Origin of the sequence: Fervidobacterium sp. 2310opik-2, assembly GCF_011057735.1 — a bacterium.
Taxonomy (GTDB): domain Bacteria; phylum Thermotogota; class Thermotogae; order Thermotogales; family Fervidobacteriaceae; genus Fervidobacterium; species Fervidobacterium nodosum.
Genome location: NZ_LNGG01000027.1, coordinates 7,374 through 65,044 on the forward strand (window position 1 = coordinate 7,374; position 57,671 = coordinate 65,044).

General features: G+C 35.5%; 46 protein-coding genes, 1 tRNA gene and 3 pseudogenes (1 of these 50 only partly in view). 32 read left to right on the forward strand and 18 right to left on the reverse strand.

What is annotated here, in order from left to right; translation table 11 throughout:
• Positions 1-370: pseudogene (locus AS161_RS09360) on the forward strand (DDE-type integrase/transposase/recombinase); the annotation flags it as partial.
• An 84-nt stretch (positions 371-454) separates the two neighbouring features.
• Here the strand turns inward: AS161_RS09360 and AS161_RS08540 are convergent.
• The 10 genes and pseudogenes from AS161_RS08540 to AS161_RS08580 form a co-directional block, all read right to left on the reverse strand.
• Positions 455-1,762, reverse strand: a complete 1,308-nt coding sequence (locus AS161_RS08540; RefSeq protein WP_164542492.1) for a hypothetical protein — start codon at positions 1,760-1,762, stop codon at positions 455-457.
• A gap of 132 nt (positions 1,763-1,894) precedes the next feature.
• Positions 1,895-3,127, reverse strand: a complete 1,233-nt coding sequence (locus tag AS161_RS08545) for a glycosyltransferase family 4 protein (RefSeq protein WP_164542493.1) — start codon at positions 3,125-3,127, stop codon at positions 1,895-1,897.
• A gap of 37 nt (positions 3,128-3,164) precedes the next feature.
• A complete protein-coding gene (gene wecB / locus AS161_RS08550) occupies positions 3,165-4,292 on the reverse strand; it encodes a UDP-N-acetylglucosamine 2-epimerase (non-hydrolyzing) (RefSeq protein ID WP_164542494.1) in 1,128 nt (375 codons plus the stop codon).
• A 3-nt stretch (positions 4,293-4,295) separates the two neighbouring features.
• On the reverse strand, positions 4,296-5,405 hold the full coding sequence (locus tag AS161_RS08555; RefSeq protein ID WP_164542495.1) for an NAD-dependent epimerase/dehydratase family protein: 1,110 nt from the start codon (positions 5,403-5,405) through the stop codon (positions 4,296-4,298).
• A complete protein-coding gene (locus tag AS161_RS08560; protein ID WP_164542496.1) occupies positions 5,402-6,448 on the reverse strand; it encodes a polysaccharide biosynthesis protein in 1,047 nt (348 codons plus the stop codon). Before AS161_RS08560 ends, AS161_RS08555 begins: the two co-directional genes overlap by 4 nt.
• A gap of 31 nt (positions 6,449-6,479) precedes the next feature.
• Positions 6,480-7,691 (reverse strand): glycosyltransferase family 4 protein, encoded by a 1,212-nt coding sequence (locus tag AS161_RS08565; protein ID WP_164542497.1) that lies wholly within the window; start codon positions 7,689-7,691, stop codon positions 6,480-6,482.
• A gap of 117 nt (positions 7,692-7,808) precedes the next feature.
• Entirely contained in the window at positions 7,809-8,081 is a 273-nt protein-coding gene (locus tag AS161_RS09365) for a hypothetical protein (RefSeq protein ID WP_241241372.1), read from the reverse strand.
• 17 nt (positions 8,082-8,098) lie between these two features.
• A pseudogene (locus AS161_RS08570) lies at positions 8,099-8,734 on the reverse strand (mannose-1-phosphate guanylyltransferase).
• A 141-nt stretch (positions 8,735-8,875) separates the two neighbouring features.
• On the reverse strand, positions 8,876-9,334 hold the full coding sequence (locus AS161_RS08575) for an RNase H family protein (protein ID WP_164542498.1): 459 nt from the start codon (positions 9,332-9,334) through the stop codon (positions 8,876-8,878).
• Positions 9,335-9,356: 22 nt separating this feature from the next.
• Positions 9,357-10,760, reverse strand: a complete 1,404-nt coding sequence (locus AS161_RS08580; protein WP_164542499.1) for a S41 family peptidase — start codon at positions 10,758-10,760, stop codon at positions 9,357-9,359.
• Positions 10,761-10,929: 169 nt separating this feature from the next.
• Between AS161_RS08580 and AS161_RS08585 the strand changes: the two genes are divergently transcribed.
• Together AS161_RS08585 and AS161_RS08595 are read left to right on the forward strand one after the other, a co-directional pair.
• The gene (locus tag AS161_RS08585; protein ID WP_164542500.1) at positions 10,930-12,480 is read left to right on the forward strand and encodes an FGGY-family carbohydrate kinase; all 1,551 of its coding nucleotides are present in this window, start codon (positions 10,930-10,932) and stop codon (positions 12,478-12,480) included.
• 587 nt (positions 12,481-13,067) lie between these two features.
• Entirely contained in the window at positions 13,068-14,390 is a 1,323-nt protein-coding gene (locus AS161_RS08595; protein ID WP_164542501.1) for a S8 family peptidase, read from the forward strand.
• A gap of 80 nt (positions 14,391-14,470) precedes the next feature.
• Here AS161_RS08595 and AS161_RS08600 read toward each other — a convergent pair whose 3' ends face one another.
• Positions 14,471-14,701: a DUF3783 domain-containing protein gene (locus AS161_RS08600; RefSeq protein WP_011993734.1), complete on the reverse strand. Its 231-nt coding sequence runs from the start codon at positions 14,699-14,701 to the stop codon at positions 14,471-14,473.
• A gap of 35 nt (positions 14,702-14,736) precedes the next feature.
• Positions 14,737-15,960: an MFS transporter gene (locus tag AS161_RS08605; RefSeq protein WP_164542502.1), complete on the reverse strand. Its 1,224-nt coding sequence runs from the start codon at positions 15,958-15,960 to the stop codon at positions 14,737-14,739.
• 147 nt (positions 15,961-16,107) lie between these two features.
• On the opposite strand from AS161_RS08605, the gene AS161_RS08610 reads away from it, so the two are divergent.
• From AS161_RS08610 to AS161_RS08665, 12 genes and pseudogenes are all read left to right on the forward strand, one after another.
• Complete coding sequence (locus tag AS161_RS08610; RefSeq protein WP_241241373.1) at positions 16,108-17,235, forward strand: glycosyltransferase family 2 protein; 1,128 nt, start codon at positions 16,108-16,110, stop codon at positions 17,233-17,235.
• Positions 17,236-17,268: 33 nt separating this feature from the next.
• Complete coding sequence (locus AS161_RS08615) at positions 17,269-17,916, forward strand: glycerol-3-phosphate acyltransferase (protein ID WP_164542504.1); 648 nt, start codon at positions 17,269-17,271, stop codon at positions 17,914-17,916.
• Between the two features lie 15 nt (positions 17,917-17,931).
• Entirely contained in the window at positions 17,932-18,906 is a 975-nt protein-coding gene (locus AS161_RS08620; protein WP_164542505.1) for an aromatic ring-hydroxylating dioxygenase subunit alpha, read from the forward strand.
• A gap of 147 nt (positions 18,907-19,053) precedes the next feature.
• Positions 19,054-19,386, forward strand: a pseudogene (locus AS161_RS08625) (nuclear transport factor 2 family protein); the annotation flags it as partial.
• Positions 19,386-20,408: an SDR family NAD(P)-dependent oxidoreductase gene (locus AS161_RS08630; protein WP_164542506.1), complete on the forward strand. Its 1,023-nt coding sequence runs from the start codon at positions 19,386-19,388 to the stop codon at positions 20,406-20,408. The pseudogene AS161_RS08625 and the gene AS161_RS08630, both read left to right, overlap by 1 nt.
• Entirely contained in the window at positions 20,401-21,981 is a 1,581-nt protein-coding gene (locus AS161_RS08635) for an NAD(P)/FAD-dependent oxidoreductase (RefSeq protein WP_164542507.1), read from the forward strand. The genes AS161_RS08630 and AS161_RS08635 overlap by 8 nt, the downstream gene beginning before the upstream one ends.
• Positions 21,982-22,016: 35 nt before the next feature.
• Positions 22,017-23,588, forward strand: coding sequence for an FAD-dependent oxidoreductase (locus AS161_RS08640; protein ID WP_241241375.1), 1,572 nt, complete (start codon positions 22,017-22,019; stop codon positions 23,586-23,588).
• A 220-nt stretch (positions 23,589-23,808) separates the two neighbouring features.
• On the forward strand, positions 23,809-24,759 hold the full coding sequence (locus tag AS161_RS08645) for a hypothetical protein (protein WP_164542509.1): 951 nt from the start codon (positions 23,809-23,811) through the stop codon (positions 24,757-24,759).
• A complete protein-coding gene (locus AS161_RS08650; protein WP_164542510.1) occupies positions 24,756-25,133 on the forward strand; it encodes a GntR family transcriptional regulator in 378 nt (125 codons plus the stop codon). The genes AS161_RS08645 and AS161_RS08650 overlap by 4 nt, the downstream gene beginning before the upstream one ends.
• Positions 25,126-25,701 carry a hypothetical protein gene (locus AS161_RS08655; protein ID WP_164542511.1) on the forward strand — a complete coding sequence of 192 codons (576 nt, stop codon included), beginning with the start codon at positions 25,126-25,128 and terminating at the stop codon, positions 25,699-25,701. Before AS161_RS08650 ends, AS161_RS08655 begins: the two co-directional genes overlap by 8 nt.
• Positions 25,701-26,555: an ABC transporter ATP-binding protein gene (locus AS161_RS08660; protein WP_206518807.1), complete on the forward strand. Its 855-nt coding sequence runs from the start codon at positions 25,701-25,703 to the stop codon at positions 26,553-26,555. Before AS161_RS08655 ends, AS161_RS08660 begins: the two co-directional genes overlap by 1 nt.
• Positions 26,556-26,657: 102 nt before the next feature.
• A complete protein-coding gene (locus tag AS161_RS08665) occupies positions 26,658-29,315 on the forward strand; it encodes a hypothetical protein (RefSeq protein ID WP_164542512.1) in 2,658 nt (885 codons plus the stop codon).
• Between the two features lie 96 nt (positions 29,316-29,411).
• Here AS161_RS08665 and AS161_RS08670 read toward each other — a convergent pair whose 3' ends face one another.
• A complete protein-coding gene (locus AS161_RS08670; RefSeq protein ID WP_164542513.1) occupies positions 29,412-30,092 on the reverse strand; it encodes a hypothetical protein in 681 nt (226 codons plus the stop codon).
• Positions 30,093-30,364: 272 nt separating this feature from the next.
• On the opposite strand from AS161_RS08670, the gene AS161_RS08675 reads away from it, so the two are divergent.
• The 10 genes from AS161_RS08675 (at position 30,365) to AS161_RS08720 (ending at position 40,956) form a co-directional block, all read left to right on the forward strand.
• Positions 30,365-30,883 (forward strand): nitroreductase family protein, encoded by a 519-nt coding sequence (locus AS161_RS08675; protein WP_011993718.1) that lies wholly within the window; start codon positions 30,365-30,367, stop codon positions 30,881-30,883.
• A 40-nt stretch (positions 30,884-30,923) separates the two neighbouring features.
• The gene (locus AS161_RS08680) at positions 30,924-31,772 is read left to right on the forward strand and encodes a DUF4438 domain-containing protein (protein WP_011993717.1); all 849 of its coding nucleotides are present in this window, start codon (positions 30,924-30,926) and stop codon (positions 31,770-31,772) included.
• A 304-nt stretch (positions 31,773-32,076) separates the two neighbouring features.
• Complete coding sequence (locus AS161_RS08685) at positions 32,077-33,060, forward strand: ketoacyl-ACP synthase III (protein WP_164542514.1); 984 nt, start codon at positions 32,077-32,079, stop codon at positions 33,058-33,060.
• A 39-nt stretch (positions 33,061-33,099) separates the two neighbouring features.
• Positions 33,100-34,296 (forward strand): TetR/AcrR family transcriptional regulator, encoded by a 1,197-nt coding sequence (locus tag AS161_RS08690; protein ID WP_164542515.1) that lies wholly within the window; start codon positions 33,100-33,102, stop codon positions 34,294-34,296.
• A gap of 11 nt (positions 34,297-34,307) precedes the next feature.
• A complete protein-coding gene (locus tag AS161_RS08695; protein WP_164542533.1) occupies positions 34,308-35,591 on the forward strand; it encodes an acetyl-CoA hydrolase/transferase family protein in 1,284 nt (427 codons plus the stop codon).
• 49 nt (positions 35,592-35,640) lie between these two features.
• Complete coding sequence (locus AS161_RS08700; protein ID WP_164542516.1) at positions 35,641-36,801, forward strand: ABC transporter substrate-binding protein; 1,161 nt, start codon at positions 35,641-35,643, stop codon at positions 36,799-36,801.
• A gap of 103 nt (positions 36,802-36,904) precedes the next feature.
• Complete coding sequence (locus AS161_RS08705; RefSeq protein ID WP_011993712.1) at positions 36,905-37,678, forward strand: ABC transporter ATP-binding protein; 774 nt, start codon at positions 36,905-36,907, stop codon at positions 37,676-37,678.
• The gene (locus AS161_RS08710; RefSeq protein ID WP_164542517.1) at positions 37,671-38,393 is read left to right on the forward strand and encodes an ABC transporter ATP-binding protein; all 723 of its coding nucleotides are present in this window, start codon (positions 37,671-37,673) and stop codon (positions 38,391-38,393) included. The genes AS161_RS08705 and AS161_RS08710 overlap by 8 nt, the downstream gene beginning before the upstream one ends.
• The gene (locus AS161_RS08715; RefSeq protein WP_011993710.1) at positions 38,390-39,268 is read left to right on the forward strand and encodes a branched-chain amino acid ABC transporter permease; all 879 of its coding nucleotides are present in this window, start codon (positions 38,390-38,392) and stop codon (positions 39,266-39,268) included. Before AS161_RS08710 ends, AS161_RS08715 begins: the two co-directional genes overlap by 4 nt.
• Entirely contained in the window at positions 39,268-40,956 is a 1,689-nt protein-coding gene (locus AS161_RS08720; RefSeq protein WP_164542518.1) for an alpha/beta fold hydrolase, read from the forward strand. The genes AS161_RS08715 and AS161_RS08720 overlap by 1 nt, the downstream gene beginning before the upstream one ends.
• A 68-nt stretch (positions 40,957-41,024) precedes the next feature.
• Here AS161_RS08720 and AS161_RS08725 read toward each other — a convergent pair whose 3' ends face one another.
• From AS161_RS08725 to AS161_RS08740, 4 genes are read right to left on the reverse strand one after another with little or no spacing between them, the layout of a single operon-like run.
• Entirely contained in the window at positions 41,025-41,771 is a 747-nt protein-coding gene (locus tag AS161_RS08725) for a BsaWI family type II restriction enzyme (RefSeq protein ID WP_011993708.1), read from the reverse strand.
• A 1-nt stretch (position 41,772) separates the two neighbouring features.
• Positions 41,773-42,606 carry a site-specific DNA-methyltransferase gene (locus AS161_RS08730; protein ID WP_238374607.1) on the reverse strand — a complete coding sequence of 278 codons (834 nt, stop codon included), beginning with the start codon at positions 42,604-42,606 and terminating at the stop codon, positions 41,773-41,775.
• A 1-nt stretch (position 42,607) separates the two neighbouring features.
• Positions 42,608-43,798 (reverse strand): TM0106 family RecB-like putative nuclease, encoded by a 1,191-nt coding sequence (locus AS161_RS08735; RefSeq protein ID WP_164542519.1) that lies wholly within the window; start codon positions 43,796-43,798, stop codon positions 42,608-42,610.
• Positions 43,799-43,840: 42 nt separating this feature from the next.
• On the reverse strand, positions 43,841-44,608 hold the full coding sequence (locus AS161_RS08740) for an SDR family oxidoreductase (protein ID WP_164542520.1): 768 nt from the start codon (positions 44,606-44,608) through the stop codon (positions 43,841-43,843).
• A 151-nt stretch (positions 44,609-44,759) separates the two neighbouring features.
• Between AS161_RS08740 and AS161_RS08745 the strand changes: the two genes are divergently transcribed.
• The 5 genes from AS161_RS08745 to AS161_RS08765 are packed head-to-tail and all read left to right on the forward strand — an operon-like array spanning position 44,760 to position 54,148.
• Entirely contained in the window at positions 44,760-46,136 is a 1,377-nt protein-coding gene (locus AS161_RS08745; RefSeq protein WP_241241378.1) for an MATE family efflux transporter, read from the forward strand.
• 34 nt (positions 46,137-46,170) lie between these two features.
• Positions 46,171-47,004 (forward strand): fumarate hydratase, encoded by an 834-nt coding sequence (locus AS161_RS08750; RefSeq protein ID WP_164542522.1) that lies wholly within the window; start codon positions 46,171-46,173, stop codon positions 47,002-47,004.
• Positions 46,997-47,479, forward strand: coding sequence for a FumA C-terminus/TtdB family hydratase beta subunit (locus AS161_RS08755; protein WP_164542534.1), 483 nt, complete (start codon positions 46,997-46,999; stop codon positions 47,477-47,479). Before AS161_RS08750 ends, AS161_RS08755 begins: the two co-directional genes overlap by 8 nt.
• A 42-nt stretch (positions 47,480-47,521) precedes the next feature.
• Positions 47,522-50,914, forward strand: coding sequence for a UvrD-helicase domain-containing protein (locus AS161_RS08760; protein ID WP_164542523.1), 3,393 nt, complete (start codon positions 47,522-47,524; stop codon positions 50,912-50,914).
• On the forward strand, positions 50,915-54,148 hold the full coding sequence (locus AS161_RS08765; RefSeq protein WP_164542524.1) for a PD-(D/E)XK nuclease family protein: 3,234 nt from the start codon (positions 50,915-50,917) through the stop codon (positions 54,146-54,148).
• Positions 54,149-54,711: 563 nt separating this feature from the next.
• Here AS161_RS08765 and AS161_RS08770 read toward each other — a convergent pair.
• Positions 54,712-54,787 (reverse strand) — tRNA-Ala (locus tag AS161_RS08770).
• 149 nt (positions 54,788-54,936) lie between these two features.
• Between AS161_RS08770 and AS161_RS08775 the strand changes: the two genes are divergently transcribed.
• On the forward strand, positions 54,937-56,913 hold the full coding sequence (locus AS161_RS08775) for a hypothetical protein (RefSeq protein ID WP_164542525.1): 1,977 nt from the start codon (positions 54,937-54,939) through the stop codon (positions 56,911-56,913).
• Positions 56,914-56,926: 13 nt separating this feature from the next.
• On the forward strand, positions 56,927-57,671 hold the 5' portion of the coding sequence (locus tag AS161_RS08780) for a glycosyltransferase family 4 protein (RefSeq protein WP_164542526.1). Its footprint extends 191 nt past the window's final position; only the first 745 of its 936 coding nucleotides appear in the window; its start codon is at positions 56,927-56,929; its stop codon lies off the right edge, out of view.

Consider the following 57,671-nt stretch of genomic DNA (forward strand, 5'->3'; position numbering starts at 1 on the left):
GATTATCAAGTTATCTTCTATTCTTTCGCTTTTTGAGTTTGAGAATGTATTTAAAGTTCATGGTAGTGAAGTCTAAATAGAGTTAATAACCGATGGACTAAAAGCGTACGAGATAGCAGTGAAACTAAATTTTGATAATGTTGAGCACAGAGAAGTAAGACTAGGTAAAAACAACGAATGTGAATCGAAATTTTCGTTATTTAAGGTGTTTGTGAAAGCGAAAAAGAGCTTCAAGAAATTTAGCAACATACGGTACTATGTAAATGGTTTTTGTGTAGTAAGGAACCTATGCAAGTTATATGAGAACGAAAATGAGATGATTACTATAATTATTATAATCTTTAAAAATAGAGTAGTATTGCGTACTTAATTTTATTTTGGCAAAAAAATTGATAAATTTCATAATTAACTATTCTTTGATTTATATTTAATTATCTGTTTATTAATATGCTCTTTATTTGTGACGAGATAATGAGTTAAGAATTAAGATAAAAATATAAACAATCACAGGTAGGAAAATAGCTCCTCTTAATAAATTCAATGGCCCATAAACATACCAGCGTGGAGATGAAATTACTATAGTTAAAAATGTAAGACGGGCTAATAATGAAGAATTATATCTTAGTCTGTTCAAAAAAAACACAAAAAGTAATCCGAAAAGAATGACCATACTCCAAGATCCCCAGAAGTAGAAATGTGTTGGCAAAATACCTCCACCAACGTTTAAATAAAATTGTGCTGATAGAGTTGTTACATCAGATTTTGAAAAAAAACTACTGGAAGTAAAAACTGCTCCTAAAAATTGAAAGAAAGATTCAAATTTTAAATCTAAATTTGCAATCTGCGAAGCAGCTATATGTGTCGCAGAAGCGTAAAAACTATAAGTTGCTGTATCAAAAACAAAAAGAGATGAAAATAATATTTTTAAAACATCAAATAAAGATATGTTAAATGTATAACTTGCTCTATATGCTCCGATGAAGCTTAAAAGTATTAATCCGAAAAAGCCTAAAAGTAACAATTTAGAATAATCTAAATGCTCAATAAACAAAGTAAGTATTAGAACAAAAATTATTTGAAGAGAAGTAACTCGACCTCCATAATAAAAATCTTTAAGAATATAAAGTAAAGATAGAATTATTATTAGTACTTTTCTCCACTTTTTTTTTCCAACCATGAAACTAGAAGAAAGGAAAAATATTTTGGAATATTCAAAAGCAGGAGTAATTGCTACATTGTAAACAGTACGATCAATATCTCTAGTTTGAAAAAAAATATATATTGATATGAAAATCATTGATAAAAAAACAAAATCATTTTCAATTTCAAATGGGCGATTAAAAGTTAAATATGGGCGAGGTTTATAAAATATAAAAACGATTGTTATAAAAACAAGAATTACGCGTATGGCAATACCATAATTTACAAGGTTTTCAACTTCATTTAATGGACAACTAGTAGGAACTGTTGTTAAAAATTCGCCAATAGATATACTGTAATTTATATACATTATAAAACTAGCCATTAAAAACATTGGTAGATTATTAAGAGTTTCTAATACCCATAGAAATGAGATAAAAACTAACGTTATTGCCGCTAAATTATTAGTTATCTTATTATAGTCATATAGCAATAATAATAAAACTATACAGACTATTAGAGTTTTTAAGATTAAGATCAAGTATTTTTTTGATTGATATTGAACAAAAAGCCTTGTTTCATAGAGACTAACATAACTATTAATATTGCTTTTTAAATTCATACTTTAACATCCTTTCATATGACTTTAAATAAGGCTGTAAGGTTTCCCAGAAAATTGAACAAAAATCAATATAAATTAGATATCTTTGAATACCTCTCCTGTATTTCTGTATTTCAATGCACTGTTTTGGAACTATTGCCTTTCTTTTTTCAAATTATTTCTTTCAAATAAATCATGGTATAGATTCAAATATTTTCCGAAATTTGATTCTTTGTTAAAAAACTCAACAACTCTACTCCTACAATATTGACTATATTTTTCTTTTCCACTAAATTTTACTATTTTTATTTTTTCATAAAAATCATTAACATTTCCTTTTTCAACAATAAATCCAGTATTCTCATCTATTGTTTCTACACTTCCACCAGTGTTAAAAGTTATCACAGGAGTTCCACAAGATAAAGCTTCTAAGTTTACAGTTGGAAAATTGTCTTCCAATGTTGGATTAACAAAAACATCAGCGCCTGAATATATTTCTACTAGTTCTTCTACACTATTTGTCCTTTCAATTCCAATTATATTATATGGCATTTCCTTCAATTGTTTTTTATTCAATCCAACCAAAACTATTACCTCATCCTTATCTAAAGTTTTTGACAATTCAATAAAATACTTTAACCCCTTTCTTTCCTCCCAAATGTTGGCAACTCCAAGTATAACAAATTTTCCTTCTAAATTGTACTTCTTTCTGAAATTGCCTTGAGTTGGTTTAAAAACGTTCGTGTCTATTCCGTTTGGAATAACTTCTATGGGATATTCTTTAAGAAATGATTGTTTAACTAAATTTGCAAGCCATTGTGAAGGAGTAACTATTACCATTTTCTTTAAACCAGTAAAAATCATTTTTTTCATTTCATAATTTTTCTTTGAGTTATCCAAAATATAACTTTTAGGATATCTATTTTTTTGTGGGCAGTTAAAACAGCCAGTTTTCCATTTTTCGCAACCTATATAATCAAAATATGAACAATGACCTGTGAACGCCCAACAATCGTGGAGAGTCCATACTACTTGTTTGTTTTTTTCCTTGAGATAGTCAAATAGAAGCTTTATGTTTATATAATAACCATGAATATTGTGTAAGTGAATTATATCTGGATTTATTCTTTCCAATTCCTTTAAAAATTTAATTGTTGCACGTTTTGAGCCAAATCCATGTAAATCAAAAATTCTTGTTAAGGCAACGTGCGAATAGACATCAAATTTAGAGCCTATTTGAATAGCTTCTGGACAATTTTTGGCAGGTGGACGACCATATGCTATGTAACTTTCATGTCCAGAGTTTAAAAGTGTTTTGTGTATATCCAAGACTATTCGCCCTGTACTACCTATTCCACAAACCGAGTTTATTTGTAAGATTTTCATAAAACCTCCTAGCAAATATATTTTTTAAATACATTTCTCAATGCTCTTGCCAAACAACTCTTTTTACATAATCAGTATACGATAAAATAATTCTCAATACTTTTTCAGAAACATTATCAACATCGTAGTCTTTTGTTATTCTTATTGTGCCATCTTTTTGTTCTTCTAATATTTCAAGACCTTGCAATATTCTTTCTTTATTTAAACCGACCATCATTACAGTTGCTTCTTCCATCGCTTCTGGGCGTTCATGAGCTTCTCTTATATTAAGCGCTCTTAATCCTAAAATAGATGTTTCTTCACTAATCGTACCACTATCGCTTAAAACTGCTTTTGCACATATTTGAAGTTTCACGTAATCTGAAAAACTTAGTGGTTTTAAAAGCTTAACAAGTTCATTGAATTGAATTTTCTTCTGTTCTATCATTTTTCTGGTTCTTGGATGTGTACTGAAAATGATTGGTAATTGGTATTTCTCGGCAATATTATTTATACTTTCAACAAGCATATAAAAATGCTTTTCGTCATTTATATTCTCTTCCCTATGCGAAGAGAGAACAAAGTATTTACCTTCATCCAAATTTAATTGTTCAAGAATTTTCGAATTTTGAATCTTATGCCAATTTTTCATTATGACTTCTTTCATTGGGCTGCCTGTTTTAATTATTCTGTCTGGTGGGAATCCTTCGCGGATAAGATATTCTCGGGAAATGCTACTGTATGTTAGATTAATATCTGCAATGTGGTCAACAATTTTCCTGTTTATCTCTTCTGGGACTCTTTGATCGAAACACCTGTTACCTGCTTCCATATGGAATATTGGTATTTTTCTTCTCTTGGCAGCTATAGCCGAAAGACAGCTATTTGTGTCTCCAAGTACCAAAAAAGCATCTGGCTTTTCTTTTTCAAGAATAGGATCTATTTTTAATAATATATTTCCTATCGTTTCTACAGGGGAACCTGTGGCCGCATTTAAGAAGTAGTCTGGTTTTCTTATTTCTAAGTCTTCAAAGAATACTTGATTTAGTTCGTAGTCATAATTCTGACCAGTGTGAACTAATATATGTTCAACTGCAGCACATGAGTCTAATCTTTTAATAACTTCAGACAGTCTGATTATTTCAGGTCTTGTGCCAACCACTGTCATAACTTTAAGTTTCTTCATTATTCAAACCTCCAAATAATATGTGTCTGGTTTTTCAGGATTAAATATTTCACTTGCCCAAAAGATTGTAATTAGGTCACTTTGTCCGATGTTGGTTATAGAATGCGTATAACCTGGTGGGATATCAATTACTTGGAGTTTATCACCACTAACTTTATACTCAATAATTTCGTCAGAATTTATTTTTCTAAGCTTTATTAAAGCTTCACCATAAATAACGAGAAATTTTTCGACTTTTGTATGATGCCAGTGGTTTCCTCGAGTAATTCCAGGCTTTGTCCTTGACACAAATATTTGTCCAAAATTTTCGGATTTTATAAATTCACTTAACCATCCTCTGTTATCTTGCTTCATTTCTAATTCATAATTTAGGTTATCTTCAGGAAGATAAGAAATGAAAGTTGCAAATAATTTCTTATCAAAAGAGTCTTTTAAATCTGGCATTAACAGTGATTCACGACTGTTTTTAAAAGTATAAAGCTTTTCAACAATCTGCGAAATCTTCACTTTGTATTCTATTTTTACCTTATGATACCCACTTTCCAGATTTTCAAAGTTTTTCATAGTTTGAATGAATTCATCTACCACATCGTCGATGTAAACAAGATTCAAAACTTTTTCAGGATCATCTATGCGTATTGGCAGATTTCTAGCTATATTATAGCAAAAAGTAGCTATTGCGGAATTGTAATTAGGTCTGCTCCATTTTCCGAAAACATTTGGCAAACGATATATGAAAACTTTGGCATTAGCATGTTTCGAATATTGAAGAAGTACTTCTTCAGCTGCTTTCTTACTCTTTCCGTAGGGATTATCTAGTTCTGCTTGTATTGAAGAAGAAAATACAATAGGTATGCTTTTTTTATTATCGATTAGATAATCGCATATGAATTTCGTGTACTCAAAATTTCCTTTCCAATACTCATCAACATTTTGAGATCTATTTACTCCGGCAAGATGAAATATGAATTCAACATTCAAAAGCGCTTGCTCTAAATCTTGCATTGTAGAATTTGAATCTATCTCAATTATATCACTGAATCCTAAGTTATTTAACTGTGAAATTAGATTTTTACCTATGAAACCATTTGAACCGGTTATTAGTATTTTCATTTTATCACTCCAAATTCACGTAAATCTTCTTGAATTTCATACAAATTAAGAAGAATTTGTTTTAATTCTTCTTTATTAAGCATATAGGTATCATTAGATGTGTATTCTTGAACCTCTGATAATTTTTCATCACCAATTGAAAAATACTTGTCGTAATTCAAATCTCTTGTGTCTGCCGGTATTTTGTAAAATTCTCCGAGGTCAATAGCTTTGGCCATCTCTTCACGAGTAATAAGTGTTTCGTGCTTTTTCTCTCCATGCCTCGTTCCAATAATTTTTATTGGATGATTTTCTCTTCCTAATAATTCTCTTATGGTTTCCGCAAGCAAACCTATTGTAGCAGCAGGTGCTTTTTTGACGAATATATCGCCACTTTTCCCGTTCTTAAAAGCATACAGCACAAGTTCAACAGCTTCATCAAGACTCATCATAAACCTTGTCATTGTAGGGTCGGTTATTGTAATTGGTACATTTCTTCTTATTTGATCGATAAATAATGGTATCACCGATCCACGTGATGCCATTACATTACCATATCTTGTAATACATATCGTTGTTTCGTCGGTTTCCCTTGACTTTGCAATAGCAACTTTTTCCATGAGAGCTTTTGACATACCCATTGCGTTTATTGGATAAACTGCTTTATCTGTGCTTAGGCATACAACTTTTTTAACACCGTTATTAATAGCTGCTGTCAACACGTTATCAGTACCTATAATATTTGTTTTAACTGCTTCCATTGGGTAAAATTCACAAGATGGAACTTGTTTAAGTGCTGCAGCATGGAATATATAATCCACACCTTTTGTAGCATGTTGAATGGAATTGTAATCTCTTACATCGCCAATGTAAAATTTTAGTTTTGGATTTTTGTAAAAGTTCCTCATATCATCTTGTTTTTTCTCATCTCTTGAAAATATTCTTATTTCACGAACGTCTAAATTCATAATTTTTCTTAAAAATGCATTACCGAAAGAGCCTGTTCCACCTGTTATTAATACCACTTTATCTTTAAAATCATCTTTGAAAAGTTCTATATTCATAGTGCTTCGCCTCCAGTAATTTAATATTATATTATTCAAAATATTTTAAAAGTTTTGGTATCAAAACTTGTTTACTAAAATGTTTAATATAATATTCGTAACCACGATAGCCCATCAATTGAAGTTCAGAATTTTTCATTTCAGAAAGTTTCAAAATTGCTTCAACAATTCCATTTATGTCATTTTGTTCAACACAAATTCCGCATTTTGCTTCTTCAATTATACGCTTTGTCTCGCCGTCAGCTATTGCAAGTATTGGTTTACCACAAGCCATATATGATTGTAATTTTGCTGGTATGTATTTTGAGAGGAGCTCATTTTTTTGGTAACTAAGTAAAACAACATCACTTGCGGATATGTACCTTGGAATTTCTTTAGAAGGTTTATAGTCTACAAAATTGAACATTTGTTCAACATTATTTTCTTTAATTATTTTTATCAATTTCTCTTTTGCTCGCCCATCACCGATTAAATTAAAGACGATTCTTTTAGACGTTTTTTCCAAAAGAACTTTAGCAATTTTTGGAAGTATTTCTAATCCCTGGGCATATCCAACATTTCCTGTAAATGTGATGTTGAAAACTTTACTGTCAAACTCAGGTACAGTAGATTTTTCAATAGGTTTGTAGAATTCTTCAGCATATTGTGGTAAGTATATTACTTTATCTTCTTCGATATTTCTTTTTAGTATTTCTTCTCTTAGACCCTGAGATGTGACAAAGATTAAATGCGAATTTGAATATATATAATTAACAATTTTATCAACGACACTTAGAACATATTTATTTTTTATTCCACCAGCTATTATAAGGCTTTCTGGCCATAAATCTTGTACATACAAATAAACTGGTTTTGAGAAGCGTTTCGAATACCATATTGCAGGAAGTGCTTGAAGTATAGGTGATGTTGCAAATACAAATACATAATCAAAGATTTCTTTCTCTATTTTTGACCAAAAATATCCTGATACAATAAAAGATAGATAGTTAATAGTTAACGTGATTTTGTTCTTAAATCTAGGAAATATAAACAACCTTTGTATATTTATTCCATTCCATTTTTCTTTTCTTCTTTTCCAAAAACTGTAACCTTTATAAAAACGTCCAGCAGGATAATTTGGAATACCAGTTACGACTTTCACATCGTAATTGTTTTTAACAAATTCTAATGCAATATCGTTTATTCTAAATTGCTCAGGATAAAAATGGAGGGAAATTATTAAAATTCTTTTTTTTCTGGACAATTTTATTCCTCCTAAGATAAAGTAAAAACAATATTTTTAAATTAAATGAATTCATTAATTTTCATTATTTGTTAATAGTTTTCACTATTATTTAACATCTAAAGATAAAAAATAATTTCATATTTGTCTCATGATTTTCATCGCTTCCCTAATCTTCTCAACTTCTTCAGCCTTGCAGACTAATATTCCATTCTCACTCTCAACAACTATTATATCATTTATCCCTATCACTATCGTTGGTTTGGTTGTAAGCACAAATGCATTTTGTGAGTCTATGGTCACTGAGTTTTTAGAATTGCTTACTCCTAATTCTTTCAGCGACTTGAAATTCCCAACATCTGACCATATGAATTCGGATTTGATTGTGTATATTCTGTCTGCTTTTTCCATTAATGCGTAATCTATGCTTATCGATGGAGTTTGTTCACACTTTTTTGTTGTTTAATGAAATACTCTGCTTTCCACATGAACATTCCACTATTCCAAAAGTAATTACCTTGGCTTATGTAAAACTGCGCTGTTTCGTAATTTGGTTTTTCATGGAATTTTTTGGCTATGGATATGTTTTGTTCAATTTGTTCACCTGATTCTATGTAACCATAGCCTGTCTCAATTCGAGTTGGTTTTATTCCAAAGGTTATTATACCATCATTTCTCTCCAAAAATTGCTCGGCTGTTTCAACAGTTTGCTAGAATTTTTCAATTTCTGGAATGTAATGGTCTGATGGAACAACTAAAATTATTTCTTCTGGGGCCATTTTCAATGTCCCATATGTACATGCTGGTGCTGTGTTTTTCTTGAGTGGCTCAGAGAGAATGTTTTCTTTTGGAATTTCAGGGATTTCTTGGTGAGTGATTTCGGTATAAATTTTATTCGTGACTATGAAAATGTCTTCTGGTTTTAATTTAAATGAAAGTCTTTCGAAAGTTTCTCTGAGAAGTGTTTTGTCAGAGAAAAGTTTCAAAAATTGTTTTGGAGTTTCTTTAGTCGATAACGGCCAAAATCTTTCGCCACTTCCACCTGCTAGGATTATTGCTTTCATATGTCTTCCTCCAGATTTTTTGACATTTCGATTGCGTAAGTTATTATAACCAAAAAAACTTTTCAGGTCAATTTTTTATTCAAATTTATACATTGCGGTAATATAGAGTTAAATTTTGAGTTGAGTGTCTTTGTTTGGTTTTTATCGATTTTCTGAAGAGTGTTTGCTATTGTTTTTATTTTTCAGCAATCTTTCCAAAAATTCTTCTATGCTTTTTCTGGATAGTTCATCAACGTAATTGTTGAATCTGTCATCTGTATGAGCTTTGACTTTTAGAAAGCTTACTTTTATTGTTTCACGCATTTCTCTTAATTTTCTCACGTATGAGTTTATACTCGGGTTTTTAGTCTTTCTATACGAAAATGCGAACATTGGTATTTCATTGTAATCGTGTATAATTGTGACTTCTTGTATACCCTGATTTTGGCAGTATTCTAGTGCTTTTATTACTCCAATTAGCTCGGCTGTTACGGAATTGCCATTTCTTAATATCATTGCTTCTTTTTGTGCAAATTTTATTTCTTCATTTTCAACAACAGCAAATGCATAACCTGCTAAATTTAATGATTCGTTGTAAGAACCATCGACGTAGATTTTCATACCCAATCCCCTTTCTTTTCTGTTATTTTCGAACTATTTCCAATGCTTTCTGCATTACTTCATCTTTTTCTTCTTTTAGGTAATTTATTCTGTCTTGTGTTGTGATTTGGATAGTGTGGTCAGGTTCTAGTGGTTTGTTGCCGTCTGGTTCGTTTATTTTTGATGTTGGATAAGTTAAAGCCAGTCTTATGCTATCTAAATATTGGTACGTTATGTCCGTTGTGTGGTTGATTTTTGTTAATGTTGGTTCGCCTATTGTTCTGCCTGGGTTGAGTTTTTTGAATGTGTAAGCGAAATCAAGCGCTGCGTTGTTTGTGTATCTGTCAAATAAAAGCCAAACTTGTGCTTTTATGTTTGGCTCTCTTGGTTTGAATTCATGCGAGAATGTTTGGTTTAGGATTTCTCCTGTGGTTTGTGTGAATTCTATGCCGTATTTTTCAAGTGTCTTTAAGATGTATGCTGTGTTAATTAATGATATATTGCGTGTAAACTTTATGTTGCTTTGTATGAGATGTTCGTAGATTTCCTTGAAGATGTTGAAGTCCTGGGCTTGGGAGTTTCGGATGTCGATGATGATTTTTTTCAGGTCTTTGTTGTATATTATTGTGTTGTCAAGGAATTCTCGGAATTTGTTGTAAGATGTACCTGAGAGTGAGAACGTGCGAATCTTTATAATCCCAACATCGTCTATGCGTTCAAAGGTGTACGGTGGCTCTGAACCGATTGATTGGTACTTTGCGCTTAAGGTTGGATAGCTGAAGAGTGTTACCGTTTTTACTTTTTCGGTTTGTTGTTGGTTTTCAAATGTGTATTGCACTTCGTATTCTTCTTGGTTGTAGAATATCCATACGAATCTTTGTTTTTTCCAAAGCAGTTCTGGTGAGAGCCAGATTAGTTGAGAAAGTTGTTGTTCTCTGAGTTCGTAATTTTCTCCTGAGGTGTAAGGAAGGAGTTGGTCTATTAGATTTTCTATTGGTATTTTGTTTATCGATAGTATTTTGGCGCCTGCAGGGATTTTGTCTGTTGCTGTTGATGTGACTATTGCGTTTTTGTCGATGATTTGGACTCTGAATGGAAGGACGCTGTAAACAGGTTCTGATGGTACCATGAACCTTAGGTTTTGGTCGTTAACAGCCGAAAAGATTGGCTGAATTAGTGAAAAAGCCTTTATAGGAAGTACTTTTTTGGTTTTTTCGTGCTTTAGGTTGTTGATAAGTGTTTGTATTTGTTGCATTTTCTCTTTAGAAAGTTTTTCTGGGTATATTTCAGATAGTATTCTTTCCAAATACGCTGTGTTTTCGATAACGTTTTCAACGGGTACAAGGCGTTTTTGGTACTTGTACAGCTCGATAATCCATGAGAGAACAAATGTTGTTACAAGACCAGAAATGATGAAAATGAAGATGAGTTTAGCCCCTATGCGCAATGTTGCTTCCCCCTTCTTTGTTTTTGTTTTTTGCTTTTTGCTTTTGTTTTTTTGGTTGTTATCTGTTTCAGATTGATTATATCATTTTATGGAAGGTTTTTGAAGGATAATATAATGTGATAAAATTTTAATAAAGTATGTATTTATGAGTGATAAGGAGTGAGTTGAGTTGAATGTTTTGGCAATTGATTGTGGTACTCAGAGTTTGAGGGCGATTGTGTTTTCGCACGAAGGGGAGATGTTGGTAAAGGAGAAAGTTGAATTTGAACCGTATTATTCACTCGATGTGGGATGGGCGGAGCAAAATCCAAATGTTTTTTGGAATGCGCTGTGTAGTGCCACTAATAAGTTGGCAAAGGATTATCCGGTTATTTTTGATTCGATTCAAGGTGTAACCCTTACAACGCAACGAGCCACTGTTGTTGTCGTGGATGAAAGAGGGGAGCCTTTGAGGGATGCTTTCATATGGCTCGATGAGCGTGAGGCAAAGGGAAAACCGAAATTGACGTTTTGGGAGAATTTGGCGTTCTCTTTGATTGGTAAGAAACCAACTGCACATATGGCTTGGAGAAGAAGTAAGGCAAATTATATGAGGATATATGAACCGGAGATTTGGAAAAGGGTGCATAAGTACCTTTTACTTTCTGGGTATTTGACTTACAAACTTACAGGTGAGTTTGTGGATTCCAAAGCATCGCAGGTGGGGTATATACCATTCGATTACAAAAGAAAAGATTGGATTTCTAACCCAAGACATTACAGATGGCACTTGTTTGGAATTGATAGAAATATGCTTCCAAATTTGGTTGAACCAACTAGATTGATTGGGTATGTGAGTGAGCAGGCATCTAAGGAAACTGGTTTGAAGAAAGGGTTGCCTGTGATAGCGGCTGGGGCGGATAAGCAGTGTGAAACTTTAGCAGTTGGTTGTTTTTCACCAGAGGTTGCGAGCATCAGTTTAGGTACGACGGCTACGATCCAAACAACGACGGATAAATATATAGAGCCGTTGCCGTTTATGCCGTCTTATCCATCCGTTGTACCAGGGAAGTACAATCCTGAAATAGAAGTTTTCAGAGGATATTGGTTAATTTCATGGTTCAAAAAAGAATTCGCGCACCATGAAGTTAGGGAAGCTGAGATGTTGGGTACAACCGCTGAAGAATTGCTTAATCAAAGGCTTAAAAATATTCCAGCTGGTAGTGAAGGGCTTATGCTTCAGCCAACTTGGACTGCTGGACTTGATAAGCCTTTCTCGAGGGGAGCGATAATTGGGTTTTCCGATAAGCACACGAGGATACATATATACAGGGCGATAATCGAAGGGATAAATTACGCTTTGATAGAAGGGGTTAAAAGTATAGAGAAGAAGACAAAGGTGAAGATTAAGAGGATAGGGCTTTCAGGTGGTGGAGCGACAAGCGATGAGATATCGCAAATAACGGCTAATATGTTTGGAGTTCCTACGTATAAGGTACAGACGAATGAGACTTCTGCTTTAGGTGCTGCAATTGCAGCTTTTATAGGGCTTGGGGTGTACAATTCTGTCGAGGAAGCCGTAAAAAATATGGTACACATCCAAAAGGAGTTCTATCCAGATATGAATGAACATGAGGTGTATTTGGAGTATTATAGGAAGGTGTATCTTAGAATATGGGAAGCACTTGGGGATTTGTACAAAGAGCTTGATTCGATATCAAGAAAAAGTAAAAAAATATAAACGCTATATGGAGATAAAGCGTAAAAATTTTGTTTTCATACCTTATCTTTAAAGTTCTTATTGGGAAAAAGGAAAAATCAAAATTAGGAGAAGATCGATGGCTATATTTTAAAAGAAGATTTGGTCCACCAGTAAGGTAAAATTATTGAAAGTATCTAATTGAAAGAGGGATTTCTAAAAATTCTCTTTGATTTTCTTTCGAGTATTTCATTGCCAACCTCTAGAATAATTTTGTAAAAATTCTTATCTTTAGAGCCGAGCCTGTAGAGATTCTCTAAGAAAATCTCATTTATTTTTCTTTTCCATACTCACTTAGAAGTTTTTTATATCTTCAGATGTGCCGAAAATCATTTTTCTAATTATCGTTTCAGTTCCTTCGCAGTAGTCCCAGGAAAAGTTCATATTCTCACCTTCTCTTATTATTTTACCACAAAAACACTTTGTTTTCAAATGTATACAAATTTTGAGAGTTTTAATAAAAAATAAATTGCAAATTCTTTAGAATTTAATATTTGTATGTTGATTTTTAACTTTAATTTACAGTAAAATATTCACATCATCCATCTTTTCCAAAGGGGGTATTTAGGGTGAAGAAGTATTTAGTTGTTGCACTGTCAGTATTGCTGGTAGTTCTTTTTGTGTACAGCTGTACAAACAGTTTTGAACCAAGGAACTTTGAGCCAAGGGACAAGTTCGGTGTTTCGGACAAGCTCGGTGTTTCTGGAACGGAAGAAGATTTTGTACCAGGCGAGTATGTTGTACAGATTGAAAACTCTGAAACGACTATCAGAGCTCTTAGTGGTTTGAAGGATGTTGAGGTAGTTAGAACATACGAATTTGAAGACGTTGCTATAGTAACGGTAAGAACGGAAAAGCCAGAGTTGCTCTCCACAGTTGCAGGTGTGAAGTCAGTTGACAAGAACTATATTTACAGAGCGCTTGCTACTCCAAATGATACGTATTACAAATATCAGTGGCATTACAATAATATAAAGATGCCACAGGCTTGGGATGTAATGAAATCGGCGAATGTGGTTGTTGCTGTTATTGATACTGGTGTAAGCTTTACGCATCCAGATTTGCAGGGAATATTTGTAACAGGTAAGGACTTTGTTGATGGAGATAGCAATCCAACGGATCCTGCTCAAGATGTTAGCCACGGTACGCACTGTATAGGTACAATAGCAGCGGTTACAAACAACAGCCTTGGTGTTGCTGGTGTTAACTGGGGTGGATATGGAATAAAGATAATGCCGATAAGGGTACTTGGTGCGGATGGTTCTGGAACACTTGATAATGTTGCTGCAGGTATAAGGTGGGCTGTTGATAACGGAGCAAAGATAGTGAGCATGAGCCTTGGTGGAAGTGGAGCACAAGTACTTATGGATGCGGTTAAATACGCATACAGCAAGAATGTAACGCTAGTTTGTGCGGCTGGTAATGAAAATCGTTCATCACTTTCATATCCAGCAGCATACGTTGAAACAATTGCAGTTGGCGCAACAAGATATGATAACAAGAGAGCACCTTACTCAAATTACAACTATACAAGGTACTACGATTCATATAAGAGAGCATATGTAACACACTATCTTGATGTTGTAGCACCTGGTGGAGATACGAGCGTTGACCAAAACGGCGATGGATACGCAGACGGTGTTCTCAGCACAACATGGACACCAACATATGGCAATACATACATGTTCTTGCAAGGTACATCGATGGCAACACCACATGTTTCAGCATTAGCAGCGATGCTTTACGCAAAAGGTTACACAACGCCAGAAGCAATTAGGTCAAGACTTATAAAGACAGCGTACAAGATTCCTAGATATACATACAACACCTCTGGTTGGAACAAGTACGTTGGATACGGACTTGTCGATGCATACAAGGCGCTGACATACTAATAAACTAAATAAACTAAAAAATACGAAAATATGTAATATAGAAGGCAGGCTTTTGAGCCTGCCTTCTATTTTTTATTTTTTTATTTTTGGTTCTGCTGATTTTGTTTCATTTTTTTAAATTCCTCATGTTCTTTGTTGAGTTCGTCGATTAGGTCTTTGACTTTCCATTCTAAGCTTGTTGGTGTTGTGCTTGCGAAGATTATCTCTTCACCTGGGAATGTCTCTTTGACCGCTTTCATGAGTTTTAGTATTTCTGATTTTTCAAAGTTGTGAAGTAAGACAACTTTTCTGTTTTGGCTTGTTTCTTCCATTGGTTTTCTCCCCCTTATGCTAAATACTAAATTAATTAAACTGCGTAATTTTCGCTTTTTTGATATGTTTCGTAATTTGGTGCGAATAGGAAGAAGAAGATAAATGAGCTTATTAGAAGTGAAGTGCCGATGAATAGTCCAAGGTATTTTGGACCTATGTATTGAATTATTAAAGAGCCGAAAAGAGGGCTTATTATCCTTGTTAAACTATCAACGGAATTGAATATCCCAAGTGTACCACCTAATCTGTCTCTTTCAACTGTTTTCGTTGCGATGGAGTTTACGGAAACTCCTATTAGTCCAGATATAACAGATAGAGGTGTTAAGAGTAAAATGAGTGTGATTAGGTTTGCTGAGAATGAGTAAAGTATCAAAAATGGTACTACCACAAATATCAGTGATTTTATTATATCATCTTCTTTATACTTTTTGGTAATTTTTCCAACAAGGAATCCTTGTGTGAATGCTATGAGAATTCCAACATATGCTAAGACAAAGCTTGTTTGTGAAAGAGGCAAATTAAGTCTTCTGAGTGAAAACAGTGCGAATGTTGATTCAAATGTTGTGAATCCAAATGAATAAAAGAATTTCGTTAAAAGAAGGTAAAACACAACAGGCCTGCTGATTGTTTTTTTCATCTCTTCGAATGTGAATGGCACTCTCCTTGCATCTTTCAGCGGTTTGGAATCTGGTAAAAGGAAGGTAATGTTTAGAAGGTTTATAAACGAAAGGCCTGCTGCAAAAAACGCTGGAACGTGAAAACCCCACCTGCTTAAAAATCCTCCTAGCCCAGGTCCTAAAATAAATCCCAAACCAAATGCCGCGCCTATAAGCCCTAAGCTTTTGGCACGTGATTTTTTGTCTGTAAAATCACTTATGTAAGATTGAGCTACGGTTATGTTTCCACCTGTTAATCCATCTAAAAGCCTTGAAATAAATATCAACGTTAGTGATTTTGCAAAGCCTAACAACAAAAGCGATAGGAATGTACCGCCAACGCTCAAAAGGAGTGCAATTTTCCTTCCGAATTTGTCAGACATCCTCCCTATGAGTGGAGACGCAAAGATCTGACCCAATGGGTATATCATCGAAAGGAATCCTATTACTATATCCTTTGCTCCAAATTCTTTCGCATAGTACGGAAGTAATGGTATAATTAAGCCAAAACCAAGCATATCAGCAAAGACTATAAAGAATAATGTTGTTAAAACCTTTTTAGTTTTGTCAATACCGTTAATACTTGATAGTTTCTCTTCCATTTGTATCCACCTCTGTATATTTTTTGATTATATTAGACTAAGTATAGACTAATTATACTAATTTTTTTAAGATAGTCAATGTATAATTTTGAATTATATTTAGATGATATAATAAATATCAAAGATGTAAAAAAGGGGGAGAATGGATTGAGGTTTTTAGATATTCCACTTCATCTTTTAGTGATTGGTCTTTCTGTGTTAATATCCTTTGCTTATTTGTTCTTTTCAAAGAGAAGGTATTTGGATGTTGAGGATATTAAGAGCGTTGAAAATGCTCAAGAAAATGGATTTAGTATTTCCGTTATCATACCAGCAAGGAATGAGGAGAGTAATATCGGTAAGATTTTAAGCCTTTTAAATTTGCAAACGGTTAAACCATATGAGGTCATAGTTGTGGATGATGATTCCACCGATAGAACCGCAGAGATTGTAAAGACGTTCCAGAATGATAATAAGGATATCAAGTTGATTAGTTTGAAAGAAGAACCACCTGAGGGGTGGGTTGGAAAGTCTTGGGCAATTTGGAATGGTTACAAATATTCATCAGGTGATATTTTGATTTTTATGGATGCGGATGTTGAGCCTGGTGAGAAGACTTTGGAGGCTTTGGTTAGTAAGTACAGAAGATACGGCGGTTTAATATCCGTTTGGCCGTACCAAAGGTTTGAGAAGTTTTATGAGCATTTGAATTTGGTTTTCAATCTTGTTGTTACGTACGCTGGTAATATGTTGGGATTTCCATCTAAAATGCCCGTTGGAGCATTTGGACCTGTTATACTAACTTCGAGGAAAGATTACGAAAAGACTGGCGGACATGTAACGATAAAGGATTCAGTGCTGGAGGATATAAAGCTTGGGAAGTTGTATGTTGAGAGTGGTATTAGGGTGACGAATTTACTTGGTAACAGTATTGTCAAGTTCAGGATGTATCCAAATGGTTTTAGGCAACTTTTTGAGGGGTTTTCAAAGAATATGTCTTCAGGGGCTATTAGCGGAGGAGTGTTGAATTTTCTCATCGCTCTTATTTGGTTATCTGGTTTTTATTCGTCTTTTGCTTCTTTTAATATGCCTTTGGGGTATGTGGTTTTAAGGTATACAGGCTTTGCGATTATAGTCTATCTTCTTTCCAAACCGATAGGTGATTACAAATGGTACGATGCGATCATTTATCCGCTACATTTTATTTTCTTTGCTGTTGTTTTTCTTTATTCTTTGTACAAAACCACAATCCTTAAGAAAGTTACATGGCGTGGAAGGGAAATAAAAATTAAATAAATAAAATAGATTGTCTAATTGGGAGGATAGTGCATGGAAAGTTCGCAAAGATATCTTTTTTATGTTGCCTTGATATTTCTTCAATTTTTATCAGGCTCGGTTATGTATGCGTATATTATAGCCAAGCTGAAGGGTATTGATTTGAAGAATGTGAGAGATGGTAATCCTGGTTCAACGAATCTTTGGAGAGCAGCAGGTTGGAAGTATGGATTTTTGGCGTTGACGTTGGATTACTTTAAAGGGGTTTTACCAATTGCTTTTTTCGCTTGGAATAATTTTTTTAGTATAATTAGTATAAATAGATACGTTTTAGCTGTTGCGGCGTTTGCGGGGGTTTTAGGGCACGCGTTTTCCCCTTTTTTGAAATTCAAAGGTGGTAAGGCTGTTGCAACGATGTTTGGCGCTTGGTCTGTTTTGACTAAGTGGGAAGGACCTATATTGTTAGGAGGCGTTTTTACAATCTTTTCTATATTCAATAAAATCAAAGGGAAGAAAAAGACAACTCCCGAAGAGGATGCCTTTAGAGTATTGTTAGGGTTCATTGCTTTGCTTTTTTACACAATTTGGAAGGCTTTTAATGGTATGCCAGAGTTGGTTTTGTTGTACGTTGGAAATGCTATTGTGGTTTTATATAAGCACCGTGTGGAATTGAGAAATTATTTTTTGGAGATTAAAAAATAAAGGGGGAAGATTTATATGATAAAAAACCAGTGGTATATTGTGCTTTCTTCTAAGGAAGTTAAAAAGGGAGAGCTTATAGGTGTTACGAGGTTTGGTGAGAAGCTTGCGCTCTGGAGAGATGCTGCAGGGAAGGTTCATTGTATTTCCGATATATGCTGTCACAGAGGGGCGTCTATTTCGCACGGAAGGATTCTTTCAAACGGTGAACGTGTGATGTGCCCGTTCCACGGGTTTGAATACGATTCAACTGGGAGGGTGCGGGTGATTCCCGCTAATGGGAGAAATACGCCGGTACCTGAGAATTTTAAGGTTAAAGCCTATCATACGTACGAATTAGCGGATTTTATCTGGATTTGGTATGGTGACGGTGAGCCAGCGAATCCACCGACGTATTTTGAGGATATAACGGGTGATTTGAGTTACAGCGAATTTAAAGAAGTTTGGAATGTACACTATTCGCGGGCTATAGAGAATCAGCTTGATGTTGTGCATGTACCGTTTGTGCATTACAACACTATTGGTAGGGGCAATAGGACAGTTGTGGATGGTCCAATTGTTAAGTGGTTTGGAGATACGATGTTTTATTTCTATGTCTTTAACCGAGTTGACGATGGAAGACCTGCGAGAAAACCCGAGGAGATAGGTTTAAATGAAAAAAGTCAAGTGTACTTGGAGTTTAAGTTTCCGAATATGTGGCAAAATCACATAGATGAGAAAATTAGGGTAACGGCTGCTTTTGTTCCCATCGATGATGAACATACCATGATTTATCTGAGGTTTTACATCGGTTTTACGAAGGTTAGGTTTTTGGATAAGTTTATAGCGTTGATGGGTATGCCGTTTAATAGAAAGATTTTACACCAAGATAAGCGTGTTGTGGAAACTCAGATTCCAAAGAAGAGTGAGCTTCGCATGGGAGAAAACCTTATACCCGGCGATGCGCCTATACTTGAGTACAGAAAAAAGAGGGAAGCTTTGAAAAATAGTTGAGATGGGTGAGAAATAATGATAGAGAATAGTGAAGAGAAAAAATACTGTATAGAGAGCTTGGAGCAGTTGATTGAGCTGTGGGAGAAGACTTACAACGAGCAGGGGAAGTTAGATTGGTCGCATCTGCTTCCGTAGTACTATGCGGATGATATTGTGTTCAGGGATTCTATCCAGGAGATACACGGTATAGACGAATTTAAGGCGATGGTTGAAAGGTTAACGAAAAGATCGCAAGAGCTGAGGATGAAGATTGTAAACGCTGTGAAAGAAGGGAATTTGATATTCGTTGAGTGGGAAATGACTATATTGTTTAAAAAAACTAGAAAGTCTGTGGTTTACGGTGCGAGTAGGTTGATTCTTAACGATGAAGGTAAGATTGCATCGCAGAGAGATTATTACGATTTGTGGGGAGATATATTCGATAATATCCCCGGATTTAATAAATTGTACCGGAAGTTCATGAGGAGAGTGTTTGGTTGATGGAAAAAAGTAAAAAAAGTAAAAAAAGCAAAGTGTGGAAGTACTGGCGAGAGTACAAATGGTCGAATGTTTTTGAGATGCTGAAAAATATGAAGGAAAAGCCAAAGCAATGCACGGAAAGGTGCGATGGGAAGGTTGTTGTGATAACGGGCGCAACTTCCGGTATTGGTTATTATACAGCGAAGAAGTACGCTTCTATGGGTGCACGGGTGATAACGATAAATAGGAGTAAGGAAAAGTCTGAGGCTTTGGTTAGAGATATAGAACGGGAGTTCGGCGTGAAAATTGAGTATTTTTTAGCTGATTTGAGTAGTTTGAAAGATATATACAAAGCTGCTGAGTTTTTATCATGTCTTAAAGAACCCATCGATGTTTTGATACACAACGCCGGAGTGTATTTAGACAAGCGTACATTAACCGTCGATGGGCTTGAGACGAATTTCGTCGTTCACTATCTTGCACCTTTTATTATTAATTACCACCTCTTGGAAAAGTACAAAAAAGATAAAAAGGGGAGGATTATCCTTGTTAGTTCTGAAGGGTACAGGTTTGCTGTGTGGGGATTGAATTTGGATGATTTGCAATTTGAAAAGGTAAGATACACCGGTTTAAAAGCCTACGGCAGTGCAAAGCTTGCTCAGATTTTAACGATGCACATCTTCGCAGACTTACTGAAACCTTACAATGTTACGATAAATGCGATGCACCCTGGTATGGTGAGGACGAATACCGGCAGGGATAACAGTGCACTTTATAGGTGGTTCAAAAAGACGTTTATAGATAGTATTTCGCAAACACCAGAGATTTCAGCACAAGCGCTGTATTATTTAGGCGTCTCAAAAGAAGTCGAGAATATCACAGATAAATTTTTCCATCTCACAAAGATAGAGGAACTAGCCCCGCCAGCGAAAGATATGGAAGAAGCCAAAAAACTTTGGGATTTAACTCTTAAGATGATTGATTCTTTTGGATTAGGTGTTAAAAAATCTGTAGATTTTGTTGGGAGTGATGGATGTGCGTAAGGAAGTTATTGTTGTAGGCGGGGGTATAGCTGGATTGACTGCCGCACTGACACTCTCAAGTAAGGGTAAAGATGTTTTGCTCATAGAGAAAAATGATTACTGTGGTGGGTTGATGAATACTTTTGAGAGGGATGGTTTCAGATTCGAAGGTGGGGCAAGAGCACTTGTAAACTCGGGACTTGTCAAGCCACTTGCAGAGGAATTTAAGATAGACATAGAATTTCTGCCAAATCCTGTGTCGATAATAGTTGAGGATAAGGTGTTGAAAATAAACGGTGTGGAGAGTATATATGAGTACGCGAAAATTTTGAAGGAATTGTATCCTGAAAGCATGGGAGATGTTGATAGGATAATCCTTGCAATTAAGGGTGTCATTGAGGATATGAAGGTTCTATACGGTGTCGATAATCCGCTCTTTGAGAAAGGTAAGAAAAATATTTTGAATCTTTTGTATGTTGTGCCGTGGTTTTTCAAATTCCTTAGGACGATTTACAGAATAGGTAAATTGCAAGAACCAATTGAAAGTTATATGGATAAATTAACTTCGAATCGTTCACTGAGGGATATAATAATTCAGCATTTCTTTAAGGGGACGCCAACGTTTTTTGCGTTGAGCTATTTTGCGTTGTACAACGATTATATATATCCAAAAGGTGGGGTTGGGAATTTTACAAGAAAGATCGCGGAGAAGATAAAAGAAATGGGCGGAGAAATTTTGTTGAATACAGAGATTGTGAGTGTGGATGTATCGGAAAATAAGTTAATTGACAGTAATGGGAAGGAATACAATTACGAAAAGCTCATATGGGCGGCTGATTTGAAGCAATTCTATTTAAACGCGAAGAATATTCCAGAAAAATTCAAAGGTAAATTTAACACCGAGAAGGAGAAAATTCTCAGGGCAAAAGGCGCAGAATCTGTTTTCTCGCTCTTTTTGGAACTCGATATACCTGCTGAGTTTTTCGGTAAGATAGCAACTGGGCATATGTTCTACACACCGAAAAAGGAAGGATTGGGCGAATTGCACCGCTTGGAATTGAAAAGGCTTATACAAAATTGGAAGAACATAAAGAAAGAAGATGTTTACTCTTGGTTGGAGAAGTTTGTAAAATACAACACGTTTGAGATTTCCATACCCGCACTGAGGGAAAAGCAAGCGGCACCTGAGGGTAAGACGGGAATGATTGTGAGCTTACTTTTTGATTACGAACTAACGGAGTTGATATACAAAGATGGATGGTACGATGAATTCAAAGAAAAATTCAGCGAGTTTGTTATAGACGCTATTTCTGAAGGTGTATTCGATGGGGTGAAGTTGAAAGATAAAATTATCGCGAAGTTCTCGGCTACGCCGATTACTATACACAAGATAGTGAAAAGTTCGGATGGAGCTATCGTAGGTTGGAGTTTTGAGGAAGGCATACCTGTGAATGCGAGTATGATGAATATGAAAGCAGCTGTTAGAACATCGATACCGAATGTTTTCAAAGCAGGACAATGGACTTTCAGCCCTGCAGGTGGTCCAACTTCGATAATGATAGGAAGAATGGCGGCGAATGAGTGTGTTAAATGAGTATGTTAAATAATAAATAAATGAAGGTGATTACTTTGAAGAAAAAAGTGGTAGTTGTAGGTGGGGGAGTAGCCGGTTTAACGGCTAGTTTGTATTTGCTTTTGGGAGGACACGATGTCACACTTATAGAGAAGAACAATTACTGCGGTGGGTTGGTGAATTCGTTTAATAGAGCGGGTTTTATCTTCGATGGTGGTGTCCCAGCGCTTTTAAATGCTGGGATAATTTTGCCTATGCTGAAAGAAGTTGGAATTGATTTAAAGTTTGTTAAAAACAAAGTTTCCGTTGGTATAGATGACAAAATTGTGCACGTGAAGGGCGAGGAAAGTTTTAGGGATTACGTAGATATGCTAAAAGAGATTTATCCGGATAGTGTGGAAGATATAGAGAGATTGGCGTTGGTTATTTTGAGCGTTATGAACAGTATGAAGATTTTGTATAGCGTCGATAATCCACTCTTTGTAGAGAAGAAAGAATTTAAGACTTTTAAGACTTATCTGCCCTGGCTTTTGAAACTTCTAAAGACCGTGTCGGTTATGAACAAGCTCAAAGAGCCTGTTGAGGATTATGTAGGAAAGATTGTGCGAAACGAATCTATTAAAGATATACTTACTCAGCATTTTTTCAAAAATACACCCGCGTTTTTCGCATTGAGTTATTTTTACGCATACACGGATTACATCTACCCTGAGAACGGTATCGGTGAATTGGCACGGAAGATGGAAGAGAAGGTAAGGGAACTTGGTGGTGAGATTGTATTAAATACGGAGATTGAAAAGGTAGATGTTGACAAGCATTTGATTCTAGACGGTGATGGAAGGAGTTGGAGATACGATAAATTAATCTGGGCAGCTGATTTGAAGAGGTTGTGCAAAATAGCTAGCTGTGGTAGAAAAAGTGAAAAAATGGAGGAAGAAAAGGATAAAGTGTTATCTGGAAAGACCACTGAATCAGTTGTGAAGGTGTTTATTGCTGTTGATGAACCGGTTGAGTATTTTGAAAAGATATCAAACGCGCATTTTTTTTACACCCCAAGCAAAGAAGGTATAGGTGAAATTGAGCACTCTAAACTTGAGAATTTGAAAAGTGCAATTAGGAAAGATTTTAATAATTTTGATAAAAACGCGATTAGTGAATTTATTGCTAAGCTTTGTAATTACACTTCGTATGAGATATCTATACCTGCTTTGAGAAACAAAAATTTGGCTCCGGAAGATAAGACAGGTTTGATAGTCAATTTCTTTTTCGATTACGAACTTGCAAAGATGGTCCATGACGCGGGTTGGTACGCTGATTTAAAAAGCATTATTGAAGAGAATGTAATTGAAACATTATCAAATACAGTCTATTCTGGTCTTAAAAATAAAGTAATTTTTAAATTTTCTTCGACACCTTTAACAATAGCAAGGTATGTGGGTACAACAAACGGTGCAATTGTTGGTTGGGCGTTTGGTAAACTTGGAGAAAAACAGCCTATAAAGAATAGTTTATCGCGTGCGTATTTGACTGCGTTTCCGGATATATACAAAGCAGGTCAGTGGGCGTACAGTCCAGCCGGTGTTCCGATGGCCATTTTGACTGGTAAACTAGCTGCGGAGAAGGTTTGAAAATTCTGGAAATTCTAAAAATAGAAAATACGAAAATATGGCTTCGGGAGAACCGAAGCCATATTTTTTAGCTTTTATCACAAAACGTTACTCAAAATTTACACAAAAGATACTTTAGTTTTCTGTATTGAGTACTATAATTATAGTGTTATATAATTATATAACAATATAAAATAAAAAATAAAATTGAAAATTGGAAAATAGTTTTGGAGGTGAGAGTGTGAGAGAGGATGTTAAGTACGTTTTGTTGATTACGTTGTTTATTGTTTTGCTAGGTTTGGTCGGTTTTTTTGTGGAGTATGGACCGTTGAAGGTTGTTATTGTGTTTTTCGAAGTTGTGTTAGTTGGGTATGTGTTTAAGTACTATACGAAGAAAATTGCTGGTTTTATTGTTTTGGCTATTATTTTCTTTCTGATACCGATGGCGAATTTTTACATGTTCAGCTATCTTGTTAAAACGGAGAGTAGCTTTACTTCAACGCTTACGGAGTATATCCAAAATATTTTTGGCTCGAGTTCAGAGGGTATGATTTACCATCCAGATAAATCTTTAGAAGCAAAACAAAATGTTGTCATTGATATTCAAGGTAAGGCTGAAGTTGAGTTTGTCGAAGGCAATCAGATAGAGTATCCAAGCGTGCTAAAAGTTGACGTTAGTGAAAATTCTGTGAAGATATTCGGTGGGAAGAAGAATTCAAGGTATTTGATTAAAATTGGAAAAGACAATTTGAAAGTTTTTGAAGCTTCAGCCGTTGGAGTGGAGCTTTCAGGTAAGGTTGAGCTAGATGATTTGAAGGTTGATAGTGTGTCTGTAAAGGTGGAAGGTGAGATATCGGCAAATGGTATGGAATTTGATGGTACAGGTGTTGAGTTGAAAGGTACGTTTAAAGCTGAAAAGATAAATTGTAACAGTGTTGGTATTGACTTTAATGGAATTTTCGAGGCTCGTTATATTGAACTTGAAGGTGTTGGGATAAATTTGGACATCAAGTTGAGTAACTGTAGGAAGTTCACGGTTTCTGGAACGGGTGTGAATGGCAAGGTTGAGTACCTTGGGAAAGAAAAGCTAAATATGGAGTTAAACGCAGTTGGTGGTACTGTTAAGTTGAAGAATTTATCGGATGTTGATATAAATATCCAAAGTAGTGGGGTTAAGGTCGTGAGACAATGAGCGGGAATCAATTTGTGGATTTCAAGAAGGTCGATAAGCACAGTGGTGTGCCAGCTTATTTGCAGATTATAAACCAAATAAAGGCGAAGGTAATAATAGGGCAGTTGAAGAAAGGGACTCAGCTTCCACCTGTCAGGGAGCTTGAGAGGATTTTCGATGTGAATATAAATACGATATTGAAAGCTCTTGAGCGTTTGAAGGTTGAGGGTTTGGTCGAAGCGGAGCAGGGAGTTGGCTATTTTATTTCAGGGGATATAGATATCGATAGGGATGTTGTCAACACGGTAGAAAATTTGGTGCAAAGATTGAAGAGTAAGAATGTAGATTTGTACACAACTTTGGCTTTAATCGAGGAGGTGTGGAATAATGGGTGAATACGTTGATTACATTAATTATTTATTCGCTTATTTTAGAAAGCAATTTACGGAAAAATCACGCACGATAGTTTTTTTCTTTATTTTGATGTTGTTCCCAAGTGTTGATACGAAGATGTTTTTTGGCTTTTTGATTATTCTCTTTTCACTTATTAGCGATATTCGACATAAGCGTATAGATTTGCTAACTTTTTTGCCATTTACAAGGAAGATGATATATTGGTTTGAGTTTTTGTTTTTGATGTTCCTTGTTTTTTTGAGTTCTATGGTTAGTCTCCCATTTTACGATAAATTATCTTCTGGGTTTGCAGATTTACTTTCCGTTGTGATTTTTATCGCAGGTTATTACGGTATGATAATAATCCTTTCGATGCTTGGAATTGACGGTGTTGCCGCGGGGTTTATTGTGTTTGTGGTTGATAAGATGCTGAGTTCGTTCTCCGCTTTTAAATACTATTCGTTTATCAGTCCATCGGCTCAGGGAAATAAATTAGCAGCTTTGATTTTTGCAGCTGTTGTTTTGTACTTCGGTCAGGTGATGTTTGAGAAGAAGGGAGGCGAACGATAATGGAGTTTAATGAAGAATATATTTTGCAGGTTGAAAATTTAAGTAAGAGGTTTTCTGATAAGCAGGTTTTAAGCGATGTGTCGTTTTCAGTTAAGAAGGGGAGCATATTTGCGCTGATAGGTCCGAACGGTTCGGGAAAGACAACGACTATACGGTGTGTACTCGACGCCATTCCAAAAGATGGTGGAAAGGTTAAGCTATTTGGCTCAGATTACCTTCCTTCCGTGAAAAAGAAGATAGCGGTTGTATCAGAAGACAGGAAGGTTTTCAGATATTTTACAGCTAACGATTACGAAGCGCTTTGGTCGGCTGTTTATCCGAATTGGGATAAAAGGACGTACGATACTCTCATAGCAAGATATAACTTTAACTTGAAACAGAGGGTTGAGGATTATTCAATAGGTATGAAAACGTTATTTTTCGTTATACTTGCGATTTCATCCGGCGCTGAATTGTTGATATTGGACGAGCCTACCCAACACCTTGACCCGACTGTGAGGTTTGAGATAATGAGGCTTATAAAGAGTATAACTTACGAGGGAAGGACTGCGTTGATCTCGTCGCATGAGATTTTTGAATTGGAAGAGTACGCAACGGATTTCGCGATTATAAAGTCTGGCGTGGTGATTTATTCTGATTCTATCGATGAGGCAAAAGAGAAACACAGAATTGTTGGAAAAGGTGAAGAGATTGCTCCTGGGAGTATAATAGGGATAGTGGGCGATGAGGTGCTTATAAGAGTTAATGAAGAAGATAGAGGAAATAAAGATGTTGGAAGATTTCCGAAATTGAACGATATAGTTGTTGGGTATTTGAATTCATTGGAAGATAGGAAAACTGTACCGATTGCTTAAAATAGACAAATGAGCTATAATAGTTTAAACCATTGGCTTGTAAACGCTATAAAAGTTGTATAAAACTTGTATAAAACTTGTATGAACAGGTGGGGTGAAAAGATGGCTGGTAAGTTTAGGAGATTGTTTTTGTTTGCCGTGATTTCTCTTTTTTTGTTAATTTCGTTAGTATCGTTCGCTGGTGTGTTACATTTTGAGCATGCGGATGTGGTTTATCCAGATTTGAGGTACATCGATACGGCTATAAAGGTAGGGAATATATTTGAAAGTGTCCGCCAAGATGTTATTAATCTTGTTGGTTACGATCCTGGAAGAATAACTATTATCTTGCAAGATAAGGGAACTGTAAGCAATGGTTATACACAAGTTTTACTCCATAAAACAATAATTCTTTACACATGGCCAACGGAAGGGTATATGGGATTTTATCTGCCGTTGGAAGATTGGTATACGTATTTGATTATCCATGAATTTACGCATATGTGTCACCTTTCGTATCAAGATGAGCTTGGCAAGTTTATAAGTCTGATAACGGGTATCCCTTATCTTCCACAGTTGTCAAGTCCTTTTGTTGAAGGTACGACTGTTTTCGCCGAGAGTTCTTTTTCGCTTTCATCCGGAAGGTTAAATAATCCGTTCTTTTCATCGGGATTGTATTATTACTCTTTACCGAATTTCCCATCGTTTTCGTATAAAGAAACAATGCCTTTAGATGATTACCGTGGTGGATTGTTGTATTACAATTTCACAGCTGGGTTTTATAAATATCTTGCCGATACTTACGGAATTGATAGTGTAAAGAAATTTTTGAATGTAACATCCCAAACGAATATACCATTTTTAACCCTTGGGGCAACTCAAACAACTCAAGATCCATACGAATCGGTATTCGGTAAGAAGTTTGACGAGCTTTACACAGACTGGATTATGTCACTTACAAAATTAGATTACAATCAAGGAAAGTTGGTCTACAATCTCAGAAATTCGTTGATACTAAGAGTTGATTCCGCAGGGAAAGAGATTGCACTTTTAAGGCAGACTTTTGGTCCAGTTTCTTCGTACGTTGGAGCTTTTGAGAGTGGGTTAGTTTTTATAGATGATGCGAAATTTAAACAGATGAAGGATATCCCGTTGAATGCGGATGAGGTCAAAATCGATGGAGATAACATATACGCGCTCCAACCTTCGCAATTTTTAGATAAAGTTGAGAAAAAACTTTGGCTTGTAAATCAGAATAAAGTTATCGCTTCAGGATATATAACGTCTTTCGGAGTTAACAAAGGTGAAGTTTACGTAAGTTTGTACGACCCAGTATCTTTAAAATCGAAGGTTAAATCTTTGAGCAATGATTTGTTTGAATACACTTACTATGGTTACATAAAGAATATGGATGTTTCAGAAAATTACATCGCACTGTTGACTTTGGATAATAGTATTATAATCCTCGATAAAAAATACAAAGAAGTGGCTAAGATTAAAGACAGAAATATGAAAGGTCCTTATGTAAAGCTTCAAGGCAATAAAGTGCTTTTCTCCAGAGTCGAGGGGAATTACATAATTCCGTATTACTATGATATTGAAGGTGGAAAATTCTACAGACTTTCTGAGAAAACTCTTCTTTCTGACTTCACAATTCACAACAACGAGCTTTACTATGTGAGTTACACCCCGTACGGTAATACCGGAGGTAACGGCATATACAAAAAAGAGATACAATTGCAAGAACTATCAGAACTGCCAAACGAAAATCCGTCCTCAAAAGTTAATATAGCTCAGCATAAGTACGTTGATGGTGATGAATTAGCGTTTAGAATCAATGAATTTCTCAAACCGGTCACCTGGGCTCCGATGTATTCTTACACGCAACTTGAAGATAACAGTCTTATTCACACACTTTATATGATTTTCACATTCACTAATATAGAGAATGATACAGCTTTTGTTTTAACACCTATATTGGATATTGCCCAGAATGACCCAGAAAGCCTTGATTTCCAAATTTTAGGTTACAGACAGTTTGTTGGTTTTCTTAAGATGGGGGATTATTATGGTATATCGGCAAGTTACATTTATCCATCTAACGAGTACAGTGTCTCAGCTGAATTGCTGCTCGGTTCATTTGACTTATCGCCAAAAACAAGTGTTTACGCTTTATTAGGTATAGATTCTAGGTCTAGTGAAGGTTACAATTTAGATAATGTATTTAGTTTAATCGGTGGTATCTCAGCTCCGTCGATAAAATTAAATACGCTGAGTTTTGGATTATATGTACCAACCAATATTTTCTCAAAACCTGTACAATTTAGAAATTGGGTTATTTTAAGTAACGATGATTACACAAAGCTTTTTGATATAGACAGTGTTTATTTTCAGCATTCAGTCGTATTTGCGCTTAACACAGATACAAGCTTTTTAGGACTTTTGCTATGGAATTTGTCTCAGCCAGAGAACATGTATTACGACGCGTCTTTGGCATTTACACTTTTCAAAGATTCAGCGGAATTGTTTGGAGGCAATGTACTCTTTAGAAACTCAGGTCTAACAATAGGGTTTGCAAATCCAGCAGGTATCCATGGTATTTACACGCAGTTCTTTGTCGAAACTTACCTTGCGGGTATGAAATTATATCCAAATGCTGGTGTGTTTGTTCAATTGATGGATTTGTATGGTTTGCCAGCGCCTGATTTCCAAGGGATAGTTTATATAGGTTTGGGTAATTCACCACATATGCTTAATATTTTGTCAGGTATGCCGTATTGATTGTAATTGATAGTAAAAGAGTCAAAATTAAAAACTGCCACTTGGACTTCAAGTGGCAGTTTTTTATTTTTGTCTTAAATTGTCTCAAAAAATATATCAAAATCCAAAGCCTATACCTCCATATAGCGCGTAATTGAGCAAGAATTTATAATCATTTTGAATTATTCCTGTTAGTTGTTTTCCATTTACTTGCCATCCGTCGATAGAATACCCTGCGAATACCATCGCGCCTGCTTGTAATTCTGCAAAATTGCTAATTTTAAGCGCTAATGCCAAGCTTCCGCTAATTGATAAGTAACTTATATTAGCACCAAGGTATCCTTCGAGAGTTCCATTTTTTAGATCTGTTAAGCTAGTGTTATCCTCGTTTACTTTTCTACTAAGTGCTATGTCAAAACTTCCAAATCCCAATCCTGCTATCAAACCAATAGGACCAAATGAAATATTGCTGTACCCTGCACCGTATCCACCAGAAATCTCAAGCTTATACTTTGCGCCATCTTTTGTAATTTCGTTTTCTCCAGCAAAGCCATATCCACCACTGCTCATTTTTCCAGGAAGCCCGCCATAACCGTATCCACCTATCGCAAATACGCCGGACTGGAACTCGCTGAAATCCAAAATAGGCACGTTGATGTTTTTTAGACTAAGTAACGATCCACCTGGGAAATAAAGTACCATTGGACCGCCACCACCGAACTCGAATGCAAATCCCAAGGAAAATGACAACAAAAGTACAGCCGAAATAACATAAAGTACTTTCTTGGATTCTGCCATATACTTTTCCTCCTTCTAAATGTTCACAGTTTTTACGGTGGTTTATATTCCACCAATTTTTGGAAAATTAGATAGTAATTGTCTATTTAGGTAATTATTTGATTAATTTTTAATTATATCATTTAATTTGACAATTTATTTTATTTTTTCGTTCAATATCAAAATTAGAATTTTGGATTTATGTTTTTTTATGCTATAATTTAAATAGTTAGCTCTTCGTACTTTTTAGTTATCAGAATAATAAGCAATATTATAAGTAAGGGGGAGTTGGCATGGATATACTCGAAATAATTCAAAAACGTAGAAGTATAAGGTTATTTAAAGATATGCCTGTTTCTGATGAAGTGCTTGAAAATATCGCAAGATACGCGCTTTTGGCACCAAGCGGGAGAAATTCAAAACCCGTTGAGTTGGTAATTGTACGAGATAAAGACACTATCAAAAAGATTATGAAAGCACGCGAAGGTGCATTTTCATTTTTGAATACGGCACCAGCTTGTATAGTTGTTACCGCAATGGAAGATAGTAGTACTTGGATGTCAGATGCTTCAATTGTTGCAACGTACATCCAGCTTTTAGCTGTAAACTTTGGCTTGGGTAGCTGCTGGGGTCACGCACACGATAGATACCACAATAACCTATCTGTGGAAGGTGAAGTCAAGGAAATATTGAATATACCAGAAGGCTACAGAGTATTGTGTGTGATTGGTATTGGGTATCCAAACGAAGAAAAACAGCTTCATTCTTTAGATGAAGTAGAGATGAAGAAAATTCATCGAGAAAAATGGTAAGTTGTTTCTAAATTCTTTTAAATTCAGAGGAGGTTTTAAAATGCGCACGAACAAAGAAAAAGTAGTGAAGCTCTCCATATTAGTGGAAGTTGCGCACCCAGTTGTGAGAATGCCAGTTGTGGATGGTAATGGGAATTCGTATTATTTTCCGGGAGTTGGTGGTATTACGTACAATTTTGGTTTAGGTGATAATGCGTTTAAGATGCACGGTGACCACGTTGAACCTGATGTGAGTACCAAAAATTCCAACAAAGATTTGAATCCAACGTGTATGGCTTTAGCTTGTATAGGTAACGAAGCTGTGGTGGTTTCTGGTGATGGAAAAGGAATGAAAGGTTACGTCATCGGTAAGCATGGTGGAATTGATCATGTGCTCGTTTGGGTACCAGATAAGGAAAAATTGACTATTGGTGATAAAATTCAGATAAAAGCGTGGGGACAAGGATTGGAACTCGTTGATTATCCAAACGTCAAAATGTTCAATATAGACCCTGAACTTTTTGAGAAGATACCAATTCAAGAAAAAGATGGAAAAATCCACGTACCTGTGACAGCAATCGTCCCTGCTTATTTAACTGGTTCTGGAATAGGTGCTGGTAATCCGGCTGCGACAGATTACGATATGAACACCTTAGATGAAGCAGAGGTAAAAAGAGTGGGTTTAGATGAAGTTAGAATAGGTGATTTGGTTGCAATCACTGACCATTATAATGGATACGGTGCGGGTGGATACAAAAGTGGTTCGATTTCGATAGGTGTTGTTGTGCATTCCGATTGTTTCAAAACGGGTCATGGCCCTGGCATGGTTATCATCATGACAGCACAAAACGGAGAGATTGTGCCGGTTATAGACAAGGAAAGTAATATAAAAAAGTACCTCGGGATATAGTTTAATTATCTAAGTCTGAAAAAAATAAAAAAGCCCCACTGAAATGAAAAATCAGAAAGAAAAGTGGGGCTTTTTCATTTTTCATTTTTTAGGTTTAATGTAATTGTGCATAAAATTTTCCGAAAAATGAAGCATTTTTTCTTTATGTTGCTATAAATCTACATAAATTATGAATTTGGCTATTTTAAACGGATTTTTTATTTAGATAACTATGTTATAATCTGAAAGGTGATTCATATTTATTATTTTTGTTCTATTATTTCAAAGAGTTTCGAATGAAATTTGAAGGGAGGAATTTTTTGCTATGAGGTATGCAAAGATTATTTCATCGGGTATGTATGTTCCACAGAAGATTATGAGCAACTCTGAATTTGAGAAGCTTACGATGTTTACGATTGATCCTTATTTTTCTGATGTTATTGGTATTAATCATAGGCACGTTTCCGAGGATTGGGAGACGCCAACGTATATGGCAGCCGAGGCCGCGAAGAAAGCTTTGCAAAGGGTTGGTATGAGCCCAGAAGAGATTGACTTGATTATCGTTGGTACGGATACTCCAGAATCTGTATCTCCACCAGACGCGCCAAGAGTACAATATCTTATCGGTGCGCACAAGGCAGAGCCTCTTGCATTTAATGTTAATGCTTCATGTGCTAATGGTGCACTTATGCTTGATATTGCAGCTCGATATATAGCTATGGGAGATTACAAAAACGTCCTTGTGATTGGTACTTACGCTATGACGAAGTTTCTCAGTTGGAAGTACTCTTGGGAAGCTCTCTTCAGTGATGGTGCCGGTGCTTTACTTTTGACTGCATCGGATGAACCCGGTTTCATCGGTAGCGTGGCACGAGCTGACGGTAGTTGGTGGCAGAATTGGGGTATATACATGGGCGCTGGAACGATGAATTTGCAAGGTTTTGAGAGGGGATTACACAAGTTAGATTTGAGAGCAGCATACCCGGCGACAGTTAATGAAGAAGGCTGGCCGATGCTAATAAACAAACTGTTGGAAAAGTATGGAATTTCGAAAGAAGAAATTGGAATGATTTTCTTTACGCAAGTTAGGAAGAAGACTATAGAGAAGGTTATGGAAATACTAGAATTACCAAAGGAAAAAGCCCACATGATTATGCATAAGTACGGCTATACAGGTTCTGCGTGTGTATATATGGCTTACGATGACGCTTTCGATGAAGGCAAATTGAAAGATTTGAAAGGTAAGGTCATTATTTTCTTAACATCTGGTGTTGGATTCCAGCAGGTTGCTGCTGCGTTTAGAATGTAATTTAGGATGTGATTTTTAAATTTAAAAAGGTGTGATGGCATGGCTTCTGATAAGAAAGTTAAACAAAAACGCATTCCTCGCAGGGTTGATGGAATTGAATCAAAAAATAAGATAAAAGTCGCGGCTATTGATTTGTTTAGTAAATCAAATTTTTCTGATGTTTCTATTTCACAAATAACAAAACACGCGAGAATGAGCACGAGCGCGTTTTATCAGTATTACATAAACAAAGACGAGCTTTTTAGGGAGATATTGGAGGAGTTTTTTGAAGATTTAAATGATAATTTGAAAGCCTCCAATTTAAAAGAATCTGCTCTCAATTATTTAGAATACGCTAAAAAGAATCAGAAGCTTTTCAAGATTGTCCATTTAAATGAATATCTTTTTGAATGGATTAGGAATGAGTACGATGGTATCTTTAGAAACATATCTGAAAAATTTGATTTAACGGATGTGGGGTATTTTTACTTTTGGTCTCCTCTAAAGTTTGTGGTTGGATTCTCAGATTTAATTGAGACTGAGATAGTTGGTGAGCATTTCGTTGATTTGTTGGTGAGCGGTATTGTCCCAGAGTGCCCCGATGTTTTGATTCCGGAAGTATTCGCATTTCAACCGAAAAAGCACGTTATTGAAATCGATGAGAAAAGAGAGCACATACTTGCCAACGCAGAAACTCTATTTGGCACTCACGGGTATGAAAAAACTCAGGTTTACGATATAGCTAAAGCTTCAGGAATGGCGGTCGGAACGTTTTATTTGTATTTTAAGAACAAACTAGAGTTGTTGCACGAACTTGTACGTTGGATAAATAAAGGTCTAAAGTACAATGTTAAACTTGCGGTTGAAAGATGTCAAAAGTGTAATAGGTTGGTCCAAGAAATAGCCGGATTGTACGCATTTGTTCAATTTTTTAAAATGCATTCAAACATGTACAGGATAGTGAGGGAGAGTCAGACTATAGATAGGGATATAGCGAAAGAGTATTATTTGTCTATTTATAGACCTTACGTAAATGCTTTGAGAAAATCTGTCGAAAGTGGAAATTTAGTTTTAAAAGGCAAATACGCCCATGAAGAAGAAATCAATTACCTTGCCATTATGCTTATGAGTTTTGGTCATTACATAGGAGAAAGGTATTTGTTGGCTGGTCAGATGAAGGGGGAAAAGAGAGAGGTTTTAGAGTTTTTCTTGAAGGATCTCTACGAGTACATATGTAGAGGATTAGGGGTGAAATGATGGGACTTCCTATGGATTTTGATAAGATGTACAAAGAAAAAGTTGTCGATGTAGATTACGTACTCTCAAAGCTTGAGGATGATTGGACTATAGTCGTGGGTATGACTCCTATGGAACCGAAGGTTTTTCAAAGGAATTTGCACCGCACAAAAGCTAAAGGTTTAGAGGTTTTTACGTGTTTGAATACCGAACCTTACGATTACTGCAGTAAGCCAGAGTATTTCGATAAGTTTTACAATTACTCTTGGTTTTTTGGTCCGTACAACAGGAATCTTTCAAAGAATACGTATTACGTTCCAAACAATCTCCACCAATCGGCGACAAATCTCATCGAAACAACGAAAATAAATGTTTTTGTCGGTGTGGCATCACCTATGGATTCGAAAGGTTTTTTAACGCTCTCTGCGAGTGTGGTTTACGAAAAAGATGTGCTTGAACACGCGGATATGGTTGTTTTGGAGGTAAATCCGAACGCTCCTCGAACACATGGGGATACACAAGTTCATATATCGGATGTGGATTACATAATAGAGGTAGATTACGAATTACCTCAGGCGGAATTGCTTGAACCTATGGACGTTGAGAGGAAGATTGCGGAGAATATCGTCGAACTTATAGAAGATGGATCAACTATTCAATTGGGTATTGGTGGTATCCCAAATGCTGTTGCGAAGTTTTTAAAGGACAAAAAAGACCTCGGGGTACACACGGAGATGTTTACAGAGAGTATGATTGAGCTCTTTGAGATTGGTGCAATAACTAACAAGAGAAAAACCTTATGGAATGGAAAGTTTGTCTGTACGTTCGCGTACGGTTCGAAGAAGATGTATGAATTTCTTGATGAAAATCCCGCGGTTTTGTTTTTGAGGGGAAGGTATGTCAACGATCCGTACGTTATAGCTCAAAATGAGAAGATGGTAAGTATTAATACAGCTTTGATGGTTGATTTGACTGGTAACGTGTGCTCGGAAGCGATTGGCACAAGACATTACAGTGGTACAGGTGGGCAGCTTGACACACACAGAGGTGCTGTGAAGAGTAAAGGTGGTAAAGGGATAATCGCTATGCGCTCAACTGCAAAAGATGGAACGGTCTCAACGATAGTTCCAATGTTACCAGCTGGTTCGCCGATTACCGTTCCAAGACAGGAATTGGATTACATCGTTACAGAGTGGGGTGCTGTTAGATTGAGAGGTCTTCCAACACGAAAGCGTGTTCAGGCTTTGATATCAATAGCTCACCCTGATTTTCGTGAAGAGTTAACAAAGCAGGCAAAGGAAATTGGGTTAATCTAGTATTACTGTTATTGTTTGAATTTTTCACCATTTTAAAGGAGGTGTCGTTATGAGAAAGTTACTGAGTGTTTTGTTGTTCTTAGGTTTGTTTGTGAGTATATTTGCAGAGGTTGGAGTTTACAACGATAAGGTGGTTATTGGAACATTTCAAGCATTATCAGGTCCTTATGCAGTTATCGGTCAAGAAATGACAAAAGGTATGAAAGCTTACTTCAATTGGGTTAACAACCGTGGCGGAGTTTACGGAAGAAAGATTGAACTCATAGTCGCTGATGATCAGCTTAATCCCGCGAAGACAGTTGTTGAAGTAAAAAGACTTGTTGAGCAAGATAAGGTTTTTGCCATAGTTGGTGGGCTCGGTACCTATGGTTGTCTTGCCGTTATGGATTATCTTGAACAAAACAAAGTACCGTTCGTTTACCAAGGTGCGGGTACATCAAAGCTTGTTGTTCCTCCAAAAAGATATATATTCGGTGTGCAACCAGACTACACACTTGAAGGTACACTCATCGCAAAGTACGTCGGAGAAATTGCTAAGTTCAAATCACCAGCTATTGTTTATATGAACAATGATATTGGTTTGGAAGGATACGCAGCATTTAAAACTAAACTCGGTGATTACAAAATGTCGCCAGTTGCGGAAATTTCTTACAACCCAGCGGATACAGATTACAGTGGTTTGGTTGTAAAATTGGTTGAGAAGAATCCAGATGTTGTAGTTATCTACGGACTTATAACTGATACAATCAGATGGATTAAGACAATAAGAGATTACGGTCTTAACAGTAAGATTATAACGATTTATCCTAACGCTGATCCATCATTCATTAACCTTGCTGGAAATTACGCTGAAGGTGTTATCTTCACAGGATGGGTTCCACTCGCAACACCAGATAGACCTGATTTCGTTAGGGATTATCAGAGGGCTATTTCCATATTCCAAATTACTTATCCAAAGCAAATTCCATCTTCATACGCTGTTGCTGGTTTTATAGCAGCTGAGGTATTTACAGAAGGACTTGTCAGAGCTGGTAAGAATCTTACAAGAGAAGGACTTGTAAAAGCACTTGAGAGTTTCAAGAATTGGAATGGAATTCTTGCAAAGGATATAACATGGGGACCAAATCTAAGACGCGGTAAGTCATCGATGTACCTCATGGTTGTTAAAAACAAACAGTTTGTTCCACTAACAGATTTAATAAGGCCATAAAAGTTAAAGATGAATTGGCGGTTGGCGGTGTAAGTCGTCAACCGCTCTTTAATTTTTCTAACTCGTCAATGTGTCAATTTATTAATGTGAGGAGTGTGATGAGATGCTGAAACTTGAGAATATAACTGTTCGATTTTCGGGGCTAGTTGCCGTTGATAATCTTAATATGCATGTTCAAGAAAAAACTATACACTCACTTATAGGTCCCAACGGTGCTGGAAAGACGACCGTCTTTAATGTTATTTCCGGACTTGTTAAACATGAGGGAAGGGTTATCGTTGATGGGAAAGATATAACTAAGGTACCTGTTTACAAGAGGGTGAATTATGGACTTGGAAGGAGTTTCCAAAATGTTATCATCTTTAAATACTTAACTGTTTTGCAAAATTTGATTCTCGGTTATCATTCGCATGCACAATACAATCATTTTGATGAGATATTCTCAACGAATAATTATTTAAAAACTGAGAGAAAAGCCCTGCTTAAAGCGATTGAAGTTGCAGATATTTTAGGTATAAAAGGAATTCTTGGATTGTATGCGGGTACTCTTCCTTATGGTTATCAAAAGTTAATCGATGTGGGAAGAGCCCTTATGAGTGAGCCAAAAATACTCCTTCTCGATGAGCCAGCTGCTGGGCTCACGGAGAAGGAATCAGATATTTTTAAAGAAAAGATACTTCGAGTGAAGAGTGAAGATGTAACCGTTCTTTTGGTTGAACACGATATGCGGATGGTTATGGATATATCAGATAGGATTACCGTTTTAAATTTTGGAAAGAAGATAGCTGAAGGGACCCCAGCGGAGATTGTTAACAACGAGGAAGTTGTAAAGGCATACCTCGGTAGTAGTGCGAAAGAGGTGAAAGAAAATGAGTAAAACATTAGATAACGCATTGGATATAGAAATCAAGGGATTGAATGTTTTTTACGGCCCAGTCCATGCGGTAAAAGGCGTTAATTTGACAATTGAAGCTGGGAAGATAACGGCGATAGTAGGGGCAAACGGTGCTGGTAAGACTTCAACACTTAAGGCAATTGTTGGTGGTGTTAAGTCATCTGGTACGGTGCTGCTCGGAGATGAATCTATTAATCATTTGCCTGTCCATGAGAGAGTTAGGAAAGGTATCGTGTTATGCCCAGAAGGTAGGGGTATTTTTTATTCTTTAACTGTAAAGGAAAATCTCTTGGCAGGAGCTTATTTGAATAAGAAGCCGGATTTAGATTTTGTTTTCGATGTGTTTCCATTTTTGAAAGATAGATTAAACCAAATTGCTGGTACACTCTCCGGTGGTGAACAGCAGATGCTTGCAATCGCAAGAGCTTTGATGGCTAATCCTCGCTATCTTCTTTTAGATGAGCCTTCGCTTGGTCTTGCACCGATAATTATCGACAAGATAGTTGATGTTGTAAAATTAATTAACTCACGAGGTATAACGGTTGTTTTAGTTGAACAGAATACATCCGTCGCGCTTAGTATATCTCATTACGGTTACGTGCTTGAAAATGGAAGAGTGGCTCTTGAAGGCGATGCAAAACAATTACTTGGTAGTGACCTTGTAAGAGAAAAGTACCTCGGGGGTGTTAAAAAATGATAAATCAAATGATTTTAGGTCTTTCAACAGGTGCTATGTATTCACTTGTGGCTATTGGACTTGTTATGATGTACAAAGTCAGTGGAGTTATGAACTTTGCGTACGGCAATATGGGTATGTTCGCAACATATATCATCTGGTGGTTGACAAGTGCTTTGGGTTTGAATATGTACGTTTCAATCATTATGGGAATAATATTTGCGGCACTTATGGGTATTTTTGTCGAGCGATTTGGTTTGAGACCTATACGACATTTATCGCACGGTTCAATGCTTATCGTTACGTTTGGTCTTTTGATGATTTTGGAAGGTTTAGCGGTGCAGATTTGGGGAACTGAGTACAAATCTCTTCCCGAACTTGTCACTGGTACGCCGTATATCTTCAAAGGAGATTTCGGGATTATCGTACTTAGAAGACAGGATGTTTTAGTTTTTACCACACTTGTTGTTATCTCAGTATTAATCGCTCTGTTTATGAAATTCACAAAATTTGGCATTGCGGTAAGGGCTGTTTCCGAAAACGAGGAAATTGCTGGATATATGGGAATAAACGTTGGTAAGATTTTGGCTTTCTCTTGGGCATTCGGTGTTTCTATGGCAGCGCTAGTTGGGATTATAGCTGCTCCGAAGGTCTTTGTTTCACCTACGATGTTGACTTTCTACCAAATTCAAGGATTCACAGCTGCTGTGTTAGGAGGATTTGAGACGTTCACAGGAGCAGTATTTGGAGGGTTGATACTTGGTGTTATTGAAAAGCTTGTTGGAAACTATATCTCTGAAGGTTTCAAAGCAACGATATCACTTGCGATAATAATAATCGTTCTTGTGTTTTTCCCGAAGGGTTTGTTTGGTAAAAACATAAGGAGGCGAGCGTGATGATTTGGATAATACTAGCGTTCATACCATTCATACTTTTAAAGAGTTCGTTCATAATAACTATTTTAAGTCTCGTTGGGATTTTCTCAATTGCCTCCTTAGGGTTGAATATAATAATGGGATACTCAGGGCAGATATCGATAGGTCACGCGGCGTTTATGAGCATCGGCGCTTATACTTCTACACTTTTGGTTATGCATTACAATGTTCCAATTATATTTGGTGTTATCTTAGGTGGTTTAGTTGCGTTTTTCTTGGGACTTTTGATCGGATTTCCAGCACTTAGGCTTTCTGGTTTTTACCTTGCCATAGCTACTATGGGGTTTGTCGTTGCTGTTGAGCAACTTTTCAGCACACTTGAACATGTGACAGGTGGGCATGCAGGAATAAGGGGGATTCCGTTCCCACATATTTGGAATTCTGATGTCGAAAAATATCTAATCGTTCTTGCTTTTGTATTTATAACTTACGTAATTTCCGATAGGCTAATCAATTCCAAAACAGGTCGAGGCTGGATGGCTATAAGGGAGAATGAGATTGCGGCATCTGTTGTTGGTATAAATGTTGCAAGGTACAAGGTGTTGGCGTTTGCGATTGGTTCGATGTTCGCTGGTATAGCAGGTGCTCTTTATGCGCATGTTATCGGGTATATTGCACCAAGTGATTTTGGTATCGCCCGTTCTCTTGATTTACTTGCGATATCTGTTATCGGAGGTATGGCTTCTTTGGATGGACCATATTATGGTTCGATAATATACGTTGCGTTGCCGTTCCTATTCAGTCGTACGCATTTGTCTATGTCGATAATATTCGGTATAATTCTAATCTTTGTGGTTTTGTTTATGCCATTTGGCGTGAGTTATTATCTGAAAAGGTTCAGAACAGCTTATTTGAATAGAGTTTTACCGTTCTTCATGCGTTCTAAGAGACCGTATGGAAAATTTGTTGAAACATCGCAAGGAAAGATTCATTACGTAAAGAGAGGCAATGGTCAAATCCCAGTGGTGCTCGTACACGGTAATTTCGCTTCTGCAAGGTTTTTTGAGCCTTTTTTGAGTAAACTTCCAAAAGAATACACCGCCTATGCGCTTGATTTACCGAATTTTGGTTTTTCTGATAAACTTAAGGGTGATATAACTATAGAAAATTACGCAAAGGCGTTAGAGGCATTTGTCGATAAATTGGGTTTGAAAGATTTTATTTTACTTGGTCATTCGCTTGGTGGAGCTGTCGCGATGGCTTATTCCATAAAGAATTCGGATAAGATTAAAAAACTTATTCTTGTTGACCCAGCGCCAGTGAATGGTATGTACATGCCGGAAGAAGGGTACAAGGTAGTTAGATTGTACAGCTACAATCCTGGTATGATAAAGAAGGCTTTGATGTTCAATGCGCCAAATTACGATGATGAGAGATTCTTTGATAAAATAACAGCAGACGCGTTGAGAATGGCAAAGGAAGCTTTCGAAGGCAACGCAAGAGCCTTATCTTCCTATAACTTTACCGATGCAGTGAAAAATGTAAATATTCCAGTTGTAGTTATATACGGTGACAAAGACGTTTTACTAACACGCGAGCAGATGGAATTCACCGCCAAAGCTTTCCCGAAAGGAACACTTGTAGTCTTAAAAGATGTTGGACACAGCCCTGTTGTTGAGGCAATTGATGAAGTATTGAAGTATTTATGATATTATTTTTTAATTACATATTATAATAAACTTAGTGGGTATCAAGATTTGATACCCACTTTTAAATTTTAGGTTATTTGAAGCAAAAAAGATTGTAATAGTTTTTCCATTTCACCGATTGGTTTAATCTTTTGTATAAGCTGATCAAAATCTTCTCTCTTTCCATATTTTTCTTTGTAAAATTTTATTAATTGCTCAAATTTTTCAGTACTTGTTACAAAAGTATAATCGATAATGTGCAAAATTATATAGCGATTGGTTTCTATTTTTAGCTCTTCATCTTTATCTGTCGTTATAAAAAACAGTTTAATTTTTCCAACTTTACCTTTCGCTTCAAGTTCTCTTTTCCAAAATGCTGTTTCGGTTAGTCTTTCTCTCAGACTAGTTTTACAAGAGAGAATTGCTATTACCGAATTTTCCTTCTTATCAACTAACAAAATATCAACGTCTGGAATAATATCAGACCAATTTTCTATCGCTATTTGTTTTTTATAGTTTTCTATAACTTCGTCACCCATTTTAACTTCGATTTTACCCTTTAAATTTTCGTTCTTTTCAATTATATTTTCAATGTATTTAAATACAGCATATTCATATAGTGCTCCCTTGCAACTTCTCCAGGCTTGGTTTCTGCTTCTTTCATCTTCGTAAAACTTTTTAATACCATTTCTTATATGATTTTCTGATATTTCTTCAAAATTTTTGAGAGCATCCAAGAAACTTCCGCCATATCGACTTTCAACTATATCGTTGTATTTTTGTTTAATAAATTCCCAAATATTTTTTCTACATTTGAATCCTCGATTTTTAATCATACTAATCACCTTCAAATAATTTTCTTTGGTCTATATGCGCCTCTTTTTTTAATCTGTTAGTGGCAAGTTTACAGTAATTTTCATCAATTTCTACACCTATACCCTTTCTATTAAGTAATGCGCAAGCTATGAGAGTACTACCACTTCCCAAGAATGGATCCAAGATAGTGTCATTAGTGTAACTGAAAAGCTTTATACATCTTTTCGGAAGTTCAATAGGGAATGGTGCTGGATGCCCCACTTTTTTCTTGCTTTCACCTGAGAAAGTCCATAAACCGTTGGTCCATTCCATGAATTCTTCTCTGGTTATATCAGACTCTCCTTCTTTTATTTTTCGCCACTTTTCTTTGTACAAAATCACTATCGTTTCAACAGGAGCTATAACGTAAGGTGCTCTTGCGCTTAACCAGGAACCCCAAGCGGTTCTTCGTGATATGTTCCCCTCGTTCCATATTATCGTTGAAAAGTATTTCCAACCTACTTTTTTTGCGATATTTACAATGTCGGCGTAAACGCTTTGAAAACCGGCCTCTTCTCTTCCTTTACTTTTGTCTAATGGAATATTAAGGCACATTCTTCCGTCGGGTTTTACCAGTGAATACGCCTTTTTTAACCACTTTTCTGTAAATTCAGTGTACTTTTCGTAAGGTATATCGTCACTGAAGGAATTGTAATGTATATTAACATTGTAAGGTGGAGATGTGATTATTAAATCGATGGAGTTTTCTTCTATTAAATTCGTTGTTATAAAATCATCATGAATTATTTTTATCTTGCCATCTTCAGTTTCGAAAAAAATCTTTTTTTCGTTTTGTCTTAACAATAAATCGTTCACATTAATTACCCCCATTTTCATTTATTTCACTCAACTCGTTAAGTTTTTTCACAATGAATTCTGTAGCTCTTACATCGTCTTCGTTGTATTTTAAAATTTCTTTGAGAATACTTTTGTTATTTGTGGCAAGGTATTCTCTATAGTAATTAATCACAGATAAACCGTTTATATCTGTTCGCCAATTGAAACCGAAGAATTTGGCTATGCTTTTAAGTGAGTAAGATGGTATGGGAAGCGCTACGTGACCAGCGTATATTTTGTACACGTCAACGAATCTTGAGAGAAGTTCTTTAGATAAATTTACGCCGTATTTTTTCGAAAGTTTTTTAAATCGCATTATTTCATAGTTGTGGAAGTGATATATGGGTTGTTGTCTTTTTTCTAAATATTTTACAATATTTTCAAACGTATACCTTTCTTTGGATGGATCCGTTGCCAAAAATGGAATGTACCTACCATTTTCAAGAACACCAAATAGATAGTCGAAATCAAATGGAGTGTAACTTTCTATGTCTAAATATATACCATCAGACAATTTATCAACTTTTTTGAATAATACAGGTTTATTTTCGATGATGCTATTTGCGTGATAATAGAGTCTTTGTGCTTTTTCTTCTCCAAATTCTTTCTTTAGCTTTTCGTACATAGAAATTATGTCACGAAGTGATGTTATTCCCATGGAGTTGAGTTTTTCAAGAGTTTTACCTTTTATACCTTGGATAAAAGTAAGACTCTCAAGGTTCACTGTTTCATGGAAACACTGTCCTGAATATTTACAAAGCCTGCAAAGGTGTGTTTTTGAGATTTTGAATTCTGACTCTTCGCAAAAATACGAAAGTAAAGAAAGTAGTTTAGTTATGTAATGTCTCCAATTTGTTCGTGTAATTGATACGCTGTAATAGGTACTCTCAAATATAATCTCGCGCAAATCTATATCATTACTTTCAGCAACATACGCGATGAAAGCACCTTCAAGCATGTGGTATTCAGATATCTTCTTGCCCGATTTGAGTATCTTTACTATTAGTGGATTATCCGATAATACCTCGTCAACTTGTACTCCAAGGTAACAACCGAACACCTCCGTGGTGAAGAGAAAATCGGATAATTGCCTATTTTCATTTTGTATATCTAACTTCGCTTTTTTTGGGCAAAAATAAATTGTCTTTATGTCTTTGTTTGATATAACCATGGAAAATATAACCTACCTTGAAAGTTTATATTTTAGCTATAATTAAAAGTATTTAACAAGCATCTTTGCAACGAATTTATCACTAAAGAATCGTCTAACAAAGTGGTAAATTAGTTTATTTGATACACCGGGTATATACAATGGAGAACCTTTTTCGTAAGCATTTAGAGCTCCTCTAACAACTTCGCTCGGTTTCATTAATTGTTTACCGGGATCCATTTTTGCCCTTTCGAAAAATTTTGTTTCCGTCTTTCCAGGCGCGACGCAAAGTACGTGTATACCTTTATCTTTTAGTTCCGCCCAAAGGCTCATTGAGAAGCTGTAAACGTAAGCTTTCGTTGCACCGTAAACCGCAAAATGTGGAATAGGCATGAAACCAGCAACGGAAGCTACGTTAATTATTCCTCCAAAACCTTTTTTCACGAAGTTTTTGGCGTAATGATAAGAGAGTTTCGTTAATACTTCCATGTTCAATTTCATCATATTTTCGTATTCTTCCCAGCTATGTTGTATGAAATCACCGTACAGACCTATACCAGCGTTGTTCACAAGAAGGTCGACATCGAATCTTGAAAGGTTTTCAAGCACACTATCCAACTCTTTAACGAGGTCTGCTTGGATAATAACAACACTGGAATTTGTTGCGTTGTGAATTTCATCAGCTACTTTACTCAGTTGCTCAGCGTTCCTTCCTAAGATTATAACGTTTAAACCTTTCTCCGCGATTTGAAAAGCGAATTCCTTTCCAATACCAGAAGAAGCACCAGTTATAAGTGCCCAATGATGCCTTTTTAAATTATAATTTAACATGTTAGACCACCCTTTCACATTTTCGCGTCCTGAATTTTTTCTACTTTGTTTTCCACTTTTAATTATACACCTGTTATGATAGAATTTAAATGTAATATTTCGTTTTCCAAACTTTATTTTTTATATTTCAAAATATCGGAGGTTGATAAACTTGCTCAAAAATATATTGAAAATAGCAATTCCGGTGTCGTTGGAAAATATTATCGCTAATACGGGAACTTTTATTTTGACCATTTTGCTCTCTCAACTTGGTGAAGTTGAGGTTGCGATAAATGGCGTAGCTAACCAAGGCAGCTTCTTGGTTATATTGTTCTTATTTGGTCTAAATACCGGCGGAGCGATTTTTCTTGCGCAGTATTGGGGAAAGAAAGATACGGAAAACATCAAAAAGATAATGAGTTTGATGATATACTTTTCATTACTGATTTCACTCGCTTTTTTCGTATTGACTTTCTTCTTCCCAAAGGTGTTTATAAAAATGTTTTCCAATGATACGCGGGTGATTGATAGAGGAATACTTTATCTAAGATTAATTTCTATTTCTTATTTCGGTCTTGCTCTGGAGATATCTTTCAGGACACTCCTCAGGTCGATAGAAAGAGCTACAATCCCAATGATGTCGTATGTTTACGGTACCATTATTCAGATATTTTTAGCGTATGGTTTTGTTAAAGGACTTTTCGGTTTGCCAAAACTTGGACTTGTTGGTATCGCAATCTCTCTTATAGTCTCAAGATTTGTTATACCACTCTATCAAATTCTTAGGGCATCTACTTTGAAACTTCCGTACACGTTTTCTCTTAGTGGAATATCTCGGAATATGCTAAGTAAATTTTTAGAATTCGCAACGCCGACAACGTTGAACGAGATAGCGTGGTCTCTTGGGATGACCGTTTACGGTATAATATTCGGTAGGATGGGTACTCAAGCTTATGCGGCAAGAAATATACTTTCTTCATTTGAAAATTACGTTTGGACGTTCACATTCGGTATCGTTATAGCGGCTTCCGTAATTATTGGTAAGTACATAGGACAGATGGAATACGAAAAGGCGCAGCATTTTGCTAAAAAGATTTTAGTGTGGAATTTTGTAATTGGGTTACTCTCAGCGGTTATAGTAATAGTTGTTTACTATATTCTCTATCCAACTTTCAAAATAGAAGAAAATACTAAGAAGATATTGACTTACGCTATGTGGGTAATGCTTATCGGTGCGCCGGTGAAAGCATTCAATGGAGCAGCGATTGTTGGAGTGTTACGCGCTGGTGGTGACGCCAAATTTGCGTTCTTACTTGAAACGTTCACACTCTGGTGTTTGGGTGTGCCTCTTGCCTTTATCGGAGCGTTCATTTGGAAACAGCCACTTCCAGTTGTGTATGCGTTAACTCTAAGTGATGAAATTGTCAAATCGATAATTGCATACATTAGAATAAAGTCTAAAAAATGGATTAAGAATGTGACTATCTCACCTGAGATATCAAGTGCGCCTGCTGCTTCAGCTGTTCCAGGGATTGGCGAGGAGCATTGATAGGTATTTATGATAAGATAAGTGGGGGGATAAAATGGTAAAAATCAAGAGTGATACTGTTTTTGAAAAAATTTCAGAGCTTCTCGTTGAGATAAATACAAAAATCAAACCTGAGATAAAGGAGTTTTTCAAAGATTACGAAGGCCCATTTAAAAAGGAGATAATTGAGAATTTTGAGATAGCTTCGAAGGAATATCTTCCACTGTGTCAGGATACGGGCATGGTGGAGTTTTTTGTATTTAAAGGTTTCAATGTTTTATTAGATAAACCTATCGAATATATTCTCGATGAAGCGGTTAAAGATGTGTACGAAAGATTTGGTTTTCGAAAGAGTGTCGTCAGTGACCCACTTTTTTCCAGAGTCAATACTAGAACAAATACACCATGCGTTGTTCATTTATTTGAGATAGAAGAAAACAAACTTGAAATTTGGACGATTGCTAAGGGTGGAGGAAGTGAGAATTTATCCGCTCTTTATATGTTCAACCCTTCGGAGAGTTATGAAGCAATATCCCAGAAGATTTTTGAGCATATTAAGCAAAATGGTCCAAACGCATGTCCCCCGATAAAGGTAGGAGTAGGTGTTGGTGGGACTTCTGATAAGGCAGTTATGTTATCAAAGCTTGCTTTATTTGATTACGATGCGTCAGTGTATCTAAAAAATGTAATCAGGTATCAAGAAGCTGAAGAGAAGCTTATGGAAAGATTGAATGAGATCAAATTTGGCGTGCAGGGGCTTGGGTATGGTAAGGGTATATACAATGTTAAAATGTACGGCTTCCCAACACACATAGCAACATTACCCGTTGCGATTTCAGTTGATTGCTATTTACTTAGAAGTGGAAGAGTGGTGTTTGAAAATGAATGAGATTCTTACCGAGACTCTCAAAAAACTAAATGTTGGTGAAATGTTTGAATACACTGGTAAGTTAATAGTTATGCGCGATGCTGCGCAAAAAAGGTTAGTCGAAATGGAAGTCAAAGGTGAGACATTACCTATTGAGCTCAAAAACGCTCTCGTATTTTACGCTGGTCCTACATTTTCGAAGGGGAATATAATAATAGGTCCTACGACGTCTAAGAGGATGGATAGATTTTTGGAATTTTTAGGCAGACATGGTGTTATTGGGACGATAGGGAAAGGTGAGCGTACACCTGAAGGAGTTGAAACCATAAAGAAGTACAAGATGATTTACTTTGTCACCCCAAGTGGTTGCGCGGCGTATCTTGGTAAGAAGATAAAGAGTTGGAAGGTCGTCGCATTTGAAGATTTAGGACCAGAAGCCGTATATGAGATAGAAGTGGAGAATTTTCCATTATTAGTCGTTATATCCGCGCTATAAAGGTTATAAAAGTTATAAAATAGGATTGATGAGGTGGCTTTTATGCAAAATCTTGGAAAGTCCGTTGCAGATATAGTTAGAGAAAATCCAAATTGCAATTATTTCATCTCAGCATCTGCTGGGACAGGTAAAACTTACACTTTGACGAACTATTACATGGGGATTTTGGAATACTACGAAAAGGAGAATAATCCAGATATAGTCGATGGTATTTTGGCAGTGACGTTTACTAACAAAGCCGCAAACGAAATGAAAGAAAGGATAATGAATAAAGTCAGAGAAAAGATTACATCTTCATCAGTCAGTAACTTGGCTTATTGGAAACGTGTTTATTCCAATATGTCCAGAGCGGTTATCTCAACAATCGACAGTTTTTGCAGAAGAGTGTTGATTGAGCAAAATATCTACGCTGGTGTCGACCCGAATTTTACAATTATCAACGATTTAAAACAATTGAAAATCATCGATAGCGCCTCACGGCAGGCTATGGAAATCGCTTTTAAGGTGTACGAAGATTTGGAAATTCCGCTCTCCCCAATGCTTTCAAGCGAAAGAAGGAAAAGAATAGAAGGATATATAAAAGAATTGAAAGAAATAAAGGATTCCATTATCGACCTTTTTGAATTAGTTGGAGATGTTTGGAGAGTGAAAGGTTTTGTTGAGGATATAGTTACAAACTGGAGGCTTGAGCTTAGACAGTCCAACGTTAGTAAATTACTACTGGATGTGATGAAAAAAGCAGGTAATTCTTTTAGAGTTTTGAGGCTCATTAGTTTAATTGCCTCAGAGCTTTACGAAGCAGAGACAATTGATAACTTTGAATACGATTTCAAAGGCGTACTGGAAAAGACTATCGAAGTTTTGAATAATAATGAAGAAGTTAGAAAATATTATCAAGAGAGGTTCAAATATATCATAGTTGATGAGTTCCAAGACACAAATGAACTCCAGCGCATGATATTTGATTTTATCCACACGGACAAAAATTACATATTCTATGTCGGAGATAGGAAACAGTCGATATACAGATTCAGGGGAGCTGATGTTTCTGTTTTTGTAAAGACGATGGATGAATTTGAGAAAAGGGCAAAGATTTCACCTGATAAATACAGGATACTTTCGCTCCAAACTAATTACAGATCGCATGAATTTCTCGTTGATTATTTTAACAAAGTTTCGAGGGATTCTATATTTAGAAATGAAATCTACGATATGCTTTCTAATTTAAATGGTTTTAATTCTAATAAGCCGATATCTGAAATATCCGATGATGAAGCAAAACTTTATCTGCACGAAGCTTTTAGGTTGCGCTATCGGGACTTGTACGATAAACTTTGGTTCTTAGATGAAGACATTTCAAATGCACATATTAAAAAGTTAGAAAGTGAAGTTATTCCACAGATTGATTTTCTCAACGAGAGCATAAGTAGGGTTTCCTACTTAAGTATAGTATCACTCGATGAAAAAGTTTCTCCCGAAGACGAGGCAAATTTGGTTGCAATGGCTATTAAAAATTTAGTTGGCAAGGAGATTACTATTTTCGATAAAGAGAAGAATGATTACGTAACAAGAAAAGTGGAGTACAAAGACATAGCTATCTTAAGTTACAAATTAGCGGGTATTGAATCGATATACAGAGAAACTTTTGGTAAATTCAATATCCCACTTTATGTTGTAAAAGGGCGAGGATTTTACAAACGCCCTGAAATAAGAGCAGTTATTTCCGCGCTTTCCGTGATTCAAAATCCTAACAATGACTATAACTTCGTTGAATTTTTCCTTACGCCTTTTGTCGAATCAACAGATTTCTCACCATCTTTCGACAAATTCAAAATATTGCACAAAATAGTTTTAAACGCAAGAAAATTAAGGGAAAACGGTGAGAGAATATCATTCTTCCAATCAGCTAAAAAACTTGGCAAAGAAGATTTGCCAGACTACGTTTCCGAAATGATCGAACTTGTGCAAAAGTACGATGAATTGAAATACTTTTTAAGACCAGCCGAGGTTTTGAAAGGATTCATCAACGAGAGTTATTACTTAGCTAAACTTTCGAAATTTCCAAACAGTGTCCAAAGATTGAAAAACGTTAAGAAATTGCTTGACCAAGCTACGGAATTTAACCAACAGGCGTCGACATTCTCCGAGCTAATAAGATTGCTTTCAAAAGTGGAGGAATTACAAGAGACCGAGGCTTCCGAAGTTTCCGAAGAAGACAACGTCGTTAAGATGATGACAGTGCATGCTTCAAAAGGACTTGAGTACAACATAGTTTTCCTTGTTAACAATAATTTTAATGAGATGGAATCTGATGAGGTATTCTTCCCATCGGATGACAATGGAGGAAGGTATATTCATATCAAAAGGTTCATAGAGAATTATAAGGATAAGTTTAATATAAACAAGGATGAGTATAAGAAATTAAAGGGAGAATTGGAAGCAGAGTTAATATACGATGAGACTGAGATACTGCGAAAGATATACGTGGCTATAACCAGGGCAAAAGAGATGTTATTTGTGGTAACGTACAATACTAATAGCTCTAGGGGGAAAAGAGGAAAAACTGCTGGACAATACCTTGCACATAATGAGTTTAAAACTATTACAATAGACAAAAAGCAAATCGATGAAATGGTAAAATCGCTGAGTATTTCTGAATTTTCAGGGGAAGAGAATAAAAAATTGCTAGACGAGGAAAAGATAAGAAAACAGATAGAAGATTTTTCGAATATTGGGTACAAAAGGTACATATCACCAACTCTTTTGTACAACATTACAGATGAGAAGAGTGATAAAGAGTTGGTTAACGAACTAGAGGTCGATTTTGAAGAAAATATGCCTCTTTTCGAAGGTCAAGAAAAACAAGATATATTAAAAATTTTCGAAAAAAATCAAGAAAAACAAAAGAGAAGTAAAAGTGAGGTAAGTCTACTTCTATCTTCGTTACTTGAAACCTCGAGGGAAGTTATCGAAGGGAAGAATATACATAGAAGGTTGATGAGTGTTCAAAGATATCCAGATTTGTTGAATCTTGTCGAAAGAGGAGAGTTGCCCGAGAAGATATTGAAAGCGGATGTAATCAAATATCTATTTGAAAACAGTGATAAGGTTATTTCCGAATGGAGAATCGCAAAATCGGTGGTTATAGATGGTAAGAAATATACACTCTTTGGTGTGCCAGATAAGGTGTTTTTCAAAGATGGAAAGATATACGTTGTTGATTTTAAATCATCGTATCTAAAGGATGGTTCTGAAGAAGTTGAGAAGTACAAATTCCAGCTCCAATTTTATATGTACATGCTTAAAGATTTCGGAGAAATTGCTGGAGGGTATTTAGTCGGCGCAAGAAGTGGGTTCGTTATTAGAGTTGAAAGACCTGGCGATGATTTCATTGAATTACTGGCAAAGCTGATAAGAAATTTAGAGGTGATATAGATGAGAAAAGCGTACATAGTACCCTTGGATGATAATCATTTTGAACTGGTAGCCGATAAAATAGCGAATATTTACTTAGAAAATCCTATGGATTTTCTTTTCATAGGCCCCACTGGGTTCTATGTAAGGCAGATCGCTGATATAGTTGCTGAAAGATCCGGGAAAACGATAAACAGAGATGCCTTCTTGGTTATAAACCAGTACGTTACGGAGTTTCTGAAGAAGAATAATTATCAAGCTGAAGTTTTGGATAGAGATTTTTACACAGTTTACATTTCGAAGATTATAGACGAGCTTTACGATTCGGAAAAGGATAAACAGAATTCTCAGAATTCCGATAGGTTGCTGCTCCTCAGAACCCTTTCGAAATCAAATACGATAGTTCAGTACATAGTCGAGATATTCGAAAAACTCTGGGAAATTGAATTGCACGGAAGCACAGAAAATTTAACAAATCAATACGACGTTGTGAATCAACTGATGAACGATACATCGGTTTTTGCTCAGATTATTAGAGACATCTTAAGTGAGATGAAAAGTGTCGCGAAAGAATTACAATCAAGGTATATGTACGATCCAATGAACATATACAAGTGGTACGTAGAAAATGCCAGAGATTTAGAAGTAAATAGAAAATATCTTGTCATCAGCGGATTTTTCAACCTATCACTTTTAACAAGTCAAGCATTGGCTGAGCTGGTTAAAAAGTCGGAAAATACGATATTTTTTGTTTGGCAAAAAGTAAACGATTCAGCGTTTAGTCAAATTGATGAAATCTACGATTTCTTAGAAAAGAATTCTTTTGAATTTGACGATTCATTGTGCGATAAAAAAGTTGTAAATTTAGAGGAGTTAATTAAAAATAAGAACATAAGCGAAGTAGATGTAGAGAATCAGTACAACGAATACCATTACTTAGTAAAGCAAGTCAAAAGTTTGATTATAGAAGGTGTTAACCCGGAAGAAGTAGGCATTGTTGTTCCAAATACTAATATAGCTTACAGGTTAATGGATGAATTTGATGAAGCAGGTATACCGTACCGGTACAGTGGGAAAAATCCACTTACGGAAAGTCATATAATTAAGATACTTTTGCAACCTTTGTTAACTATAGAGGAAGGGTATAGACCGGAAGATTTACTTGCGGTAATCGAATCACCACTCGTTGAAAAAAGAGAACTGACGATGGATGAGATAGAAGATTTATTTAAAGAGTACGAGTATTATTCCATAAGAATGAAACCATCGGAAATGAGAAATAAAGAAGATAGAAGAAAAAATTTCTTCGAAAAGTTGGAAAGAGATATCGCGGAACTTGAGTCGAAGAAAGAAGAGTACGACATTGAAGAGGATGTTTATCTATCTTCTGTGGAGAGGCTTGAGAAGTTAAAGAAATTCAAAGAGATAATGGAAGAACTTTTCGGTTTGCTAGATAACATACATGAAAATTGGGGAAGCAAAGATTTCTTTGAATGGTATAAAGAGTTTATAAAGTCATCGATTTTGAAATTTGGGGATATTTTAGAAAATTACGAAATAATGTCCTCACAAAAAAGCGTCATTAGAAGTGTGGGTAAAGAGATTAACGCTCTATCCAAGTTTATAAACGTCTTAAACAAATTGGAAATATACGTTCAGAAATTGAGGGAGAGCAAACTCAGTAAAGTGACAAGCTGGAGTAAATTGTTTAAGCTCTTTGTCGTACTATTGAATTCAAACGGCTATAGAGAAACATTTAAATCTGCGAATGTTGTAGATATAATCGATATTCCAACATCAAAATTTGTAAAGAAGAAGTACAAATTCTTCGTTGATTTCATAGATGATTACTACCCATCTATAGGTAAGATAAATCCACTTTTGTATCGAACAACGAATCAACGTTCACGGATATATGATTTGCTTGAAGAAAGTGAAAGAAGTTCAGTTTTTCTTTCAATAATATTCTCTCAAAATTCGTATTTGATATTTCCAAAATCCACAAATACAGGTGATCCACTAGTCCCGTCGAAATACTTATCTGAATTGGCACATAACCACATAGAAGCAAAAATATCGAGCGATGATATTTTCAAGAAGATAGATTATGATATATACAAGCTTGCGCAATCTGCAAGTCAAATCATAGAAGTGAAAAGAGAGGACTTTGTCGTTGGAGAAAGTAACATGACCGAATTCAGCCATAGCAAAATTGCGACCTATTTATCATGTCCAATGTTGTTTTACTATTCAAATATAGCTACTTTGCCAGAGAAAACTAAGGAAAATAATCTTGCTTTAATGGAAGGTATAATCACACATAGGGTATTGGCAAAATTATTTGATATAAACTATCCTAAAAATGTATATTCGTTGTTAAACTATAACGATGGGGTCCTTAAAGAGCTTATAGAAGAATCAGCCGAATCATTTTCAGAAGGTGTATTTAAGTACAAAATCCCGAAAAAGATATTGTCGGATGAGATATTTGATAAGCTTTCAGTTTACTTGAGAGAGTTTGCAGACTCAAAGTATTTAATAACGCTTGGACAAAAAAGTAAGACACTACCTTTAAAATTAGATAATTCAAAAAAATCAAAAGAAGGTACAAAAGACTTATACACAGACGAAACACTAAAGACAGAATTAAGTGCTGAATGTGAAATTGGAAGATATCATGTTATTGGAAGAATAGATAGAATAGACAAAATTCTTGATGAGGAAAATAAATACGCGATTATCGATTACAAAAATTCCCTAAGCTCGATAAGATTCGAGCAACTTATTCTTTATGATTATCTAATTTTGAAATATGAAAACAAAGAAAACCTTCTTTGGAAAAAAGAAATAAAAGAAAATGGTTCCCATGTATTTTTAATGTTTCTCAAAATCGATCAAGAAAAGATAGAGTACAGGTATATCGAAAGGGAAAATCAAGAAGAGCCAGTTTATATTATTGAAATTTTAGAACCTAACGTTTCTTTTACATTAAACGATTTTGAAGGATGGCTTGTTTCAACGATGGACGACATATCGTTGAAAGGAATTTTTACACCCGTTTTTTTAATGAACCAAAGTAGGACGTTCTTCTCTATTCTAAGTGAAAAAGGAAATATCGACAAATCAAAAATTAAAAGAGATATGTCTAAAACATTGTTTGAAAATCGAAAATGCAGAGGATATAACAATGTCTGCCCCTACGAACCACTTTGCAGTGCGTATGAGATATACGGTGTAAAACTTTTAAAAGAATAAATAATACAAACAAACCATGCAAATTTATATATTTTATGTATTTTTCAAAGTAGGTACGCTTTTTAATAGTATAAATCTACTTTCTTGATTTTATTAGTTTATTAGCTAAATAAAGTCCAGTAACACTTATTTCAATAATTATTACACTGTAAAGAACTATAGTGTTTACCACTAATGAAAAAATCCAAACTTAATAACGCTAACCACCACAAATTTTTTACAGTTGTATAGTAGTACACCTCACTTTATATTTACAGTACTATTGAGGAGATCTTAATATAATTAAGCATACGCATTTTTCAATAATCTAACATGTTGAATAATCTTTTGTAAAAGTCTCAGGAATTATTTCTCAACTATTTAAAACATCTAAACCTCTCTATTGAAGTTTAATATTATTTATATTAATCGCTTCTGCGATGGAACTTAAATGATATTTAATTTCAACATCCCATTAATTTATGTCATAAAAAATGAATTTAGTTGAAAAATTTTAGAATACTGAAAAAATAAAATAAAAAAGCCTTGGTTTTTCAATTTCCAAGGCTTTTTTATTTTTATTCTGGTGGAGCCGATGGGATTTGAACCCACGGCCTCTACCGTGCGAAGGTAGCGCTCTCCCAACTGAGCTACGGCCCCACTTATTAAATTTTTATCTCACGTTAAGCATTATATCATAACCTTTAATTTTTTCAAGATAGGAAGAAGTTTTTAATGTTTTGTAGTATAATATTTTTGGGTAGTTATTCATTTTAGGAAAAATAAATAATTTTGGAGGGATAAAAAGTATGAAGCGGAAGAACGTTGGTAAAGGTAAAGTTGCCGCTTTGATAAGTTTATTAGTTATTTTCGTCGTAATTTTTGTATTGGTAGGATTGATTGTATTACAAAACAAGGAAAAATTACTTAATAAGTCGTTTGACAAGTATAAAGTTTTAACCGCTAAGGAAACATTTGAGAATGGTCTTATTAATTCGAACTTTGAGATACCAATCTTTGGTAATCCAAAATTAATTGGTAGTGATGAGATGAGAAATAGATACATCCTTGAGATTTTAAAAGACGGTTCAATGAAGTTGTATATGAACAATGTTAAGGTCGAAGATTTTGAAAAGGAATATGAAGCAATATACAAAAAGGCATTATACAATCTTTTGCAAAAAATTCCACCAGAGGATTACGAATTGTCAAACGCTTCTGCACTCTTCAATTATCTTACTGTAGAAGGCTATGAGTATCTAAATCAGGATGGTAAAGAGATTTTAGTTTTAAGTGGAAAAAACGCTAATTCACAATATGTTAGTATGCAATTCAGGTTTAGAAAAGTTGGAAATAATGTAAAGATAACTGTTGAAAATATTACCGTTGATGGCAAGGTTTTTTCTCCAGCCGAAATGCGTGTCTTTTTGGCGAATATTTATAAAATAGACAAGCAGAGTATAAAAAGTAATCTTGTAGATATGATAAAACAAGGAAGACTAAAAGATTTTTCGACGAAGACAATAGAAGAAATTTTCGGAAATCTTAACAATCCGAGATGGTCGATAAAAAGTGAGGATGAAAATGTTGTAGAGTTTAACGCAACTGATGTCGTTGACAAAAATGAAATTTCTTTAAGTATAGGGTTTAAATTGGAATCAGATGGTTCTGTCAGTGTGAAGTACATTTTCGTTAATGGTTCTGAAATTGATGGCGGAGAAGCGCAAGATGTACTGAAATACTACCTTGTCAAGTACGGTGGATACGATTTACAATCTGAATTGGAGATGTTTAAGGAAAAGATATCAAATGCATCAGTACCAGGGTATAGCAAAAAATTCGGTGAGCTTTTGATTGGAAGTTGTGACAACATCTCGTGGAGTATTGAAAGTACAATGAAAGGTACAAAGTTGACGGCAAGCGGAGTTACAAAGGTTGGTAAGAATAAAGTTACACTCTCTTTCTTGATTTCATCGAAAGGAGCTTATTTGATTAATTCAACAATCGACGGGAATAATGTAAATCCAAATGAATTGCTTTCTAGGTTGGTAGATGATTTAGGAAAGATTTCATCACAGTTAGAGGAAAGTAAGTACAATGAGCTGATTTCATTGGTTCAAAATTCTATAATTGTCAAAGGTAGTCAATACAGCAGCAATAAATCGGCATTTGAAAGATTTTTAAGAAATGTTAGCTGGATGTTCGATAAGAATAACAATAAAGTTGTTTTGACTGGGACAGGAAACTACGCTGGTCAAGTATGGCAATTTAAGTTTAACTTCGAAATACTCTTTGGGAAAGAAGTGCTACTTGAGAAGGTTTACATGAACGATCGAAATGTTATTGATGAAGTTACCGATTATATCATTGGCAAAATATTTAAAGTCGATGTATTGACTAAAAATCTTGTAGAACTTGTTAAAAACTCAGTGTACTCAAGAAAGACTTACTATGAATTTCTTGGAAGAAATGGCTGGTCGTTAGATACTGATAATGACAATGTTGTTTTCAATAATTCAAGCCTTATGATAAGATTTGTCGTTCTTCCAAATGGCGATGTTAAGGTCACAAATCTTAGCTATAATGGTACAGATTATACGTATATGAAAGAAGAAGTATTAAAAGCACTTGAAAATGGCATGAGCGTAGAAACACTCTTGACGAGTAATAAAAGCTTTGAAACGAAGCAAAGCACTAATCAAATTATTGAGCAACCTAGCAAACAAGGTACCGAAAATGGAACTAAAGAAGAGTCTCAAGAAGAGATAAAACCATACCAATTTTAGAGAGGTGCAATTGATGTTTTCTCCCATTTTAATGATTGTTTCGCTAATTATTTCTGCTTTAACGGTTCCAATATTTGGGAAGATTGCATATAAATACAATATTGTCGATAAACCAAACGAGGGATCAAAAGAATATGAAAGAATAACACCATACCTTGGTGGGCTTGCTATATATCTTGCTGTTATTGTATCAACACCTTTTGAAATTATAACCAAATTTTCCTTGACCTTGTTAACGATTATTGGTTTAGTAGATGATGTTAAGAGAATAAAACAGTCCTTAAAGTTAGTAGTCGAGTTATTCGTAGCTTTAATTCTTACTTATAAATACATTGGATTCAATTGGTTTTTCCCACTATATATTTTTTTAGTTGTTATTTTAATCAACTCTGTAAAAATGATGGATGGAATGGATGGTGTTTGCGCAAGCGTATCGATAATTTCTTCAATGGGTCTTTCAATTTTAGTTTCGTCAAGATACGACGGTATGTTACTCTCTGCGCTAATCGGCGCTGTCTTTGGTTACTTCATATACAACTTCCCACCGGCGAGGATTTCAATGGGAAGTGGTGGAGGTTATTTCGTTGGAGGAGTACTTTCAATAGGTTTGCTCTCTACCATGAGACACGGTAGTTCTAATATACCTTATTTGATTTCTGCCTTTATCTTTATTTCGCATTTCTATTTCAATTTATCAACTGGCCTTTTGAGAAATATTTTAAATAAACAACCGATATTTAATAACAATGGGAAATATT

What these genes read in the sequence shown, in the direction of transcription:
- AS161_RS08540 (WP_164542492.1), bottom strand. Translation starts at nt 1,762, where the DNA reads ATGAATTTAAAAAGCAATATTAATAGTTATGTTAGTCTCTATGAAACA.
- AS161_RS08545 (WP_164542493.1), bottom strand. Translation starts at nt 3,127, where the DNA reads ATGAAAATCTTACAAATAAACTCGGTTTGTGGAATAGGTAGTACAGGG.
- wecB (WP_164542494.1), bottom strand. Translation starts at nt 4,292, where the DNA reads ATGAAGAAACTTAAAGTTATGACAGTGGTTGGCACAAGACCTGAAATA.
- AS161_RS08555 (WP_164542495.1), bottom strand. Translation starts at nt 5,405, where the DNA reads ATGAAAATACTAATAACCGGTTCAAATGGTTTCATAGGTAAAAATCTA.
- AS161_RS08560 (WP_164542496.1), bottom strand. Translation starts at nt 6,448, where the DNA reads ATGAATATAGAACTTTTCAAAGATGATTTTAAAGATAAAGTGGTATTA.
- AS161_RS09365 (WP_241241372.1), bottom strand. Translation starts at nt 8,081, where the DNA reads ATGGAAAAAGCAGACAGAATATACACAATCAAATCCGAATTCATATGG.
- AS161_RS08575 (WP_164542498.1), bottom strand. Translation starts at nt 9,334, where the DNA reads ATGAAAATCTACGTCGATGGTTCTTACAACGAATCATTAAATTTAGCA.
- AS161_RS08600 (WP_011993734.1), bottom strand. Translation starts at nt 14,701, where the DNA reads ATGGAAGAAACAAGCCAAAACAGAAAAGTTGTCTTACTTCACAACTTT.
- AS161_RS08605 (WP_164542502.1), bottom strand. Translation starts at nt 15,960, where the DNA reads ATGGAAGAGAAACTATCAAGTATTAACGGTATTGACAAAACTAAAAAG.
- AS161_RS08615 (WP_164542504.1), top strand. Translation starts at nt 17,269, where the DNA reads ATGGAAAGTTCGCAAAGATATCTTTTTTATGTTGCCTTGATATTTCTT.
- AS161_RS08620 (WP_164542505.1), top strand. Translation starts at nt 17,932, where the DNA reads ATGATAAAAAACCAGTGGTATATTGTGCTTTCTTCTAAGGAAGTTAAA.
- AS161_RS08630 (WP_164542506.1), top strand. Translation starts at nt 19,386, where the DNA reads ATGGAAAAAAGTAAAAAAAGTAAAAAAAGCAAAGTGTGGAAGTACTGG.
- AS161_RS08650 (WP_164542510.1), top strand. Translation starts at nt 24,756, where the DNA reads ATGAGCGGGAATCAATTTGTGGATTTCAAGAAGGTCGATAAGCACAGT.
- AS161_RS08655 (WP_164542511.1), top strand. Translation starts at nt 25,126, where the DNA reads ATGGGTGAATACGTTGATTACATTAATTATTTATTCGCTTATTTTAGA.
- AS161_RS08660 (WP_206518807.1), top strand. Translation starts at nt 25,701, where the DNA reads ATGGAGTTTAATGAAGAATATATTTTGCAGGTTGAAAATTTAAGTAAG.
- AS161_RS08665 (WP_164542512.1), top strand. Translation starts at nt 26,658, where the DNA reads ATGGCTGGTAAGTTTAGGAGATTGTTTTTGTTTGCCGTGATTTCTCTT.
- AS161_RS08670 (WP_164542513.1), bottom strand. Translation starts at nt 30,092, where the DNA reads ATGGCAGAATCCAAGAAAGTACTTTATGTTATTTCGGCTGTACTTTTG.
- AS161_RS08675 (WP_011993718.1), top strand. Translation starts at nt 30,365, where the DNA reads ATGGATATACTCGAAATAATTCAAAAACGTAGAAGTATAAGGTTATTT.
- AS161_RS08680 (WP_011993717.1), top strand. Translation starts at nt 30,924, where the DNA reads ATGCGCACGAACAAAGAAAAAGTAGTGAAGCTCTCCATATTAGTGGAA.
- AS161_RS08685 (WP_164542514.1), top strand. Translation starts at nt 32,077, where the DNA reads ATGAGGTATGCAAAGATTATTTCATCGGGTATGTATGTTCCACAGAAG.
- AS161_RS08690 (WP_164542515.1), top strand. Translation starts at nt 33,100, where the DNA reads ATGGCTTCTGATAAGAAAGTTAAACAAAAACGCATTCCTCGCAGGGTT.
- AS161_RS08695 (WP_164542533.1), top strand. Translation starts at nt 34,308, where the DNA reads ATGGATTTTGATAAGATGTACAAAGAAAAAGTTGTCGATGTAGATTAC.
- AS161_RS08700 (WP_164542516.1), top strand. Translation starts at nt 35,641, where the DNA reads ATGAGAAAGTTACTGAGTGTTTTGTTGTTCTTAGGTTTGTTTGTGAGT.
- AS161_RS08705 (WP_011993712.1), top strand. Translation starts at nt 36,905, where the DNA reads ATGCTGAAACTTGAGAATATAACTGTTCGATTTTCGGGGCTAGTTGCC.
- AS161_RS08710 (WP_164542517.1), top strand. Translation starts at nt 37,671, where the DNA reads ATGAGTAAAACATTAGATAACGCATTGGATATAGAAATCAAGGGATTG.
- AS161_RS08715 (WP_011993710.1), top strand. Translation starts at nt 38,390, where the DNA reads ATGATAAATCAAATGATTTTAGGTCTTTCAACAGGTGCTATGTATTCA.
- AS161_RS08720 (WP_164542518.1), top strand. Translation starts at nt 39,268, where the DNA reads ATGATTTGGATAATACTAGCGTTCATACCATTCATACTTTTAAAGAGT.
- AS161_RS08725 (WP_011993708.1), bottom strand. Translation starts at nt 41,771, where the DNA reads ATGATTAAAAATCGAGGATTCAAATGTAGAAAAAATATTTGGGAATTT.
- AS161_RS08735 (WP_164542519.1), bottom strand. Translation starts at nt 43,798, where the DNA reads ATGGTTATATCAAACAAAGACATAAAGACAATTTATTTTTGCCCAAAA.
- AS161_RS08740 (WP_164542520.1), bottom strand. Translation starts at nt 44,608, where the DNA reads ATGTTAAATTATAATTTAAAAAGGCATCATTGGGCACTTATAACTGGT.
- AS161_RS08750 (WP_164542522.1), top strand. Translation starts at nt 46,171, where the DNA reads ATGGTAAAAATCAAGAGTGATACTGTTTTTGAAAAAATTTCAGAGCTT.
- AS161_RS08755 (WP_164542534.1), top strand. Translation starts at nt 46,997, where the DNA reads ATGAATGAGATTCTTACCGAGACTCTCAAAAAACTAAATGTTGGTGAA.
- AS161_RS08760 (WP_164542523.1), top strand. Translation starts at nt 47,522, where the DNA reads ATGCAAAATCTTGGAAAGTCCGTTGCAGATATAGTTAGAGAAAATCCA.
- AS161_RS08765 (WP_164542524.1), top strand. Translation starts at nt 50,915, where the DNA reads ATGAGAAAAGCGTACATAGTACCCTTGGATGATAATCATTTTGAACTG.
- AS161_RS08775 (WP_164542525.1), top strand. Translation starts at nt 54,937, where the DNA reads ATGAAGCGGAAGAACGTTGGTAAAGGTAAAGTTGCCGCTTTGATAAGT.